This is a genomic window from Psychrobacter frigidicola (assembly GCF_007997305.1).
GTDB lineage: Bacteria > Pseudomonadota > Gammaproteobacteria > Pseudomonadales > Moraxellaceae > Psychrobacter > Psychrobacter frigidicola.
This window is the reverse complement of sequence record NZ_VORZ01000001.1, coordinates 1-57,671: the sequence shown is the minus strand read 5'-3', so window position 1 is coordinate 57,671 and position 57,671 is coordinate 1. Positions and strand designations below refer to the sequence as shown.

The window sequence follows — 57,671 nt, the reverse complement described above, 5'->3', positions numbered from 1 at the left end:
CGCGATCAAGATATAGAAGATGACATGCCAGCTACTGATAGCGATGGTCAAGATGGTAGCGAAGATAATCTGGATTCGCCCAGTGACTTTACGCCTATTAGTTTGCGTACCCGTAACGGCAAAATCGTGCCGCGCGGTGGCAATCAGCAGCGTTATGTTAAGGATATTCTATCTTCTGATGTGTCGTTTGGCATTGGACCTGCGGGTACGGGTAAAACCTATCTCGCGGTCGCTTGTGCGGTTGATATGATAGAGCGTAAGGAGATTGAGCGTATTTTGCTGGTGCGTCCAGCTGTTGAGGCGGGCGAAAAATTGGGCTTTTTACCCGGTGACTTGACCCAAAAAATCGACCCTTATCTGCGTCCCCTATATGATGCGCTCTATGAGATGATAGGTTTTGACAAAGTTGGTAAAATGATTGAGCGTCAAGAGATTGAGATTGCACCACTGGCTTATATGCGTGGACGTACGCTGAATAACTCCTTTGTCATCTTGGATGAAGCGCAAAACACCACGCCTGAACAGATGAAAATGTTTTTAACGCGTTTAGGCTTTGGCTCGCGAGCAGTGATTACTGGTGACATTACACAGGTCGATTTACCACGCGGTACCAAATCGGGACTGGCGCAAGCGATGGAGATTTTGAGTGATATTGAAGAAATCCATATCACTAAGTTTGATTCAAAAGATGTTGTGCGCCATCAGTTGGTACAAAAAATCGTTGAAGCGTATGATGAGTTTGACGAAAAAGAAGAGATCCTAAAAGAGAAACGCAAACAAGAACGCTTCGTGATTGAGCAAGAACGTAAACAAGCGATAGCAGACGCCACCTCTAAATTATAGGGCATACTGTTAAAATCAATACGTCAAAATTTAAATTAAAAAACCGGATATGATGTCCGGTTTTTTATGGTCTAATCTTAATAAAATATAGTTAATAGTCAAAGGATATAATAATGGGTCATTCTAATGATGAAGATTCTAGTATGAATAATATAGATACAAACAGCACAGACATTAATAAAACTGACATTAATGAAATATCAATTAGTGCAGCCGAAAGTATCGACGACGAGCTGGTCAGTACTTTTTATACAGAAGACAGACTACAACCTGTATTGGCAGCAACCCTAAATGATATTGGTGAACGCATTAAAAACGGTCTCCATCTACCCTACTTTACCGATATTGACAATGAATTGTGGGAGCAAAAACCTAAAGCATTAGATATCTATATTACTGATGCTATTGAAGGCCATGAGCTAAATCTAGAGTCGCGTGGCAAGGCTTATGCAACTAATATTTTATCTTATCCAAGCGAGATGCCAGCCAATATTATTGAGCTCATGCCAACGCTGCCATTAGGTGAGTTAATTATTTGTCATAAAGTAGTGGTACGGGAAGCTACTGAACAGGAAAAAACGGTTGAGCAGCATATTAGCCATTTATTGGTGCATGGCATACTGCATCTGTTTGGCTTTGATCATGAGCTTGGACAAGCGGAACAAGACGAGATGGAAAGCTATGAGATTGATATCTTAGCGCACTTAAACTTGCCTAATCCTTACGTTTAATCCTACTTATCTTTATTCAGCGGCAGTTTTTGTGATTGATCCATATTATTAACCAGTTGATCCAAACCTTTCACATGCACACTACGCTGCGGAAATGGAATATCGATTTCATTGTCATCAAGCGCGTACTTAAACTGCTCAAGCAAATCGCACTGCATTGCCCACCAGTCATTATTAGTTGTCCAAACGTTTAAGGTTAAATCAACCGAGTTCTCAGCTAAATTAGTGACACGTACGATAGGCATAGGCTCACTAAAAGCGACGGCATTATCTTTTGCCAAACCTAACATGATATTTTTTGCGGCTTTGATATCGGCGTCATAGCCAATACGAATCGTGATGTCTACGCGGCGATTGGGTAGCGCAGTATAGTTAATGGTGGACGAAGTGGTGATAGCGCTGTTAGGTATAATGACATCATGATTATTAATGGTGGTCAGATGAGTATTGACCAAGGTAATTTCAGTAACCGTCCCAGTAAATTCTTTAATTTGCACGTAGTCGCCACGTACAAACGGGCGAAAAGTCACAATCATAATACCAGCGGCGAAGTTCGATAATTGATCTTTTAACGACAGACCAATAGCAACGGCTGCACCACCTAATATGGCCACAACTGAAGTCGTCTGAACGCCCACTTGGTTTAGTGCTGCCATGGCAACGATGACTAATAACACCCCATATAATAGCCGACTTAAAAAATTAGCAGCGGTAATATCTAAACGGCCACGTACCATAACGCGATTGGTAATAATAATAACCTTTTTAGCAAGCCAGCGTCCAAAGACAAATATGAGCAATGCCATAGCGACTTTAAATAGTAGCGCCAATGCATTGTCAGTCAACGTCGCAATATCAAGCGTTAATCCTAAAAACTCCATAGTGACTCTTTATTCTGTGTTTCTTCTTAATGTATTTTAAAGACTGTATTTTTTAGAAATTTATCTGTGTCATATAAGGCTAATAATTGTATAGGTAACTTGTTTAGGTTATTTGCTACAATGTGCCCCCATCAGTTTTGCCCTATCCTATTTTGCTATATACTATTTTTATCAGCTACCTTGTCGTTTATCGATATAACTTATTAGTGCACGCTACCAATTTAATGACTTGCTTTTCAAGGTCAACTTTTATAATGAGCAATGACTCAACATATTTTAATTATACATAAGGATAATGGGTTTGAATGATTTTGATGACTTTTCTGACAACATTGACTATCGTTTTAACGAGTCATTCAGCGATGGTTGGGAAAGTCTAACCCAATCTATAAAAAAATTATATAACAAAACCACTGACAAGCTTGATGATGAGATTCGGCTACCAGTGGCGGAAAAGTATGTGAATGATGCGCTGCAAAAGTTCGTCACTGACAATGTAAACTCCATTTTAGAGCTACGCGTTGAGCTGCATGACAAATGGTTTCGCCTTTATTGTACGATTAACGTCGCCGGCATTTATATTGAGGTTGCCAGTAACTTTCGCCTCGTTCATGCCCAGCTTGATCGCAACGTACAGCGCTTTGTCTTTGGGCAGCTAACTTATACTGATGTGCTCAATTTTCGCTGTGAATCTTTTGTCAAGCGCCAAGGCATCAAACTTGCCATCTGGTTCTATCATACTGTCCTCAAAAAAGACCCTTTGGGTGTTATCCTAACTTATATCAATATTGCGCGTGCTAAAGAAGACATTATTTATCTAGATATTCATCGCTGGCTAAAAAATAACCAAAAAATCATGAGCACGCTACATAAAGTACAAGTGAACTATGGCGAGGTCGAAGAAGAACAACTTGTCCTTAAGACCCAAATTAATTATCGAGATCTATTAGGGGGCAGCAGTGGTGAAAACATTATTGATGATGACGACAGTAATGAGCCAGAATTGATGAAAGGTCCTATTAATCCTTTAGGGGATGCCACCGAACCTAGCGAAGAATAAAAAACGCTTATAAAAAAAGCAACTTACTAACACTCAATGCCGCAGACTTATATTTCATGAGGTCGCGGCGTTTTTATTGGAGTTAATTTACCAGTAATTTTCTACGGCAATATTTCCCTCACCGCGGCGATTCATTATTAAACCCAGCTCCTTCAGCGCTTCTTTGGTGTCATCGACCATTTCTGGATTGCCGCATAGCATCACATGCGTACTATCGATATCAAGCGCTATCCCCGCTTCCGCTTGTAGTGTTCCCTCTAACAGTAACTTAGGCAAGCGTTCGGTTAGTGCACCCGCAATAGGCTCGCGAGTCACAATAGGGATAAAAATCAGCTGTGCTGGGTTATCAACTAAGGTTCCAAAATCCTCTTGTAGCTGTTTAATCCTATCAACATAGGCCAGCTCATCAAATGATCGTGCGCTGTATGCCAGCACAATATGCTCGTAGTCTTCCCATGTTTGCAAATCTTGTAGCATCGATAAAAATGGGGCTAAGCCAGTACCCGTTGCCAGTAACCATAAATCCTTTGGCATTGGTTTTTGATAACGTGCTAAGGTCAAAAACCCAAACGGCATGGTATTAAGTAACAGCTCATCGCCGACTTGCAAATGCTGCAACTGTGAGGTAAATGCGCCATCTGTGATGACAATCGAGAAGAACTCTAGCACTTCATCAAAAGGAGATGAAACAATGGAATAGGCACGAAAGATATCTTCATTTGGTGCTTGCTCTACTGTTTGTTTATTATTCTGCTGATAGTATTGCAGTTTGCTAGGATTAACCCCTAAACGTACAAATTGCCCAGCGGTAAATTTAAAGCTGTCGGGTCGGCTGACCGTGAAGCTAAATAAGTTAGGGGTCCATGTGGTTTTACTGAGCACTTTTACCGTTTGAATATTGTCACTCATAGGAATTGATCACTTATAGTTTTATTAATTTGCGTTTTTTATTGAAAAATTTTTATTTTTAAGGAAGATAGTAGAGGTTTCTCGAAAATACAAATAAAAAAGATGCGCCAAGCTTATCATAAACAAGGCGCATCTTGGTTTTGTATCAGTAACGGCAAAAAAACTTGCAATCACCTACCTTATTTCTATAACGCTAATGTTACCAAATGCGTGCCATACTTGACCATACGATTAGGCTGTTAGGTAACACACCGAAGAAGATGATAACTGCTGTGACCGCAATCACCATCAGACCACCTGTACGAATGCCCCACTGTCCACCAACATCAAACTCAATGAACTCTTTTGGACGTTTGAATAATGTTAACATCACGCGCAGGTAATAGAACAGACCGATCGCACTACCTAGAATAATCATCGCTGCTAAGAACCAATGGGCCCCTTGAACCGCAGATAAGATAGCAAATAGCTTGGTAATAAAGCCTGCAGTTAGAGGTATACCCGCCAGTGATAACATCATAATAGTCATCACCCCTGTTAGTATCGGACGACGCCAGAATAATCCTTGGTAATGCACCAATTCACTAGCATCACTATATAAACGATAAGGACTCGACATCAAGGTCACAATGCCAAAAGCACCAATAGAGGTAAAGGCATAAATCGCCATGTACATGCTAGAGATACTATCAGCGGCTGTCCCAATACTCACAATAACAATCAAGACATAACCCATATGCGCGATAGAAGAGTAACCAAGTAACCGCTTAAGGTTGGTCTGACGTACAGCCAATAAGTTACCGACTAGAATAGACAAAGTCGCTATAACCATTAAGAGCATTTGTACTGAAGGGAGTGCCAATAGCGACGTATCAATTAAGAAACGCACAGCCAGTGCCATCATGGCCACTTTGGTCACTGAAGCTAAATAAGTAGCAATAGGCGCTGATGCCCCTTGATAGACGTCAGGCGTCCACGTATGAAAAGGTGCAGCAGACAATTTAAAGGCAATACCAAACATCATCATCGCGGCGCCTAATATCAATAGGGGCGATTCAAACATACTGCCTAACTGTACACTGATTTCTTTAAAGCCTAATGAGCCAACTTGCGCGTAAATAAACGCCATACCCATTAATAAGGTCGCTGACGCCGTCGCCGACAACACTAAGTACTTAAGCCCAGACTCCAAAGATTTGTCACGTAAAAAGGTATAAGACAGTAGGCCATATAACGGCACTGATAACAGCTCTAAGCTCATAAAGAAGGCTGCCATATGCTGCGCACATACCATCAACAACGCACCCGTTGTTGATAGCAGCATGAGCAGATACAGCTCTTCTTTATTGTCTTTATAGTCAGCCAAGTATGCATACGCGAGCGTACAACATGCCAGCGCGCAAATAAGAATGACGACCATATTAAACTGAGCAAAGTTATCAATCACGAACAGCTGCTCAACTTGCGGTGAAGCCGAACCCATACTTACAACGCCACCTATTTGCCCAAGTAACGTAAACAAGGCCACATTTAGACCGACTACTGTAATAGTACCAGTGACGACATGCGAGCGTTTAATAGTGATAGCAATCATCACTATTAATACCGTAACCACTACTGCAATGATTGGTGCATAAGGCAGTAGCCCCATCAAATCATTCATCGTAAATTCATTCATGACTTAACGTGCCTCCATTGCAATTGCATCAAGTAACTGCGACGCATCTACTTGTGTTACCTGACTGTAGATATACGCATTATTAATCCACTGCATCGCGTGACTTGAGGTATCAAGGAACGGCTGCGGATATAACCCAAGCCATACCAAGCCAGCAGCTAGCATGAGTAACAGTGATATCTCACGTTTGCCCAAATCTTTTAGTGGACGCGCAGGTAAACCGTGTGATTTAGTTTCGTGCATCGCTACTTCTTCGATATTATTAGTACCGAATAGCGCACGATGAATCAAAATAAGTGAGTACAAGCCTGCCAATACTAAGCTAAAGGTTGCAAAGACTACAAATACTGGATAATCAGCGAAGGAGCCCAGCAGAATCATAAATTCACCGATGAAATTACCGGTACCAGGTATACCTAACAAAGCAGCACAGAAGAACATTAAGATCGGTGCATAATAGCGGAACTGACCCCACATACCGCCCATTAGCGTCAAATCACGCGTATGTAGACGCTCATACAATTGTCCAGCCATAATAAACAGCGCCGCTGAACTTAAACCATGTGCGAGCATCTGTATCATCAAGCCTTGCAAGCTTAATAAAGTCCCAGCATAAATGGCCAGTACCACGAAGCCCATATGCGAGATACTGGTATAAGCGAGCAAGCGCTTCATATCCGTCTGCATAAAGGCCAGCCAAGCCCCGTAAAAGATACCAATCGTACCTAGAGTCATGGCAATCGGCGCAAACTCTTGTGATGCTGCTGGGAATAACGGCAATACAAAACGAATCAAACCATAAGCGGCAGTCTTAATCAGCACCCCTGCCAGATCCACCGAGCCCGCTGTTGGCGCTTGCGCATGCGCGTCCGGTAACCAACCGTGGAAGGGAATAATTGGCAACTTAACCGCAAAGCCAATAAAGAAACACAGCATAATCGGAAATTCCCAGCCGCCAAGGGGCGTACCGAGCAAGTCATTATAGTTAAAGCTGAGCGCACCGCGCTGAGTGTAATTAATAATAACCAGAACCAAGATACCGATGAGCATGATAAGCCCAGACGCTTGGGTATAAAGAAAAAATTTGGTTGCCGCATATTCTTTGGTCTTACCACCGACCACATCATGACCCCAAATGGCAATCAAGAAGTAGATAGGAACCAGCATCATCTCCCAGAAGAAGAAGAATAAGAACATATCGATGGCTAAGAAAACACCAATAACCCCGCCTAAGCTCCACAAAAGGTTCAAGTGGAAGAAGCCTACCCGACGTTGAATCTCATTCCACGAACACGCCACTGCTGCTACACCCAACAGTCCAGTTAAGCCAACCATTAAGAGTGACAAGCCATCCATCGCTAAATGGAAGCTAATACCAAAACTAGGTATCCATGGCACAGCGAATTCAGCAACCCATGGCACAGCGGAATCAGGCGCAATAACCTGAGTGCTCATACCAGAGAAGTCGCCGACATACCAAAGCACTATAGATAGCGCAAAAGTCAGTATCATGCCAATCAAAGCAATCCAGCGCGGCAGACGTTTATTAACCCGCTCAACCAACCAACATAGCAATCCGGCAATAAAGGGTATTGCAATCAATGCTGGTAGCATCCACGTTTGTTGTAAGTCTATCATCTTATACCACCGTCATCATTACCAGCACCAACAGTACAGCAACACCCAAGCCAAAGCTTGCAGCATAGCCTCGAAGCGACCCAGTTTGCGTTGCAGACAACGCTTTATTGCCCGCTGACGCCAGCATTGGCAATATATTCCATGTTTTATCAACAGGGTCGGCTTTGAATAAGCGGCCAATGAATAAAAAAGGTTTTACGAAAACCAAATCGTATAGGGCATCGAAGCCCATACCGTGATAACACCAATAATATAATGCGCTGCCAATACGTGAACGCTTAAAGCTCACTAGCATTCGGCCTTTATTCACTACATATAATAAGGCTGCTAACACTAAACCGGCGAGCATTGCACCCATAGCGATAAACTCAGCAGTATGTTTACCCTGTGCTTGATTTGCCACTTCTAATAAATGACCAACGCTTTCTGGTAACACACCTTGTAACGGCGGTGTGATAAAAGCACCTACTGCGGTTGATAGAACTAATAGCACGCTAAGCGGCAACCAATACGACACTCCTGAGAGCTTGTGCGCTGGCGTTTTTTCTTCGCCAAAAAAGACAATCCAGATCATACGGAAAGTATATAGCGCTGTTAAGAAAGCACCGAATACACCCATATAGAATAAGACTTGATGACCTGTGGCATAAGTTTCCCAAAGAATCGCTTCTTTTGAATAGAAACCAACCGTAACCCAAGGTATTGCAGCAAGTGCACCGCCGCCGACGATATAACACCAAAACACTAAAGGTATCTTCTTACGTAAACCGCCCATCTTAAAGATATTTTGCTCATGATGGACAGAAAGTATAACGGCACCTGACGATAAGAATAGCAACGCTTTAAAGAAAGCATGCGCCATCAAATGGAAGATTGCTCCTTGCCATGCGCCAACGCCTAAGGCTAAGAACATATAGCCAATTTGGCTCATGGTTGAATAAGCAAGGATACGCTTGATATCGGTCTGCGCCAGCGCGCATAGTCCACCAACCGTCAGAGTTAAAGCACCAACGGCACCGACCCAATATAGCAATACGCCAGGAGTCAGTAAAAATAACGGATGCATACGGGCGATTAAATAAACCCCAGCGGTAACCATAGTTGCTGCGTGAATCAAGGCCGATACCGGCGTTGGTCCCGCCATCGCATCAGCAAGCCAGGTATGTAACGGCAATTGCGCCGACTTACCCATCGCGCCACCAACCAACATCATGGTGGTCAAAATCATCGTTGGGTTATTAATATCGAACACATCAGGCGCGCGGGTAATAATTTCTTGAATATTAAGCGTACCGAATTCACGGAATAACAAGAACAGCCCGAATGCTAAGAACACATCACCGACACGGGTTACTGTAAAGGCTTTCATGGCAGCCCGACCATTGGCACGATCTTGAAAGTAAAAACCAATAAGCAAATAAGAGCAAATGCCAACGCCTTCCCAGCCAAGATATAATAATAATAAATTATCGCCCAGTACCAATAGCAACATGCTGGCAACGAATAAATTCATATAACTAAAGAAGCGTGCAAAACCTGACTCACCTTTCATATACCATGCGGCAAACAGGTGAATCAAAAAACCAATGCCGGTGATCACACCGATCATCGTTAGTGCTAGGCCGTCAAAACTTAGGCCAAAACTTGGCGCAAAGTCGCCTACCTGAAACCAAGTCCATAGCGGCATCTCTACCACCGTTCCTGCCGGATAGGTCGTTAAAAAAGTAAAGCTAACAACCAACGTACATAATGCCGATAGCAACATGCTACCCACACCAACAAACGCAGCTGCTTGTTCAGTTAACCGATCACGCATAAAGGCTAAAATCAAAAAGCCAATGAGCGGAAATATAAAGGTTAATGGTAATAAACTCATGACATCATCCTTTCATCTCATTGGCGCTGTCGACATCGAGATGTCCACGCTTATGATAAAACTGCAATAATATTGCCAGACCAATTGAAGCTTCAGCCGCAGCTAACGTCAATATAAAGATAAACATAATCTGTCCATCTGGATCGACCCAGCGACTGCCTGCCACCACAAATGCCAGTGCTGCTGCATTCATCATGATCTCAAGACTCATCAGCATGAATAAAAAGTTACGTCGTACCATAACACCGCACAAACCTATGGCAAATAAAATACCTGCCAATATTAGTCCGTGGCTCATAGGTATCATACCCAATACATTCTGCACCTCAGCGACTGGCTGTACTAAACCTGCCACCTCGTGGGAAAATGGCACGTTTGACACCTCTTGTGCCATACTTACTGCTTGTACCATCAGTCTGACTCCTTACGCGTGACTTTCTGAATACCAACATAGTCATGAGGGTCAACATCTTTATACTCATAGGGCTCAGGCGTTTGAATCGTAGAATCAATGCCATTATCGCGAAGTAAATAGTCTTTAAATCCGTCGGCACGTCTATCAATATCTGGGTTATTATCAGTAGTAATCTCATCATTAAGAGACTCTTTACCCAAATGATAAGCGGCGACTAGCGCTGCTAATAACAGTAAAGCTGCCACTTCTACCAACATAATATATTTGCTAAATAATACCGTCCCCACCGCTTTTGCAGGAACAGTAATCCCGCCAATAACCGCTGCTTCATTGTCGTTAAGACCAATCAATGCATAGAGCACCACGGCAATAATAATGGTCAGTCCTGTCGGCACCGCCCATGTTTTGGCATTAAGCCAGCTCTCTTCTCGCGCCTCATTTGCCATCCCTAAATTGAGCATCATAATTACAAAAACGAACAAGATTAGGATAGCGCCAGCATAAACTACAATTTCAAGGGCCCCTGCAAAGGGAGCACCGAGTATAAATAAAATACCAGCGACAGCCAAGAGCGATACAATCATCGCTAATATGGCGTGCACAGGGTTAGGATGCATAACGACGCGTAGGCTGGCAAATATCGCCACCGCAGCAAGCGCATAGAATCCCACCAAATCAGGATTGTTTAAAACAGTCATCATGGCAGTAAACTCCTTAGATCAATAGGTGCCGCTTCATTTTGCGCCGCGCCTTTTGGTTTATCTGCCACCGCCATACCAGATACGCGATAATAATTATAGTCAGGATACTTACCCGGTCCTGATATTAACAAGTGCTCTTTTTCATACACCAAGTCTTGACGCACATATTCGCCCATCTCAAAATCAGGGGTCATCTGAATGGCTGTCGTTGGACAGGCCTCTTCGCACAGTCCACAAAAAATACAGCGCGAAAAATTAATCCGAAAAAACTCTGGATACCAGCGCCCATCTTCACGCTCAGCTTTTTGCAGAGAAATACAGCCGACTGGGCAAGCAACTGCACATAAGTTACAAGCAACACAGCGCTCATCACCATCAGGATCGCGTGACAATATAATACGCCCTCGAAATCGTGGCGGTACGGGTACCGGTACTTCAGGATATAAGATGGTATCGCGCGGACGGATCGCATGACTATTGACCATCCACATGCTGCGGACAATGGTAAATATACCAATGACAGTCTTTTTTATCGTAGTAAACATGGGATTATAATCCTTATCAGCTTTACCCTAACTCATCAGCAATGGCTAAAGATGACTACAGCGTTGGAGAAAAAATCAAAATGACCGCTGCCGTAACCAGCAGGTTAATCAAAGTTACCGGCAAGCAAACTTTCCAACCAAAATTCATCACCTGATCATAGCGCGGACGCATGAGTGAGCCCCGTGCCAAAATAAACATCGTCATAAAAAATAACGTCTTAATCATGAACCAAAAAGCAGGCGGAATAAACGGAATATTTAAGTTAAAAGGTGCCAGCCAGCCGCCAAAAAACAGGCAAGTCATTAGTGCTGATATCAATACCACGTTAACGTATTCACCAATAAAGAACATACCAAACTTCATGCCCGAATATTCAACATGATAACCTTCAGCAAGTTCCTGCTCAGCTTCTGGTTGGTCAAACGGATGTCTATGGGTCACCGCAACTCCCGCTACTACAAAAGTCAAAAACCCGAAAAACTGCGGAATGATATACCAGCCATCAACCTGCGCTTCAACAATCGCACGTAAGTTAAAAGAGCCGGTCAAGGCGACCACACCCATTAACGATAAGCCTAAGAACACCTCGTAACTAATGGTTTGCGCGGCTGAACGCAAACCGCCAAGTAGCGAGAATTTATTCGCTGATGCCCAGCCACCAAACATAACTGCATAGACTGCAATACCTGCCATGGCAAAGAAGAATAAAATACCAATATCCCAATCTGCTACTCCCAGAGTTGGTGATATTGGAATAATGGCAAAAGAGGCAAGTGCAGTGAACATTGCGACCGCAGGTGCCAAAGTAAAAATGAATTTATCGGTAAATTTTGGCGTCCAATCTTCTTTAAAGAAGATTTTGAGCATATCGGCAACCAGTTGTAAGGAGCCAAAAGGCCCTACACGGTTGGGGCCATAACGATCCTGCCACAAGGCAAGCATCCGGCGCTCATAGACAATCATCATCGCGGCAACAATAACGACCACTAAAAAGATAACCAATGACTGTACAACCATAAATAGAATTGACCAAGTGTCGAAAGTCATCATGTTGGCTAAAAAGCTTGGCACATCAGGAATAATACGGGTCACTGACATATTACACCTCTTGAGTGGTGGTCGATACAACCGCCGCGCTGTTAGAATTAATGTTAGATCCAGCTATTAAAGCGCTATCGTCTGCCATTGCTCCAGACAAAGTGACGGCAGCTGCAGGTGCATCAACTTTATGCACGGATGCTGGCAATGACGGATGGATAATGCTTACTTGCCCAACCGGATAGCCAATACAACCTTCTGCTAAGTAATGTACCAGTTGCACAGGCAAGGTAATTTGCTGTTTATCAATTTCTATCGCTAAGTAATCACCAGCGGCAATGTGCCATTCTTTAGCATCGTCAATCCCAATACGCCATGTCGCAATTGGTAATTGTTCAGCAACGACTGCACTACGTGATGCCATCATTGAACTGGCATAAATATTATAGATAGGCACAAGTTTTGCTTGCCCTTGCTGCATATCAGTCAGCATTAAAGAGGTCGTTTGCGGCGCTACATATTGACGTATGGCTAAGCGCTCTAAATAATCAAACAAACGCACACCTGGATCGCCTTTCTTTAGGCTACCACCCACTTTATCTTGATATTTATTCCATGCTTGTGGGGAGTTCCAGCCTGCCGATTGGGCAAATGGAATCATAGAGCTTGGCGTTTGAGTACCACTATAGCCTTCCATTGAAAAGGTTAAAGCCGTATCCCAATCTTTTGGCTGCATAGGCTCGTGCACAGATATCGGTGCACGCATCGCCGTACGACCTGAATAACGGCGTGGCTCACGAGCAATTTTTAGTCCAGTAATGCGATAATCAGCATCAGGCGCTGCCGCTTTAATACCAGCAAGCTTAGGATGAGTCGCTATTAAGGCATCAATCACATCGTCCAATTGCATCCAATCCACTGGTTTGCCCATTAAGCTGCTATGAATCGCATGTAACCAGCGCCAGCCTTCTTTAATACTACTAAGCGGATGATAATAGTTATTATCATACACTTGGAAGAAGCGCTGAGCGCGGCCTTCAGCGGAAACCAACGTACCATCCGCTTCGGCAAAGCTGGCTGCTGGTAGCACAATATCAACATCTTTATGCCAATCAAGCAGTTGATGATCGAGTGCAATCACTGTTTTATCCGCTAATAGCTGTGTTAGCTTGAGCACATCAATAGCATCAGTTAACTGATTTTCGGCAACCACGACCACATCAAAATCTGTAGCCAGCAGCTCTTCTACTGATTTGCCACTTAGTAGGCATACGCCCATGCTATTAGCATCTGGAACAGTAAGGTAAATACTGGCTTGTGCATGGTAGTGAGGGTTTTCTTGTTTTAGCTCAAGTTTTTCAGCTGGTTCGCGCTCAACATTATCCTGCTCGTCTTTATTAGTACCCGTTTCAGGTTTATCAGGCTTAGCGGCCAACTCTTGATCTTCAGTCTGTTGCGCAGTTTGCGCTTGCTGTTCGGCAGCTTGAACTTTGGCATTATAAGTTTCAACATGCTCATGCTCAGTCGCTTTAATCGCTGCACGCTTTTGACTTAAAGCTTGCGTAATCTGCGCCGCTGCTTCTATTAAAGTGATAGACGATAAACTGCTACCGGATAACACTAACGGCTTATCGGCTTGCACTAAGTCATAAGCGATTTGCTGTGCAAGCGCCTGCATCGGATCAATATCAATATTGGCAGCATCCTGTTCTGAATCAGGCGCTTTAATTTCTGCTAAATCATCAGCTAGTTTTGCAATCTCATCGGCGACTTTAAAGCCAAGTTTAGTGATATCTTCAGGCGTCGCTACAACGCTGACTTTACTAATATCGTCAAGCTTAGTTTGCGTCACATCAATAATATAAACGGGGCTCAGCGCACCTTGAGCGATACGTTGTACCGGCTCTGCTAACCATGCTTGAGTCTTAACAGCGGCGGCCATCTTAAGCGCTTCGTTTTTCGCAGCTTGGCGAATAGACAAAGCCACTCGTGATGAGGTCTGGGTGATATCTTCGCCTAAAATTAGTACCGCATCATGACTTTCAATATCAGTCATGCCTGGGTTATAAATACCTTCAGTACTTAACACTTCGATACATTTATTGACTAGTGCTTGCTGTTGATGATTGAGACCCGTTGAGAAGTTATCAAAGCCAACGAGGTTTTTTAGCGCAAAGTTAGTCTCAAGGCTGGCGCGTGGTGACCCAATACCGATGACTTTTTTATCTTTTAGACGGTTGATGGTTCCATCAAGCGCATAGTCAATATTGATTTTGACATGCTTGTCATTAATACGCTCAAGCGCTTGTGTTGGGCGATCTTCACGGTTGACGTAGCCATAACCAAAGCGACCACGGTCACATAGGAAGTAACGGTTTACTTCACCGTTATAACGGTTTTCGATCCGGCGCAATTCGCCATAACGCTCACCCGCTGAGATATTACAACCCGCAGAACAGCCATGACAGATGCTTGGCGCATACTGCATATCCCATTTACGGTTATAGCGTTCAGAATGAGTTTTATCAGTAAATACACCCGTTGGGCATACTTCAGTTAAGTTACCTGAGAACTCACTTTCAAACTGACCATCTTTATCACGACCAAAATAAACGCGTTCATTCGAGCCATAAACACCCAAATCTTCACCGCCGGCATAGTCTTTATAAAAACGTACGCAACGATAGCAAGCGATACAACGGTTCATCTCATGAGCGATAAAAGGACCAAGCTCTTGATTATGATGGGTGCGTTTGGTAAAGCGATAGCGACGACGACTATGACCTGACATATAAGTCATATCTTGCAAATGACAATGTCCACCCTCTTCACAGGTTGGACAGTCATGCGGGTGGTTGACCATCAATAGCTCAACCATCGACTTACGAAAAGCCTTAGCTTCGTCATCTGTTACTGAGATATACATATCATCAGTTGGCGCAACCATACATGACATTACTAACCTGCCACGACCCGCTTCCAAATCTTCTTTACTTTGATATTGCTTAACCGCGCACTGACGGCAAGAGCCGACTGAGCCAAGGGCTGGGTGATAACAAAAATACGGCACATCAATGCCGAGTGACAAGCATGCTTGTAGCAAGTTGTCTGCGCTATCTACTTCGACAGTGGTTCCATCAATATGTATGACTGCCATGCCGCTCTCCTTATTTTACATCTGGCTGTTGATTGGCTGCAGCCTCAATGACATCTACACCAACCGCCTGTGCAATCTTCTGATCAAACTCAGGACGGAAATATTTAATCGCACTCATCAATGGTTCCATAGCGCCAGGGGCATGCGCGCAGAAAGTTTTACCAATCCATAAGTCACGAGTTAACTCTTCTAATTTCTCAACATCGCCAATCTGCCCTTCACCATCATTTATAGCTGTCAATAGTTTAACACCCCAAGGCAAACCATCACGGCAAGGCGTACACCAACCACATGATTCACGTTGAAAGAATATCTCAAGATTGCGTAGTAATGGCACCATGTCTTGTTCTTCATCGACCACCATCAATAGACCAGTACCCATACGACTACCGGCTTTTTGAATGGTATCAAAATCGACAACCGTATCTAAATGATCAGCCGTTAAGAAGTCAGTTGATGCACCGCCTGGTAACCAGGCTTTAAGCGTACGGCCCTCTTGCATACCACCTGCGAAATCTTCGATGATTTCACGTGCGGTATATCCAAATGGCAACTCCCAAAGACCCGGATCATTGACCAGACCTGAACAGCCAAATAGCTTAGTACCGGGTGTCTCAACCACGCCTTTCGCTTTTGGTAAGTCTTGATACCATTTACTACCATGCAGGATAATAGCTGACACATTATGAAGGGTTTCAACGTTATTGACGACAGTTGGTCGTCCCCATGCTCCTGATACCTGTGGAAAGGGTGGTTTCGTACGTGGATTGGCACGGCGACCTTCTAAACAATTGAGTAGCGCTGTCTCTTCACCGCAGATATAGCGACCGGCACCCGTATGTACATGCAAATCAAAACTAAAGTCTGTGCCTAAAATATTATCACCAACGAGATTATTGGCCTTTAATTCTTCAATAGCAGTGGCAAGACGTTCGGCTGCAAGAATATACTCACCGCGGATAAAGATATATCCAGCGGTTGCACCAATAGCATAGGCAGATATTAACATGCCTTCGATAAGCTGAAGTGGCAGGCGCTCCATGAGTAATCTGTCTTTAAAAGTACCCGGTTCCATCTCATCAGCATTACACACTAAATAACGTGGTCCGCCATCCGGTGGCGCCATTAGCGACCATTTAATACCTGCTGGGAAACCTGCACCACCGCGACCTTTGACGACTGCTTCTTTAATAGTGGTTAAAGTAGCATCTGGCGATTGATTTAAAGCCATCTTTAACGCTTCAAAACCGCGAAGTGATTCATAAGTCGCTAGATCTAATACTGCATCATGATGTGCCAAGCGCCATGTCAATGGTTTGGTTTCACTAGTGGCAGTTGCTTTGTCGCCATACACAGGGATGCGCTGCTCATTTAATTGGCTTGGTGCTTTGCCTTGACTGCGAAGAGCAATTTGCTCTGAAACGGTTAATCTCATGCGTATAGCTCCAATAATTGCGCGACTTCATCGGGCTGAACAGGGCCATAAGTGTCTTCATCAATCAATACAGCAGGACCTTTATCACAGTTACCTAAACAGCAAATTGGTAATAAAGTAAAGCGACCATCAGCAGTGGTTTGACCATACTCTATACCCAGCTGAGATCTAAGCTCCGTGGACAGCGCTTCGTAGCCGGTTAAAAAGCACGCTACAGAATCACAAATCAAGATGACATGGCGACCAACTGGCTGACGATAGATACGGTTAAAAAACGTCGCAACGCCATCCATATCTGTCATCGGAATATCTAAAATATTGGCAATAGCATTTACTTGTGCATCATCGACCCAGCCATTGCGCTTTTGTACTATTTTTAACGAGTCTAATGAGGCCGCACGAGCATGCGGGTAATGATGTACAAACTCGTTAATAGCTGCAATTTCTTCAGCAGTAAGGATGCTTGCGACATCTACTTTTGGCATTTTATCGGAAACAATTTTCATAATATTTTTTCTTTCCTCACTCATTCCGCTTTATCTTATGACGACTATAGCCATATTGCGCTTGTCGCCACATTCAAACATTACAGCGTTTTGGTGTGCCATTTGGCAATAATATAGGGTTTAACTTATTTTTTACTTTAACGTTTTTTTACTTTAATGACTGAGACCGAATTAACGGTCACAGTCAGCCATAACAATATCAATCGATGCTAAATACATAATAGCGTCAGACACTAACGAGCCATTAATTACTGACGGCATCTGTTGCAGATGTGCAAATGTTGGGGTGCGAATACGCGTACGATAGCTCATAGTGGCGTGATCCGAGGTAATATAATAGCTATTTAGACCTTTGGTAGCTTCGACCATCGTTGAGCATTCGCCCGCCGGCATCACAGGCCCCCAAGAAACTGATAAGAAATGGTTAATCAAGGTCTCAATATCATTTAGAGTACGGTCTTTCGGTGGTGGTACTGCTAATGGATGATCTGCTTTATAAGGGCCTTGTGGCATATTATCCATGCATTGTTTGATAATACGCATTGATTGACGTATTTCTTCAATCTTTATCATACAGCGATCATAAGCATCGCCGTTATAGCCAATAGGCACTTCAAAGTCAAAGTTCTCATAACCCATATATGGACGCGCTTTACGCAGGTCAAAATCAATACCCGTTGCACGCAAACCTGCGCCCGTTACACCCCAAGCTAATGCTTGCTTAGCATCATATTGAGCAACGCCTTGGGTACGACCTTTAAGTACGCTATTCATCATCGCCGCTTTAACATACTCATCTAAACGTTTCGGCATCCACTCTAAGAACTCACGAACCAAACGCTGCCAGCCGCGCGGTAAATCGTGTGCCGTACCGCCGATACGGAACCATGCTGGATGCATCCGATAGCCAGTTACCGCTTCAATAACATCATACGCTTTTTGGCGATCAGTAAAGGCATAGAAAACGGGTGTCATACCACCAGCATCTTGAATGAAGGTACCCACAAACAACAAGTTGTTTGTAATGCGGAAAAACTCGCTCATCATCACGCGAATGGTCTCAGCGCGCGCTGGAATAGTAATACCAGCCAGCTTTTCGACCGACATGATATACGGCAGCTCATTCATCACACCGCCTAGATAATCAATGCGGTCGGTATAAGGAATATAGGAATGCCAGGTTTGGCGCTCGGCCATCTTTTCGGCGCCGCGGTGGTGATAGCCGATGTCTGGAATACAGTCAACAATTTCTTCACCATCCAACTGCAAAACCAATCTGAACGCCCCATGCGCTGAAGGATGGTTAGGACCGATGTTCAAGAACATAAAGTCCTCATCACGTCCTGAACGTTTCATACCCCATTCTTCAGGAACAAAGCGCAAGTTTTCTTGTTCATATTGCTGCTTAGCAGTATTCAAGAAATAAGGGGTAAATTCAGTCGCGCGCGCATGATATTCTTTACGCAGCGGATGGCCTTCCCAGTACTTGGGTAATAAAATACGAGTTAAATGTGGATGGCCAGTAAAGACAACCCCAAACATATCCCACACTTCACGCTCATACCAGTTGGCATTTGGCCAAATTTTAGTGGCGCTTGGCACGTTCAAGTCATCTTCACTAAGCGCCACTTTAATGCGCACATCACTATTACGCTCAAGTGACATTAAGTGATAAAACACCGTGAAATCACTGGAAGGTAGACCTTCACGATGTTGGCGTAAGCGCTCATCCATTGCCGATAAGTCAAATAGCATAACGTAAGGCTTTGGCAGCTTACGTAGAAACAAGAGAACATCCAATAAGTCAGCTCGCGCCACCCAAACTGTTGGAATCTCATCGACAGTCTGCTGAATGACAAACTTACCGGCATACTTAAGTTCCAGCTCTGTAATAACTGCTGGTACAAGCTTGATCTTAGGATCTATATTTTCGACTACCGTGACCATGAATGATGTCTTCCTTCATTAATTATAACTAACTCATCATAATTAATTATAACTGGACTGTGATAAGCGCATAAAATGTTAACGATCAATTTACGAGCTGGTAGAATGATTAACCCTCAGGCTAAAACCAGTAAACTATATGCTGTCTGGGCTACGCAAGTTTTTCACTGCGATACGATCTGCCTGTTTACGGTCACGCTCCGGCGTCATTTGCGGCTGATAAATACCTTTATCATCAACATGAATACCAAGCGGGCGACGCTCTTTAGTGATTGACTCTTGTAATAGCATCAAGCCTTGAATCAGAGCTTCTGGACGCGGTGGACAGCCAGGTACATACACATCGACAGGAATAATTTTATCTACGCCTTGTACTACTGAATAGATGTCATACATACCACCAGAATTGGCACATGAGCCCATAGATATCACCCATTTAGGTTCTAACATTTGCTCGTATAAACGCTGAATAACTGGTGCCATCTTAATAAAGCAGGTTCCGGCGACAATCATTACATCTGCCTGACGTGGCGAGGCACGAATAACCTCTGCCCCAAAGCGTGACAAATCGTGAACTGCGGTCAAAGTAGTGGCATATTCAACATAACAGCAAGACGTACCAAAGTTAAATGGCCATAAAGAGTTCTTACGCCCCCAGTTAGCCGTTGAATGGACCATGTCTTCTAGACGACCCATAAAAACGTTTTTGTTAACCTCATCTTCAAGCGGATCATTAACCGTTTGACGAGTCTGTGCAGGATAAGTCTCTGCATCAGGGTTGGCTTTTGTTAATGTGTATTTCATGACATACAACCTTTAAATGAAGCGCAGTGTGGCAATATAATATTATAACTACCAGTTATCGTGCGAATATTTTGTTTGTTCGTACCATGTTTAATTTTTACTAAACTTACTAGCGGTTAAGCTCGATATTTTTATTTTGCGCAGACGCTGCAAAATCCACAGAGGTAATATTACCCGTAGTATTAATATGATCAATACCTTGTAGATGCAGACGGTTGGCCTCAATATTGTTTGAGACGTTAATCTGACCTGAGGACTGCGCCGGTATTTTGCCGGTAGGATCCACCATCAGCTCGTTAACACCATCAAACTTTGTAATATCCGCTAGATTAAAGCCGGCAGGTGTCGCATAAAGACGTACTTTTTTGCGCAGCTTATCCGCAGGGGCCCAGTTTAGAGCACCTAAGCTTAAGGCATAGACCAGACCAATCAATAAGTCAATAATGAAAGTAGCGGCAGCAATAAAGCCTGCCCAACCAGTTTCTCGAACTGAAACCGCGTAAGCAAATAAATACAGGGCTTCTAAATCGAAAATGACAAAAAAGATTGCGACCAAATAAAATTTCGCAGACAAACGAATACGGGCGTTGCCTGCTCCGACAACACCAGCTTCGAACACTTCTTCTTTTTGTAAACCCTGAGAGCGTCCGCCAAGCAAGCGTGGAACGGTCAGCATAAATACAACCAGACCGATTGCAGCTAGAATAAAGGCAACTGCTGACCAATTAAAGGCAGACATGATGGTACGTGCTCCTCACCTAATCGAGTGTCACAAGCATCGCCTGCTATCGCCAATTACGATGGGATAGCATAACGGCTTATCTAACGCAGACTAAACCACAGGTATGTGTGTTGATAATGACCCATTATCAAGATTATTGACGACAGTATAAGACGACGCTAACCATAGAACTATCTAAACGCAAGACGTTACTAATACAGTATGCGCTTCTCTAGCTACAAAGCATAGAAAAGCTAAACTAAATGTCTTAAAAGACGTGATCAGTATGAAATGAAAGTCGCTTAGATAAAGGCTGGTCATCAAACTTATCTTCTAACAACGAAAAACCAAGTTATTAAATCAATATTATACTTAATCATTTAATAATTCGTTACACGTGGCCAATAATGTCATGATAACTGGCATAAACTGGTTACTTACTATACGCGCATCAAAGGTTAAAAGCCAGTTGTTAGCTATATTGCAAAGTCATTTTATAGACTGTAAAAAATACATTTTAAGCAAAAACTGTGCTACAGATTATAGTAGTAGCTGACTTTATCACCTGCAAAAACATCATTAAAAACTAGGGGTCAGACAGACACTGTGCCAAATATTTAAAGCAATAATTAGCGGCAATCGCTTATAATGCAAGCGTAAACGAGCGCATATTGTAAACCAAATATGGTTAAATGCAACCTATCACTCTGCCCACCTATTATAAATAGTTGTAAGACCTACTCATCACCTATTATTTTAAAATAAAAAAAGGGCAAGCCGATATCTCGGCTTGCCCTCATATATATAGTTCACTTATATTTAAAAGAATTATAATATCAATAAATCTGCTCAACCGTTATTGATTAATGACATCTACACCTTTTGGCGGTGTAAATTTAAATTGGTTGCTGTTAATAGTAGGATTCAGCTTAATGCCACTAAAATTGATAGAGGTAGTTTGACCTAAGTTGTCATTAAGTACCATCATGACCGGCTTGCCACCACTAAAACTCAGTGAGAGGTTTTTAAAACTGGCATTGCTTGACTTAGGATAGAGTACATAGTAGTTCTTAGTTGCATAGGGCTGAGTAACCTTAAAGTTTTTATCAATTTTGCTCGGGTCGCCTGATAACAACAGTGCCGGTGTGTTACCCACTTGGCTATCTACACTTTGTTTGGTTGCTTGCTCTAAATCTTTATCATAAATCCACATTGAGCTACCATTAGCGACAATCAATTGCTCTGATGGAGATTTAGTTTCCCAGCGAAAATTATTCGGACGCTGAACGCTCATCGATCCTTTGAACGTACCACTACTGGCACCTTTCGTTGTTTGGGTAAAGTTTGCAGTCATACTCTTAGTAGTAGTTAACAGTTTATTTAAACGTTGAGCGGCTACTATATTAGTTGCGGGCGCCGCTTGCGCTGTTTGCGTCAATACAACCATAGGCGCTGCAATGCCAAGTGTGGTCATCAATATACCAGTCAAAGCACCGCTTAACACTTTTTGTTTCATAGTTATGGTTTGCTCCATAGTTTTCTTAGCAAATAAAGTCATAGTGAACCCTCTCATAATAAAAAATAAAATAGCTTGAAAATAAATACAATAAAACAATTTCTTAAAGTTTTTTTAGTTAATTAATGCTTAACTCATTAGCCCGTAGCCAACTCTGTTAAGCAATGCCCACAGTGTGCCAGCTTTTTTATTACGCGCCTAGTCATGAATTGCAATCAATACTACGCCTGCCATACGCGCTTGTAACGGTCGCAGTTACACAGCTCAATTAGTAAGAACTACAACAGTTTCTATTCAATGATCTTACATGTGTATCTCTTCAAGCTATTATATTGCTATGAATATACAAGCATAAAAAACCCCTACTGCCGATTAGCAATAGAGGTTTTTGTACTATGTGAACCATTCTTAGTGGCCGTTAAATAAACTTATTATGCCATAAGTTGGTCACGCAGCAATATCTATGCTTCTTCAACCATTACGTAGCGACGATTAAGTTTACCTTTAGTCGCAAACTTTACCACACCATCATTTAGTGCAAATAAAGTATGGTCACGACCCATGCCAACACCTGCGCCAGCGTGGAACTCTGTACCACGTTGGCGGACGATGATGTTACCGGCAACAATGGCTTGACCGCCAAAGATTTTTACGCCGAGCATTTTTGGGTTTGAATCACGACCGTTACGAGTCGAACCGGCAGCTTTTTTATGTGCCATGAGAAAATCTCCTTGTTAATGTGACTTATCGCAATTGCGATGTATCTTGAGCTTTTAGTACATAACTAGTCATTAGTCAATATAAATTGATAACTAGTTAAGCATTAATCGCTTTGATTTTTAACAAGGTATACCATTGGCGGTGACCTTGCTCTTTGTGATAATGCTTACGACGGTTGTGCTTGATGATACGGATTTTATCGCCGCGACCATGTTCAACCACTTCAACTTCTACGCTTGCGCCATCAACGATTGGCTGACCGATTTTAACGGTTTCGCCGTCAACAACCATCAATACGTCATCAAATTTAATCGTTTCGCCTACTTCTGTTTTAAGCAATTCGACTTTGAGTAATTCATCAACGACTACACGGTGCTGTTTACCACCAGTTTTAATTACTGCGTACATTGTATAACTCCGTTTAACCCGTGTGCCGTGGCTAGTATTATACCAACGCTTCGTCAACGAACACGACAGGGAAAAATTAAAGGCAAGATTTTACGGCTTTTTACCTATAAAAGCAAGCCGCTTGTCCTGTTTTTGAAAAGTGGTATTCTTGCGACTGTGACAATAACAACTACAGTTATGAGGCCAAAGACATGAAGCCTATAGTAGCTATTAAACAACACATATTAAAGGCAAAATTATTAGCTCTCATAACCCAGTAGTTATACGTAGCTGTCAAGCCGCGTTTATTATAACTTACATTATCAGTTACTTACAGTTTTTTCTTAAAGCAGTATTTTTATTGAAATTGGAATAACTATTTGAGCGACTAATGCTCGCGGTCTTAAGTATATTTTCTATCACACTTAACTCTCAATTTGGGATATCAGCTATGCTATTATAAGCACATTGATGGCTATATTAACGCTAATGTTACTTGCCACTATACGCATATTCCTTTTACTCTAATCAATATGACTATTTATTATGACCAGCACTTCTTTATCCAACGCCTCATCTAATGACTTATCTAATAAGTCTGCTCTAACGTTATCCACGCCAAGCTATGCTGATATCCAAAGTATCGTTGCTGACGATTTTAAAATTATGGATAGGCAGGTTTTTGGTAGTCTCGATTCGAAGGTTCAGCTCGTAATGAGCGTGTCCCAGCATGTGATTAATGCGGGTGGCAAACGCATGCGCCCGCTGATTACTCTGTTATGCTCACGGATGTTCAATGACAATCCCTCTGAGCAATCGATGCATTTGGCAGCCATTACTGAGATGTTGCATACGGCAACTTTAGTACATGATGATGTGATTGACGAATCTAATCAGCGCCGTGGTAAACCTACTGCTAATGCCACTTGGGATAATGCCACTGCCGTATTGGTCGGTGATTATCTTATTGCACGCGCTTTTAACTTGTTAGTGGGTTTTCAAAGTTTGCCATTGCTACAGTTATTCTCGGATGGCACTTGTGATATTGCCGAAGGTGAAGTACTGCAACTACAGCATCAGCACAATCCTGAAGCCACTGAAAATGACTATTTGCGCATTATTGATGGCAAGACTTCACGGTTGTTTATGATGGCGACTCAAGGTGCAGCTATTTTGCAAGGTCAAAACCAACATTTACCAGCATTAGCAGATTTTGGTCAGCACTTCGGTAATGCCTTTCAGATTATTGACGATGTGCTTGATTATAGTGGCGATAGTGAACTGATGGGCAAGAACCTAGGTGATGATCTTGCTGAAGGTAAACCTACTCTACCCACTATTAAAGCTCTTGAGCTATTAGAAACAAGTAATCCAGAGGGTTATAAACAACTGCGTATTGCGGTACAAACGGGTAAAACACCCGATGCTGATCAATTGATCGAGCTAGTACGCGGTTCAGGCTCATTAGATTATTGTAAACAGCGCGCTTTGGATGAAACCAAGCTTGCCCAGCAAGCATTAAGTACCTTACCCGATAACTGCTATCGTCAAGGGTTATATCAGTTGACTGAGCTTGCTAGCGCACGTTTGGTATAATATAAGTGATACTGTTTGACATTGTAAACGATTACAATGTCAAGTTAATGAAAAAAACAACTTTATGGAAAATAGAACCATTAAAATATCATTTAGAATGAAAGTGGTTCTTAAATCATTATTTATAAATATAATAAAATGAAAGTCCATATTTAAGGATTGCTAAAACAATCGTTTTCTGTGCGACTCATTTTTTTACCATATTTATACATCATTTCTTATCTAGTTTTATTCAAATCAACTTATACAACAAAATTTAACAATCTTCTAACTCATAAGTTATCATATAGTTTCCTGTACGTTTTTTCGTGTAACGCTTGTATTATCAGTGTTTTATAGCCGTGGGAGACACCAACACCGAGTTAAGTAATTCAAAACATGCTTTTTGACGCTTGACTGTTGGGTAGACCCTATAGTTTATAATAGCTGATTGAATTAAATCAGTTAATCCAGTTTTATGCGCCTAGCTATTTATAATTATAGGCAACAATGAATGCATGCTGTTATTTGTATGCACCACAATTTTTACATTGTATTAATAATATATTATTGCCGAGGACATTGATGAAGCACTCTTATCTAGCGCTTGTAATAGCAGCTGTACTATCCGGAGCGGTATTGGTCGGCTGTGACAAAAAAGAGGACGCCGCTGGTGAGGACGCCGCACAGCAGCAGATGCCACCTGCCGTCGTCAACGTCCAGACCGTTACTTTTGGTACTGTGCCCCAAGAACAAACTTTTTCTGGACGTACAACGGCTTATCAGACCGCCGACGTGCGTCCACAAGTAAATGGCATCATTGACGAGGTATTATTCCGAGAAGGCAGTAGCGTTAAAAAAGGCCAACCTCTATATCGTATCAATACGGATAACTACGCCACCTCAATTACTAGTGGTCAAGCGGCTATTCAACAAGCAGAAGCAAACTATCAGACAGCTGTGGCCAATAATGCAAATTCTAAAGCTGAGCTAGTGAGTCGCCAAGCCTCACTAGCACAAGCACAAAACGACTTACAGCGTCTAAATGGTCTGGTTGAGATTGATGCTATCTCTAAGCAACAATATGACCAAGCAGTAACGCAAGTTCGTACTGCTCAAGCAGCGGTCGAAAGTGCTAATGCTGCTATTGGTCAAACACAAGCGGGTATTCAAAGTGCAAAAGCGGGTATTCAAACGGCTAAATCCGGTCTTGATGCTAGCACCTTAGATTTGAACCGTACTATTGTACGGTCACCAATCTCAGGTCGTAGTGACCGCTCAAGCGTGACTGCAGGTACGCTCGTCAGCGCCAGCCAAGCCAATCCGTTGGTTACGATTTCGCGCTTAGACCCCATTTATGTCGATATCAGTCAGTCTTCATCTGAGCTGCTCAAATTGCGTCAGCAAATCTCTGAAGGCAAAGCACAAGCAGGGATGAATAGTGTTGAGCTGGTGTTAGAAGATGGTTCTGTCTATCCAGTTCGTGGCCAGCTTGCATTATCTGAAGCAAAAGTTGATGAGTCAACTGGTGCAGTAACACTACGCGCGGTTTTCCCGAATAATAGCAATATTTTGCTACCGGGTATGTATGTCTCTGCTCGTCTCACTCAAAGCGTTATTACTAATGCAGCGTTAGTGCCGCAAAGTGCGGTGATGCGTTCAACTAAAAGCGAAACCCAAGTTTATATCGTGGATGAGAACAATAAAATCCAAGTTCGTCCAGTGAAGATTAATGGTACTTATAAGGGACAATGGGTGGTCACTGACGGTCTGAAGAGTGGTGATAAAGTCGTGGTTATCGGTGGGGCAAAAGTTAAGCCGGAACAAGAGGTGGTTGCTAAGCCTTTGGAAGATCCAAATGCGCCACCCTCTGAGCAAGGTGCTCCTGCTGGTAATGCTGCTAAAACACCACAGCAAGCTGCAAAAAATATGGATAAGTCTACCGATGGCAAAAATGCCAACAAATCGGCACCAGCCGCCGCCAAATAATTCCATTCAAAGCTAGGAAGACTTAGGGATATACTATGTCACGTTTTTTTATCGATCGCCCTATTTTTGCATGGGTGATGGCTATTTTGGTCATGCTCATCGGGATAATATCGGTCATCAACTTACCGATTGAGCAATACCCAGCTATTGCGCCACCAACCATTTCGGTCAGCGCAAGCTACCCTGGTGCTAACGCTGAAACTATCGAGAACTCAGTAGTACAGATTATTGAGCAGCGCATGAAGGGGCTTGATGGCTTGATGTACATGAAGTCGTCGAGTGCTTCAAATGGTAGTGCCTCTGTACAGCTTTTCTTTGAGAACGGTACGGATGCTGATACCGCACAAGTACAAGTTCAGAACAAATTACAAGCGGCAATGAGCTCCTTACCTGAATCCGTTCAGCGTCAGGGTGTCAACGTTAATAAAGCCTCTGAAGGCTTTTTAGCCGTGTTTGCGTTTGTCTCCGAAGATGGCAGTATGGATGCTGCTGATATCGGTGATTATATCAACTCGAATGTCGTCGATCAGCTCAGCCGTGTTGAAGGGGTTGGCCAAGTACAAGCATTCGGTGCGGCCTACGCCATGCGTATTTGGCTTGACCCTGAACGCTTGCGTAGCTATAACATGGTGCCATCTGATGTGGCCAATGCAGTACGGGCGCAAAACGCACAAGTATCTGCCGGTCAATTGGGCCAAGCACCTGCTGATACCGATGAACAAGTTATTAATGCGACAGTCACCATTCAAAGCTATCTGAAAACACCTGACGAATTCAAAAACATTCTGTTGAAAACAGACACCTCTGGTGCTCAAGTGCGCTTAGGCGATGTTGCAGACGTTGAGATTGGTAGTGAAAATTACAGTACTATTTCATTGTTTAATGGTAAAAAAGCTGCTGGCCTTGCCGTCTCACTAGCAGGCGGTGCTAACGCGCTTGAAACTCGCGAATTGGTCGGTGATCAAGTCGCTGAGCTAGAAGCAAACTTCCCTGCAGGTTTAAAGTCAGTCATTCCTTACGACACGACTCCATTTGTACGCTTATCTATTGAGCAAGTCGTCAAAACTTTAATCGAAGCGATTATCTTAGTATTTATCGTCATGTTCATTTTCTTACAGAACTGGCGCGCGACTATCATTCCGACCCTTGCCGTACCTGTTGTACTGCTAGGTACTTTTGCGGTGCTGTATGTCGCAGGGTTTAGTATTAACGTACTGACTATGTTTGCCATGGTGCTCTCCATTGGACTACTGGTGGATGATGCTATTGTCGTCGTGGAGAACGTTGAGCGGCTATTGGAAGAAGACCAACATATCTCTATCAAAGACGCCACGATACAATCAATGAAGGAAATTAGTAAAATCGTTGTTGGTATCGCGCTTATTTTATCAGCGGTATTCGTACCGATGGCTTTCTTTGGCGGCTCCACTGGGGTCATTTATCGTCAGTTCGCCATTACCCTGATTACTAGTATGGTATTGTCTGCTTTGGTGGCCTTGATTTTTACCCCTGCCCTATGTGTGACCTTACTAAAACGTAGCAAGAGCCATGAAAAAGGCAATAGCGAAAACCAAAAAGGCTTTTTCGGTTGGTTTAACCGCTCTTTTACCAAAGCAAGTCGTTCTTATGAGAATTTTGTCGGTAAAAGTTTTGGCCATAAATGGATTTACTTTATCGTTTATGTTGTCATTATCGCTATTATGGCAGTGGTATTCTTACGTATCCCCGGCTCATTTTTACCAGAAGAAGACCAGGGTATTATGTTTACCGCAGTACAGCTTCCCGCTGGTTCGACCCTTAATGAGACACAAGCGGTGCTGGATAAAGTTAGCGATTATTATAGTGGTCAAGAACCCGATAATGTGGCTTCAGCATTTACAATCGCGGGCTTTAGTTTCGTTGGACAAGGTCAAAACGTCGGTATCGCCTTCGTGAAATTAAATGACTGGGCAGATCGCAAAGGGGCAGAAAATACCGCGCAGGCCGTATCTGATCGTGCACAAGGTTACTTCTTTACCCAAATTAACGAAGCGACTGTTTTTAATATTATTCCACCAGCGATTAGTGGGCTTGGTAACTCGAGTGGTTTTGACTTGATGCTCCAAGATACAGGCAACGTTGGGCATGAAGGTTTGCTAGAGGCACGTAATATGCTGCTCGGTATGGCCGCTCAAAATGATCAAGTAGCCGGTGTGCGTCCAAACGGACAAGAAGATGCACCTCAGCTTAAAGTTGATATCAACCAAGAACAAGCCGCAGCTTATGGTTTGTCACTGGCAAATATTAATAGCGTGATCTCAACCGCATGGGGCTCAAGTTATATTAATGACTTCGTAGACCGTGGTCGTATTAAGCGTGTGTTTGTGCAAGGTGAGCCGAGTAGCCGTACTAACCCTACTGATATCGGTAAATGGTATGTCCGTAATGACAGCAACGAGATGATATCCTTTGATGCTTTCTCTAGTAGTCAATGGGAAACCGGTTCACCGGGTCTCACACGCTATAATAGCTTAGCCTCAATGAACATTCAGGGTAATGCGGCTGAAGGCTTAAGTACTGGTGAAGCGATGGATGCCATGGAATCTATGGTCGAACAATTACCTGAAGGTGTCGGCTTTGAGTGGACAGGTCTATCATTAGAAGAGAAAAAATCAGGGGCGCAAGCGCCAATGCTGTATGCAATCTCTATCTTAGTGGTATTCTTATGTCTTGCGGCTCTGTATGAGAGTTGGTCCATTCCATTCTCAGTACTATTAGTAATCCCACTTGGGGTATTAGGGGCGGTGCTATTTACTTGGTTCCGTGGCTTATCCAATGATGTTTACTTACAAGTTGGTCTACTCACGGTGGTCGGGCTATCCGCCAAAAACGCTATCTTGATTATTGAGTTTGCGAGGGATCACCAAGAGGATGAAGGCTATACTCTCAAAGAGGCGGTCATGCTCGCAGCGCGTCAGCGTTTACGTCCCATTGTTATGACCTCGCTTGCCTTCGGTCTGGGTGTTGTGCCATTATTCATAGCCACTGGTGCCGGTTCTGGTAGTCAGAACGCCATTGGTACTAGTGTTGTTGGTGGGGTTGTTACAGCCACCGTATTGGGTATTTTCTTCATTCCTATGTTCTATATTTGGGTGCGTAGTATCTTCCCTTACAAAGGTAATGACGACAATAACAAAGAGAGCAGTAATGGTCCGAATAATCCAAATGATCCAGACGACACGCCAAGTATACCAACGGATGACACACCAACTGATGATACGTCAAACCCAACTCCTCAGAGTTATCAGCCTGTAAGTTTCGGAGATAATATACAATGAGTTTCAGATCCTTTTTTACCCCTAACTCAGCCATCAAAGCAGTAGTTCATACTACTGCTAGCATGCGCCCCACTACAGGCACAATACTAGCAACGTCACTATTTGCTACGTCTTCAAGAGCTGGCAAATCTGGCCGCTTATTGAGCTTGACGGTATTGGCAATGAGTATGGCAGCGTGTAATACTATTCCTAAAGCAGATATGCGTCCTGTACTTGCAGAACCCAACTTACCCATTGAGCAAGCTTACGGTGCGTTCGATCGGGAGACTGTGAGTGGTGTCGAACAACAAAGCCTTGCCAGTCAACGCTGGCAGAACTTTTACAGCGACGAGCGTTTAAAAGGTCTGATTGCGCTAGGTCTTGAGAATAATAAAGACTTTGCAAATGCCCGCTTAGCCATTGAAAAAGCGCGCGCACAATATCAAATTACCGATATTCGTGACCTACCAACAATCGATAGTAGTGCAGGCTATTCACGCCGGCGTCAGGGCAGTCCACTAGGCGGCAGTCAAACTGGCGATAGCTATAATGTTAATTTAGGTCTCGCCAATTACGAGTTGGATTTTTGGGGCAAAATCTCCAGTTTAAAAGACCAAGCATTACAAAATTTCTTATCAACAACAGCAGCAAAAGACGCGACCCAAATCAGCTTAATCAGTAATATTGCGCAGAGCTATGCCAACTTAAGCTATAGCTTAGCACAGCTCAAATTGGCTGAAGCAACGGTTGACAGTCGTAATAGATCGCTATTTATTGCAGACAAACGTTTTGAGGCAGGTATTGATCCTAAGCTGCCTTCTCTGCAAGCCAGTGCTTCATTAGAAAATGCTAGACTTGCGGTATTACGTGCCCAAAGCAGTATTTTAAGATCACGTAATGCCCTGCAATTTCTAGTTGGTGCGCCAATTCCAGGTAGCCTTGTTCCAACGCCTGCAGTCAGCAACATTACGACCCATCAAATCTTTAGTGCCGGTCTACCAAGCGAGCTGCTGCGTTATCGTCCTGACATCTTACAAGCGGAATATAACTTGAAAGCTGCTGGGGCAAATATCGAGGTTGCACGGGCATCATACTTCCCCTCTATTAGCCTTGCCAGTAGTATTGGTATTGGTAGTAGTAGCTTAAATGACTTGTTTAAAAGCAGTTCATTGGGCTGGTCGTTTGGCCCAAGTGTAAGTGTACCTATCTTCGATGGCGGACGCTTAGATGCAAACTATGATGTGGCTAAGATTGAACGTCAGCAAACGCTAGCTGGTTATGAAAAATCTATTCAAACTGCCTTCCGTGAAGTCTCAGACGTACTCGCAACAAGGGCGACACTAGGCGAACAGCTTCTTTCGCAATATCGCTTGCAAGATAACTTCGAGCAAACCTATCAAATTGCTGATGCGCGTTTCAAAGCAGGTATTTCAAACTATCTAGATGTTCTTGATGCGCAGCGCTCGTTATTCTCAACCCAGCAAGGCATTCTTGATTTAGAGCTACAAAAACTTATTAGTCAAATTGAGCTGTATCAAGCACTGGGTGGTGGGTCTAATCTTGATGTACCAGCGCTCATTCCTATACCGCAATATACCAATGTCGCGCAAATTGGTAGTAAAGTTGGTAATAGCGCTGAGACTAAAGCAGCTTACGCTATTGATGCTGCCAGTTCAGCACGGGTGACTACGTTGCAAGAAGCCATCACGATTAAACAATCAAAATCACCAGCGACTGCTATATTTAAACCGACGGCAGTTGTTGATATCAATAACAATGGTAAAATAGACGCTACGGTTGGTACCATCACCCAAGAGACACCTGTTGAACAAGTGCCAGTGACGCAGATTATTGAGCCTTAAGGGCTTACTTAGCGCATGACTATTGCATAAATATCTTACAATTAGCCCTGCCAACTTGGTGGGGCTTTTTGCTTTTAGAGTCTGACTTTGGTTATAGTAGTCATACCGCATTAAACGTTACTTGATACCTCCTTATTTTTATAAACACTGATTTTATAATTGATAATGACAGCCATTTCATAATTTTACCCAACAATAAGGAAAAATAATGACTTACACTTTTAATCGCCAATTCCCTGCTACCCGCCTACGTCGCCTGCGCTATAACGATAATGTACGAGCGATGATTCGCGAAGTTGAGCTACATCCCAAGCACTTTATTGCGCCCGTTTTTGTTTTAGAAGGCAATAATCAGCGCGAAACGATTGCTAGCATGCCAGGGGTTGAACGTCTATCGATTGACTTGCTTATTAAGCATGCTAAAGAGCTATTAGCTGAAGGCGTCACTACCATTGATATCTTCCCCGTAATCGACAATTCGCTAAAAACGGCTGATGGTCGTACAGCCTATGACGAGAATGGTCTGAGCGCCCGTGCGGTAAAAGCCGTCAAAGATGCCCTCCCAGAAATGGTAGTAATGACTGATGTGGCCTTAGACCCTTACACGTCACATGGTCAAGACGGCTTGCTTGATGATGAAGGCTACGTGGTCAATGACGAGACTGTTGAAGTATTGGTCAAACAAGTACTGGTACATGCCCGTGCTGGTGCTGACATTATCTCACCAAGTGACATGATGGATGGCCGTATCAAAGCTATGCGTGATGCCTTAGAAGCAGAAGGTTTTGTCAATACTGCAATTATGGCCTACTCGGCTAAATATGCCTCTGCTTATTATGGCCCTTTCCGTGATGCGGTAGGCAGCGCCGGTAATTTAAAAGGTGGTCATAAAAAACAATACCAAATGGATTATGGCAACCGCGCAGAAGCTTTGCATGAAGTAGCGATGGATATTGCCGAGGGCGCGGATATGGTAATGATTAAACCCGGTCAGCCGTATTTAGATTTGATTCGTGAAGTCAAGAATACCTTTGGCGTACCCACTTTTGCTTATCAGGTGTCTGGTGAATATGCGATGCATATGGCCGCTATTCAAAATGGCTGGTTGAGTGATGCAGTGATTTTGGAATCATTGATTGGCTTCCGCCGCGCAGGTGCCGATGGTATCTTAACCTACTTTGCGTTAGAAGCCGCACGCCAGCTTAATAATGCCTAGTGTTAAGATTTTTTATTAAAAAAGACTTCTTTTTCGCGCCAATTAGTTTAGATTGATTGGCGCAATTCTATTAATATCTTTGTCACCATAGTTTTTAGTGTGAGGCTGGTATACTGTATTTATCAGCTCCCCAAATGCAGCCTTTATGCTTTATAATAGCCCACTAAATTTCAATCGTTAATTGCTACTAACCTCTAGAAATCATTACATTTACCATGTTATTATTTATATAAAATACGTCATTTAAGCTATAACGACAGCCTACCTTTTCACCTGATTTTTATTTAACTTTGCCAAACCTCTTATACTAAAACGCGCTGCGTTTATTTGGTCATCGCTGCTATTAGCGCTTATTTCTTTAAATCATTTTTTATAGTTATTTTATAGCTCTCCTTTTTTCTGCTTCTGTCTTACAGGTCATTTTATGAGTCAACTGAATCCCAAACAACAAGAAGCTATGCTCTATGTATCAGGCCCACTACTGGTATTGGCCGGTGCTGGCTCCGGTAAGACCTCAGTCATTACCCGTAAGATTGCCTACCTGATCGAAGAATGTAATGTGCCAGCTGAGCGCATTACTGCAGTGACTTTTACCAACAAAGCCGCACGTGAGATGAAAGCTCGAGTGAGCAAATTGATGCCCAGTGAAAAAACTCGTGGTCTAACGGTATCAACCTTTCATCAATTTGGGCTACAGTTTTTACGTTATGAGCTCATTCATACCCCACTTAAGGGTAACTTCTCAATTATGGATGGCGAGGACAGTAAGCGCTTATTGATGGAGCTGATGATGCGCGACAACTTAAGTGGCGCTGAAAGTCGTGAGCTAGTTGGCAAAGCCATGAAATTCATCTCGGACTGGAAAAACGATCTAATTGATCCCGATAAAGCGATGGAAACCTTAGACGATCCCGAAGATATGATTTTTGCGACTTTATACGCGCTCTATGAGCGTAATCTGCGGGCTTATAATGCCGTCGATTTTGATGATTTGATTGTTTTACCAACCAAGATTTTACGTGACAACCTTCAGTTACGTGATAAATGGCAAAACCGTATTCGCTACTTACTAGTCGATGAGTATCAGGATACCAATACTGCGCAGTATGAAATGATTAAATATCTGGTGGGACCGCAAGGGCGCTTTACGGTAGTGGGTGACGATGACCAATCTATTTATGCGTGGCGCGGTGCCAAACCTGAAAATATGGCACTGTTAAAAGAAGATTTTCCTAAGTTAAAAATCGTTATGCTCGAGCAGAACTATCGCTCAACCAGTCGTATTTTGACCGCTGCCAACGCCGTTATTACCAATAATGAGCATTTATTTGAGAAAAAACTGTGGTCAGATAAAGGTCATGGCGAAAAAATTCGTATTATCAACTGCCGTAATGATGATGATGAGTCTGAGCGGGTTGCCAAAGAGATTGTCACCCATAAGCTACGTTTTGGTAATGAATGGGAAGATTACGCAGTCCTATATCGCAGTAACTTCCAAGCGCGGATGTTAGAGGCTAACTTACGCCAATTACAAGTCCCTTATAAGATTTCTGGTGGTCAATCTTTCTTTGCCCGTAGCGAAATCAAAGATATCATGGGCTACTTACGTCTGATTCTAAACCCTGAAGATGACAGTGCTTTTTTGCGTATTATTAATACTCCCAAACGCGGTATGGGGCCTGCGACCCTCGAGAAGCTTGGACTGTTTTCACAAGAACATAGCATCTCGTTGCTCGCCTCTTGTACCCATGCGGGTCTCAGTCATGTATTGCCATCTAAGGCTTATAGTACTTTAAAAGAGTTTGGCGACTTCGTTGAGCATTATACTCGCGAGCTGGATCAGCATCCGGACCCTGTACCTATCGTTCGGCAGATGATTGATGAAACTGGTTACGTCGATGTAGTGCGCTCAGAGGCGAAAACGCCGCAACAAGAAAAAAACCGTCTCGATAATATTGAAGTGCTATATACCAGTATTCAATCACTGATCAACCGTGCTGAAAACGATGAAGACCGTACTATTGATACCATTATTCGTAAGCTGGTGTTGCTTGATATGTTAGAGCAGCAGCAAGAAGATGAGAATACTAATAAGGTCAATTTAATGACTTTGCATGCAGCAAAAGGTTTGGAGTTTAATTACGTTTATATTATGGGCTTAGAAGAAGAGATGCTACCGCATCGTAACTCTATTATCAGTGAGACCGTTGAAGAAGAACGCCGCCTTATGTACGTCGGTATTACCCGCGCCCGTCGTGAACTGACCTTGACTTTGGCGACTCAGCGCCGTGCAGGAGGCCAGATGCGTGTTACTTCAGAATCTAGATTCTTAGATGAGCTACCAGAAGACCATATCGACTGGCCAGCCAAAGCTAAAAAGAAAAAAGCCACTAAAGACCCAGAAGCCGTCGCTGATGAATACTTAGCAAATATACGGGCGTTATTGGGTAAGCGTTAGTTTTTGTGATAAATCTTCATAAATAATACGGTTATTAGCGATAAAATTTAATCATACAACACATAAGGGTTATTTTTTGTTCATAAGATATCCATTTTGCACCCGTCATTAAGCCTCATAACGAGAGGCATGGACAGTCAAATAGCGCGATAAACGGTACTATTTGGGTATTTGTTATGGTGTTCATCGCACAAATGTGGTTTCATGATGTTAAGATTAGCATAGTGATTGGCTTTGCCATCGCCATTAATATGACGGCTACTGATGTTTCAGGAATCACTATTCCGCTGATAGTAAAAAATATGAATCTCGACTCTGCCCTATCAGCCTCAGTGGTCTCGACCACAATTGCTGATATTGTTGGCTTTATATTATTCTTGGAACTGGCTAGCGTCTTATTATTTTAGCAGTTGAAGTTGTTAAAAACGACAGCACCAAAAACTGCTGTCGTTATCTATTTATTAAAACTATATATAAACAGTCAAATCGTTAAGTGAGTCTGTCATGCACGCTGTACAAGTTAAAGTATTAAACTCAAAAATCACTGAAGATGAAGCATTTTCGCTACCAACGCGTGCCACTGATGGCTCAGCAGGTATTGATTTGCGTGCTTGTATTGATGAGCCGTTGACCATTAAAGCTGGTGCAACGCATTTAATCGGTACTGGGCTTGCAGTCTATATTCAAGACCCTAATTATGCTGGCATGATTTTACCGCGCTCAGGCCTTGGTCATAAGCATGGCATCGTCCTTGGTAACTTGGTCGGGCTAATTGATGCGGATTATCAAGGCGAGCTGATGGTTAGTATCTGGAATCGTAGCAACGAGGACTTTATCCTTAACCCTGCTGAACGGATGGCACAGTACATTGTGGTGCCAGTCGCCCGCCCTGAATTTGCAGTGGTGACTGAATTTAGTGATGAAAGCGCACGCGGTGCTGGTGGTTTTGGCCATTCTGGTCGTCAATAAATTACAGTTATGCATGATTCTGTGTCAGTCTAAAACTGGGTAAGCGCTATTAACATAAGCCGTTAGCGTAAGTAATGAAACAGTCATAACAATAATAAGGAGATGAGAGTAATCGTATGATAAATAGGTCAAACTTTGCTGCTCAGCATTCTTTATTTCGTGCTTATGATATTCGCGGCGCGCGGGAGTACTTTACCTCTGAATTTATACAAGCGCTGGGTGAGACTTTCGCTCAGCTTTATAAGTCGCAAAAATTTAAGGTGCAAGATAAAGACATCGCACTTGATGCTGAACAAATCCCTAACTATGACATTCGCACTGTCGTGATTGGCTATGATGTGCGCTGCGATAGTGACATTATTGCGCAAACGCTTGCCAATATTTTGCATCAGCACGGGCTACAAGTTATCCGTTTAGGTCTTATTACCACACCAATGATGGCATTTTGGGCAGAGCACTATGACGGTCATGGCATCATGGTCACTGCCAGCCATTCTGCTAAAGATACCTTAGGGATAAAATGGATGGTCGGTAACGCCTCTCCTAGTAGTGCAGATATTGCTCGCGTTTATCAAAGTTTAGTTAATAATGATGTAGTAACAGCGCTGAATAATAAAAATAATATTACCCAGCACAGCTCTCAACAGTTATTTCATACCCCTAATAGCAGCCTTATTAAAAGCCCTATATTTTTGCCTACTAATAACGTAGCGACCGCTTATATTAATGCAATTGCACACGTGTTTACTCGTATAACTCGGCCTAATGATGAGCTAGAAACAGATAATAGAGCTACCTTATCTAAGCTTAACTTAACCGTTGTTATTGATTGTATGAATGGCGCGACGAGTAACATTGCTCAGCCTTTATTTATGCGTTTTTGTAAACAAGTTATCATGCTCAATGATACACCTGACGGCAATTTTCCCACAGGCAATCCTGATCCCACCGAGCCCAATCGTCTTGCAGAGTTGCAACAAACCGTTATCATTAATGAGGCAGATATTGGATTGGCCTTTGATGGCGATGGCGATCGCTTAATGATTGTTGATAATAGAGGTAAAGTTGTCCTTCCTGACCATCTGCTATACTTATTAGCGACGGTAGCAATGACTGAACGCCCTGAATCTACAGATAATTTGAATGCCCCGAAAATTTTATTTGATGTCAAATGCTCGCACCATCTGCCACGTTTACTGGTAGAGCTTGGTGCAACGCCTATCATGAGTAAAACGGGCAGCAGTCTGATGCGCCGACAATTACAGTCTTCGGCCACTGATATTATTTTTGCAGGTGAACTATCAGGACACTTTATCTTTAATGACAGTTATTTTATTATCTACGATGATGCCATGTATGCAGGCCTAAGGCTCTTGCATTGGTTAGCGCATACTGCAACAGTATCGAACATTAATGGCTATATTGAGTTTGATGCGGTTAGTGATAATAAGCCTAAGTATAAAACAACCTTTCTTCCCAAGGATGTGTGGGGACAGCCTAAACCTGTAACCTCTCCTTATCAGCTGACTGATATTACTCAGAACTTGCCTATACTAATCAGTACTGCTGATCAGTATTTGCCACTACCAGATAATGGCAATGCTAACTGCGCTATCGTCGAACATTTAGCAGAGTTTTGTCGCTATTTGCAGCATTTAGTTGATGAGTCAACCTCTCTTAAAGTGCCAGTTACTAAGAGATCAAACAGAGCAGTGTCAGCTTTAACAATATCCTCTTGTACTTGTTTCAGTACCGGTCAATATATAACCAGAGAACAAGCTCTGCGCTTATTGCCCGTAGGTACCCAGTTATCTTGTATTGACGGCGTGCGCTTAGATTTTACTCGTGGCTTTGGCATATTGCGCAAGTCAAATACAAGTAATAGTCTCACCGTACGTTTTGCAGGTGATAGTGCTGCTGACCTAAAAGAAGTACAAGCGCATTTCGTGGCATTATCCTACTCATTTGATAAAAATTTAGCTGAACAGATTGCCGCTATTACTCATGATTGACCGTTATGGTTAAGCAAGTATTGACCCTAAGCTAACGGTATTTTTAAATCTGTTTTTTAACTATTATTATTTATTGCGAATTTTAGTATTCATACAAATGCATATTATTCACATGTGTTTAAGACTTGTGCCTTAGGAGTTCATTATGTCGCTTAATTTAGATGATGCCAAAATTACCGCTGAAGTACTAACCACTGCACTACCCTATATCCAGCGCTTTGTAGGTAAGCTGATTGTGGTCAAGTATGGCGGCAATGCGATGACTGATCCAGAGCTTGAAAGCTCATTTGCCCGTGATATTGTGCTATTAAAAACGGTCGGCCTGCATCCAGTAGTGGTGCATGGCGGTGGCCCGCAGGTTGATAATTTATTAAAAGAGCTCGGTCGCCAGTCGCAGCGTATCGATGGCATGCGCGTAACCGATAAAAAAACCATGGATATTGTGGAGATGGTGCTCGGCGGCAGCGTGAATAAATCTATCGTCAGCTTAATTAACAAGCATGGCGGCCAAGCTATCGGCCTGACTGGAAAAGACGCCAATCTTATTCAAGCCAAAAAGTTGCTGATGGAAAAGACTGGCGAGGATGGTAGCGCTGTACCGGTAGATTTAGGTTTTGTCGGAGAAGTAGTCAGCGTAAATAAAGACGTGATTAATATGCTCATCTCATCCAACTTTATTCCTGTTATTGCACCGCTTGGCGTTGATAGCAAAGGCAATACTTATAATATCAATGCTGACTTGGTTGCTGGTAAAGTTGCCGAATTTTTGCAAGCTGAAAAGCTAATGCTACTGACCAATATTAAAGGTGTACTAGGGCGTGACGGTAAAGTGGTAACAGGTCTAACGCCCAAAACAGTAGACAGTCTCATTGAAGACGGTACCATCTCAGGCGGTATGATTCCAAAGATACAGTGCGCGCTCGATGCCGTTCGAAGTGGCGTTAAAAGTGCCGTTATTGTCGATGGCCGTGTTCCTCATGCCACGCTATTAGAGATTTTCACCAATGAAGGAGTCGGTACGCTTATCAGCCGTGATTTAGAAGCGGCCTTATGTTAGCCCCAACTTATACTAGGAATGGCTTATATTAGGAATCAATAATGGCATTTTGGTTATGGTGTCTACTTTTTGCTATCCATAGCTTTTATATCTGGTGGATTATTGGTTATGGCGGCGCAAAGCGCGTAGAGGGCTGGCGCTCATTTTTCTTAGTCAGTTGGTTTGCACTCGATTGGAATGCTGAACAAATTCGGATGTATGTCCTGCTAATTTGGTTAATATCGCTGTTCTTCTTTATGATGGGCGTAATTAATCCTGAGTATCGATTCATTTAAACTCAGGATTAACTTAAGGGTAGTGTGGCGCTATCTAATACGCGCAGAATTCTACTGAACTGTGGCTGCTATTGCCGTATAACTTCATATAGTGATTGCCTTTAGTGTCAGTGTAAAACGACGAGTAAGTTTCATAACGACCAACATCAATACGGCCGTTGGGTCCTTTAACATAAGCAATGCTAATTTGGTCATCGCCCACATTACGGATACTCATTTCTTGATTGGCATTTAGCCATAAACGAAAAATTTTACCATTTTTTATATTACCAGTAAAACTTCCACAATAGCTGTCTTTTGCAAAGGTAATTTTAGTAGAGGAATCTGCCGCTTGCGCCGTCATAGCTATTAAAGGGGCGGTAGCAAGCGCGGTGATTAATAGTAACTTTTTCATAATGCTCTCCTTATCTTATGCTGCCTTGTTTATCACAACGTAAATAACGAAGTTCATTCCATTAACAATATAATAAGACAGAATGAGATAAGGTCATAGTGATTTTATGAAAATACACTTTTTAAATAATGATGTTATGTGAAGGTAGTTTCAAACTCTACTTCATCATAGCCACACAACAGTACTGGCTGTTCTTGATGCTTATTCTCAATCTGTCCTTCTATAATCGGACGTTTAATCATACTAGTATTGGCAAGTAGTAATTCAATCGCTGCATTTTCATCTGTATCAGCGGTGGCTTTTTGATCATCACTTAACTTACGCCATGTGGTTCCGCGCTTATTCAATACCTTATCTATTCCTAGCGTACCTACCCAGCGCTGCACGCTATCTGCATCAATACCTTGTTTCTTATAATCGTAAAACTCATAATCTACGCCCAGCGCTTCAAGCTTCTTAAAAGCTTTTTTCATAGTGTCACAGGATTTAATGCCGTAAATAGTAATGCTCATGTTATCTCCAAATTATTTTTTGTTTAAATTTTTATTTAAATTACCGTTAAACCTTACCCAGTCTAGCATTTTATCAATCAAACATACTGCATAGCCACCATACGATTGCCTTATCATAGCATCGCAATTTTTGCTGAATTACGCTATGCTATGCCATAATAAAATATCCTCCTTTATCTGTGTTAACCAATTAGAGCCCACAATGAGTAACTCGCAAATAGCCCCAACTAATAATCAACCAGTAAACACCACTGACGCCAGTATTAATGTATATCAGCCGCAGCTTATTGAAGCGGCGCAGCAAGCCAAATGGGCTACAGACAAGCGCTTTGAAGTTGGTAATGAGCCAAGCGATAAGCCGAGCCGCTATATGCTCTCGATGTTCCCTTATCCAAGTGGCAAGCTGCATATGGGCCATGTGCGTAACTATACCATCTCCGATGTACTCAGCCGTTATTACCGCCTCAAGGGCTTTGAGGTGATGCAACCAATGGGTTGGGACGCTTTTGGCTTGCCCGCTGAAAACGCCGCGATTGCGAATCAAACGCCGCCTGCCCAATGGACGTTTTCTAATATTGATAACATGCGCGTGCAACTAAAACTACTTGGTTTGTCAGTAGATTGGTCACGTGAATTTGCTACTTGTAGCCCTGAGTATTATCAGTGGGAACAGTGGTTATTCTTGCAACTATATAAAAAAGGCATGGTCTATAAAAAGCTAGCCACAGTCAATTGGGACCCAGTCGACAATACCGTACTTGCAAATGAGCAAGTCATTGACGGTAAAGGCTGGCGTAGTGGCGCTCTCGTTGAAAAGCGCGATATTCCGATGTATTACTTTAAAATCACTGATTATGCTGATGAGCTGCTTGATGATTTAGATCAGTTAGAGGGCCATTGGCCGTCTGAAGTGCTCACGATGCAACGCAATTGGATTGGTCGGAGTGCGGGTATGGAAGTTCATTTCCCTTATAACCTCGAAGGTCAAGACAATACGCTAGATGTCTTCACTACCCGTCCTGATACGTTAATGGGCGTTACTTATGTTGCCGTTGCTGCTGAGCATCCATTGGCGCAGTATGCCTCTGAGCACAATGAAGAAATTGCTACCTTCTGTGCGCTTTGTAAAAAAGGCTCAGTCGCTGAAGCAGACCTTGCTAAAGCCGATAAAGTTGGTATGGATACTGGTCTAACGGTTACCCATCCATTAACGGGCGAAAAAGTACCTGTTTGGGTCGCCAACTATGTACTCATGAGCTACGGCTCAGGTGCTGTGATGGCTGTACCCGCCCATGATGAGCGTGATTATGAGTTTGCCGTCAAGTATGACTTACCTATTAAACAAGTTATCAATGTTCCTGATGGTTATTTTGATGAGGCAGAGGACGACAATAGAGCTTATACCGAGCGCAATACCTTAGTCAATTCTGGCGCATTTGATGGTATGGACTTTGAGCAATCTTTTGAGGCGATGCTTGCCAAACTTGAACCACAAGCACTTGCCAATAAAAAGATTCAATATCGTCTGCGCGATTGGGGCGTCTCACGCCAGCGTTATTGGGGCTGCCCTATCCCGATGGTCAATTGTGAAAATTGCGGTACCGTCCCTGTTGAAGAAAAAGATTTGCCAGTAGTGTTGCCGACTGATGTCGTACCTGATGGTCGCGGTAATCCACTCAAAAATATTCCAGAGTTTGTGAATACCAGCTGTCCTAAATGTGGTAATCCTGCTGAGCGCGAGACCGACACATTTGATACCTTTGTTGAGTCGAGCTGGTACTATGCGCGCTTCGCCAGTCCACACGACGCTCAGAACATGGTGAATAAATCGGCCGCCAATAAATGGTTGCCAGTAGATCAATATGTTGGCGGTGTTGAACACGCTGTTATGCATCTGCTTTATGCCCGTTTTTTCCACAAACTGATGCGTGATGAGAACTTGGTATCAGGCGATGAGCCGTTTGCCAATTTAATGACCCAAGGCATGGTGCTTGCTGGTACTTTTTATCGGGTAAATGCCGATGGTAGCACCACGTATTACTTCCCGCATGATGTCGATATTGACTATAACGAGCGTGTACATCCGGTAACAGCGACCCTTAAAGCGGACGGACAGCCAGTAACGGTTGGCAAAATAGAAAAAATGTCCAAATCAAAGAATAACGGTGTTGACCCACAGACTACTATTGACCAATATGGTGCAGATACCGTTCGTCTTTATACCCTATTTACGGCTCCTGCCGATCAAACCCTTGAATGGTCAGACGATGCTTTAAAAGGCCCTTATAACTTCGTTAAAAAAGTTTGGCGCATTGCCACTGAACATATGCAGGCGCTAACGGCTGCTAATTTAGACCTTGATACTCTTAATCGAGAAGCTTTGAATACTGAGGGCTTGACCAAAGCGGCCAAAAATCTGCGCCGTAAGACTCATGAAACGATTGGCAAGATTGACAATGATCTGGGTGAACGCCTAGCGCTAAATACGCCGGTATCGAGCTTGATGGAACTTGCTAATGAGCTGGGTAGCTTTAAGGCCAGTAACGAGCAAGATTTGCAAGTGCAACATGAAGCCTTAATTGACTTACTAATTGTACTGTCTGTCTACGCGCCGCACGTTGGTGAGCATTTGCTTGAACAGTTAGGACTTGATACCAAAACTATGGCTTATCCTGCTGTTGATACAAGCGCATTAGTACAAGATACCGTTACAATGGTCATTCAGGTTAACGGTAAAGTACGCGGCAAAATGGACGTCGCGCCAAATGGCGATGCTGAGCAGCTTAAAGCACAAGCACGTGCCATTGAAAGTGTGGCAAAATTCATCACTGGCGAGATCAAAAAAGAAATTGTCGTGCCTAATAAATTGGTCAATATTGTGGTAGCAGGCTAAGCTTATTAAGCAGCTTGATTAAAAACAAGGATAACGATTATGGGCTATCAAGATCGACCAACGCAGTTATTAGCAGACGCAAAAGGCCGAGTAAAAAAGCTGGCTACCGTGTTACTGACTGCCTTGCCAATGCTTACGGTAGTAAGCGTCGCAACTGGTCTTAGTGGTTGTGGTTTTCAATTGCGTGGTTATGATGCCCCTTTGCACTTTGATGTTGCCAAGACCGCCCTTATCATTGAAGACAATCGTATCTCATTTCCACTGAAACTACCGTTAACAAGACGGTTAGAGGCTTTGGGCGTAGACGTTATTGACAATAATACGGCGAACAGCTCTACTAACAGTGCCACCAGCAATACTGGCGTTGAACAGATTGCGACTATTAACGTCAAAAACGTGCGCTTTAAGCGTTACGAGTTGGTTGGGGTGTTAACCGAGATTAGACTGGTATTATCAGCAGAGGTCACTTATCAAACCATTCAAGAGGGTAAGTCTGTGACGTTAACCAATCCTATTCAAGTTGAGCGCAGCTATCAATATAACGAGGCCTCAGTCAGTACCGACGACCAGCAAGGCAGTCAAATTCGCGATTGGTTATATGACAGTCTATCACGCCGTATTACAGATCAATATGTCGCTATCAGTCTACCTAAAATGTCACCTGCCAGCACCAATAAGTCCTCGCAACTTATTAAAAACCCTGCGAACAAGTCACAAGTAACAACCATTGTGGCACCCGACTCTTGATTATCTTCTCTACTTTGTAGCACAACACTTATGCAAGAGATCTTTATCCAAGCCTATCCAAAGCTGCTGCAACCCACGGTTACGGTAGCAGGCTTATGGCTGGCACATGGTGATGAGCCATTATTACATCAGTGGCTCATTGATGCGCTGCGATCACATTGGCGTGCACAAAACTATGCAATCAAGCGTATTGAGCTGGTATCCGTCAAGAGCTGGCAAGAAGTTTTGTCAGAGCTGGGTAGTTTGTCTTTATTTGATGATGCCAGTGCCTTAATTGTGACGGGTAACCATAAACCGGATAAAGCGGTTATTACTGAGATTGAACGCTTTGCTATTGACGCCCAGACAGAGGTCAATGGTAACAGCCTATTATGGTTAACCTCTAAGCTAGACCGCCGTGCTCAAAGTAGTAAATGGTTCACGCCTTTTGCGCAATATGGTCACATCATCGATTGTAATTTAAACGATGAGCGCCAACGCCAGCAGCTGTTGCAAATTCAGGCGCAACAGTTCGGTCTTAAGCTATCTCAAGAGGCGTGGCAGTTGTTAATGTCACATACTGAGCATCATATATTGAGTGCTTATCAAACCCTTTGGCGGCTGTCTTATTTATTTGCGCCAGAACTAGCAGCTAGTAATAAACCAGCAGTAGCAAATAATAATGGCCAAGATAATGGTAGTAATAGCAACACTACTAAAACAGTGCTTACCAGCGTCGCGCTAGATATTAATGATTTACAAGCGGCTTTAGTTAGCGATGCGCACTTTAGTGTGTTTGATTTATCCGATGCCATGCTAGCGGGTAATAGCGCGCAGGTAGCGAAGATAATATTTCAACTGCAAGTCACTGATGAGCCGACCACCTTAGTGCTATGGGCAATCAGTAAAGACATGCGCCAAATTATGGCACTGATGGAAGGTCAAGATCCGCAAGCACTCGGAATTTGGCGCAGTAAACAAGGGCTATACCAGCAAGCTTGCCGGCGTCAGTCAAAAGCCCAAACTTCCCAGTGGCCCGCTCTTATTTATCGCTGTGACCAAGCCATTAAAGGGATTATCCGCCAGCCAGCATGGGAGCTATTATTACAGGCAGCATTAGAACTAGCGGGGCAGCGTTTGTTCCTTACAAAATAAACGTTAACATACTCTACTAGAATTTATTTATAACCATTTTTCATAGCTATAACTGATAGCTGTTATCAAACCTCATCCTCTCTAACTCTCCCTTAACCTTTCGCAAACTAATTGCCGTTCCCTTTTAGGCATGAAGCCTTTACTATACCCATACTTGATTTGACTGTAATTGGATGCTCAGCATGCGCAAACTAAGCAAAAAGTCTGCTATTAAATGGGCCATTATTGCCTTAATTGTCATAGCATTAGGGGCTTTGGCCTATAAAACCTTAAAACCAAAAGATATTCAGCCCAACTACCTTACTGCAATAGCTGAGATTGGCGATATTGAAAATAACGTCATGGCATCCGGTAAGGTAAAAGCGCTTAATACCGTTGATGTCGGGGCACAGGTATCCGGTGAGGTTAAACGATTATTCGTTGAAGTAGGCGATGAAGTACAAAAAGGCGATCTTATTGCACAGATTGATCAAGTCACCCAAAAAAATAACTTAAGCAATGAGCAAGCCAGCCTTGAGCAAAGCGAAGCAGCTATCCAAAGTGCCCGAGCAGAAGCATTGAGCCGTGAAGCAGGGCTAAAAAGTGCCTATGCTGACCTGGCTAGCCGGCAGTCAGACTTAAAACAGGCACAATCTGACTTCGGGCGTTTGCAGTCTTTAGTCGCTATTGATGCCATCTCGCAACAAGAGTACGATACCCAAGCTACTCGTATTGATACGGCAAAATCTGCCGTTGCCAGCGCCCGTGCTTCTATTGATACGGCTAATGCAGCCATAGCGACTACAAAAGCTAATATCAATAGTCAACAGGCGGCCCTACGCAAATCACAGACCAACGTTGATACGGCCCAAGAAGACCTCAGCTATACTACTATACGTGCACCAATGGCAGGTACCGTCGTCTCAGTCACGACCGAACAAGGCACTACCGTTAACGCCAATCAAAGCGCACCGACCATTGTCACTTTAGCGGACTTATCAACAGTCCGCATTAATGCGCAAATCTCTGAAGCCGACGTCATCAACGTACAGGCAAATATGCCGGTATATTTTAATATTATCGGTAATCCTGACCAAAAATATGATGCTACCCTTAAGGCCGTCGAGCCAGCACCCGAGCGTATTAGTGATACCAGCTCAACTGATGCTGCCATTTATTATGTCGGTTACATTGAAGTACCCAATACCGAACGCCGCTTTCGTATCGATATGACCGCGCAAGTTTATATTGTTATTAATCAAGCTAAGGATGCTTTACTCATTCCTTCCGCTGCCCTGCAACCTATTGGTAAATCTAAAAAACCTACTGGTGCTGAGAAAGATAATAACTCTGTTAAGGGTAGTGGCAATAAAGCCAATTCCGAAGATACTAATGACGTCAATGCTAATAGTGATAATGCCACTATGGCTAAAGTTCGTGTCCTCAAAGCCAATGGCGAAGTGGTTGAACAAATCGTAAAAGTGGGTATTAACAACCGTGTTAATGCGCAAATCTTAAGCGGATTAAAGGTAGGTGACGAAATTATCTTAAGCGAAGAAGGCCCAGAAAAAGGTAGTAAAGGTAGAAGAGGCGGACGTCCATTCTAATAGTCAATAATTAGCACTGAATAATTGGCAAGCAAGACGTACTTTTAACATCAATTATATAAGCAATATTGATATAGGCAGTATGGTAGATGAATATCCAAGACCGCACTTCTAACGCCGAGACAGATGTCCCCTTAATGCAAGTTAAAGGACTGATTAAAGAGTTCAAAGCGGGTGAGCAAACCATTCGCGTGCTTAATGATATCAATCTAACCATTAACCAAGGTGAAATGGTCTCCATTATTGGGCAGTCAGGTTCTGGTAAGTCTACCTTGATGAATATCTTAGGGTGCTTGGATCAAGCAAGTGCTGGCGATTATAAAATCTTTGGCCAATCAGTCAACCGCTTAGAACCCGATGAATTGGCCAAACTACGCCGCGAGCATTTTGGCTTTATTTTTCAGCGCTATCATCTACTAGGTGATATTAGCGCGCGTGACAACGTCGCTGTCCCTGCCGTTTATGCTGGTATGGATGGACAAGCACGTAGCGACCGGGCTGAGCAGTTACTAGCTGATTTAGGACTGGCTGACAAAGTTGATAACCGTCCCAGCCAGCTATCAGGCGGACAACAGCAGCGGGTCTCTATCGCTCGCGCCCTAATGAATGGCGGTGACATCATCCTAGCGGATGAGCCAACAGGGGCGCTTGATAGCAAGTCCGGTAATGACGTGATGCAAATCCTGAAAGACTTAAACGCTCTAGGCCATACCATTATCATGGTGACTCATGACCCCAATCTTGCTGAGCAGGCTGAGCGTGTCATTGAGATAAAAGACGGCTATATCGTCGCTGACTATAAAACCAAAAACTACCAGCAAACGCAAGCAAAGCCTGAAGCTATTCTAGATCGACACCGTAAGAGCGCATTTAGCAGCTTTATTGATCGTCTGCTTGAAGCCTTTAAAATGTCGCTACTGGCAATGCGTGCCCATAAAATGCGTACCTTATTGACAATGCTAGGCATCATCATTGGTATTGCCTCAGTAGTATCGGTCGTAGGCCTTGGTAAAGGCTCACAAGCGCAGATTTTGACCAATATCAGCTCTCTTGGTACTAACACCATCACTGTCTCTGATGGCTACCCGTATGGCGACCCTAGACGCCAATATAACGATGACAACCTAACCCCGCAAGATGCACAAGCCGTGGCCGACCAGCCCTATGTGGTCAGTGTCAGCCCACAAATTAATAACAACACCAGTGTACGCTACCGCAACATACAAGAAGCAGCCAGCGTTAAAGGGGTGGGCAAAGACTATCTTGATGTAACTGGTGAGACTTTAGCTCAAGGTCAAGGCTTTGACGAACAAAGTATCTTACGGCGCACTCAGGATATTATTATTGACAGTAATGCCAAACGTACCTTTTTCCCGGATAATGCCAATCCCATTGGTGAAGTGGTATTGATAGGCAGTGTGCCCGGACGGGTGATTGGCGTATTAGCGCCTAATACAGGCGGCTTTGGCGGTGGCGTAGACTCACCAACCCTTTATATGCCCTACACTACCATGATGTCGCGTCTCATCGGTAGCAGCTATATCGAAAGCTTCGTAGCATTGATTGATGACAACATCTCTTCCTCTGCCGCTGAGTCTGCTATCTCCCAGCTAATGGAAAGTCGCCATGGCACCGATGACTTTCGGATTCGCAACTCCGACTCTATTCGCCAAACGATTGAATCTACCACTGCTGCCTTAACCTTGCTAATCTCATCTATCGCTATTATTTCTTTAATTGTTGGCGGTATTGGCGTTATGAACATCATGTTGGTATCAGTCACTGAACGTACCAATGAGATTGGTGTACGCATGGCCGTCGGTGCTCGTCAAAACGACATTATGCAGCAGTTTTTAATTGAAGCTATTTTGGTTTGTATCTTGGGTGGTCTATTGGGTATCGGCTTGGCCTTTGCTATTGGCGAGCTTATCAATCGTATCGGCGGTGATAGTTTTCAAGTTATCTATTCACCGACGTCTATTATTGCCGCCTTTCTATGCTCGACACTTATTGGTGTCGTTTTTGGCTTCCTGCCAGCACGTAATGCGGCCAAACTTGATCCAGTTGAAGCCCTTTCTAGGGATTAAACGGATGCACATTAGACATTTATGCTGCTGCTTAAAAGCTGTAAATATGCCTCACATACAAATTTATGATAAAAAATAAACTTTTTTTGTAGAATTTCTAGTTTTTTTATAATTCAGGGTTGTAATTACCCTGATTCTATATATAATGTGCTCTCACGTTTAGAGATACAAATTATCTAAATGTAGAAATAAAATCCAGTTTTAAGGGTTTTAACTTGTAGAGTAAAAAGCATGGCTTTTATGCAATCTCTTCAGGGCCGTTAGCTCAGTTGGTAGAGCAGTTGACTTTTAATCAATTGGTCCCGCGTTCGAATCGCGGACGGCCCACCATTTTTAGCTAGATTCTTACTAAGTATTTTGCCCTACTCGGCATTAGCTTAATGAGATTACTTTTTAAAGACATTTTTAAAATGTTTAGTTTCAAACAGTTCTCTTTTAAGGGAATTACCTTTACGAAGCTAAAATTACAGTGTAATTTTTATTTCGCTCAGGGCCGTTAGCTCAGTTGGTAGAGCAGTTGACTTTTAATCAATTGGTCCCGCGTTCGAATCGCGGACGGCCCACCATATTCTAAAGCCCAGTCATAGTTAATGACTGGGCTTTTTCTTGCTTAAAATTTTTAAGTATACTCTAGGTGTATGAGTTATTAGTAAGAAAGCGTCTAACTATACTACCCCATCTCAGACTCTTTAGTCCGCCACCACAATAGTTTATGACGAATGGTATCTTTTACGGTACGCCGATGCTTAGGCGCTTGCATAATTAACATATCAAAAGTTGCTGCGTCAATAGACAGCTCGCGTCCATGTGCCATCATCACGTTGGATGGTTTCAAGTCTTTAATTTTTTGTAGAGAGCTGATATAAGCCTTGGGATCGTATATCGGAAAGGGTGCGACAAACTTATGGCGCAGCTTAATGATCAGGTCGGCAGTATAAACTTGCCGACTTGGCACATGAAACAAGGACAAGTCGCGGTCAGTATGCCCTGGTGTCTCTAATACTTGCCAATCATCAAATCCAGGCACACCATCACCATCATTAACCGTAGCGTCAGGATGCAAATGCGCTGGATACCATAGTCTTTTGAACAGACGGCCTTGGCGCTTAGCCACATAATGCGCCAGTCCCGTGTCTACTAAATGCATCAACTGACCACCGATACCCTTATACCATTGCTCGGGCTTACTCGCTGATATAACTTTACAGCCTGTGGCGCGCCGAAGCTTGTGTGCCCCGCCTGCGTGATCGGGATGCATATGGGTTACCATGACTACTTTTAGATCAGTCACTGGACGCTGTAAAGTATTTTTAATATAGTCTAATACCATTGGTACATCAGGGCGACAGCAACCATCCAGTAATAATAGCTTATCCGGGTATACGGCAAGATAAGTACTTTGAATATAACCTTCTAAACGTACAACCTCACGTAAACTCATTAATCATCCTTGATCAATCATTAATTTTTAATCTTTATTGGAATTAGACTTTATAGTTATATATCTACTAAAGCATATTACGTTTAGTATAACGCTGATTGTTTTTTGATAAGTTATTTTCAGTGAACGCTTGTGACTATACTAATATTAATGTTTTGGCCAACTACAGAGGATCTCTACTCTATTACACGCCGTAAAAGCAAAAACTCAGCCTTTGGGCTGAGTTTAAGAATAAAACTACAAAATGAATATATGCGCTAACTTATGCCACTTTATACATTAGGTAGGAATTAAGCTAAGTCACGAACCTTAGGTTCACGCTCCCAAAGACGCGATTTGGCATTTTCAATGAAAGTATCTAAATCAGCTAACGGGGTCACAAAAGCATCTTTTTCAATCGGTAGCTTACTCAAGATGAACTCATCGGTCGCACCGCAATAAGCAATCGCTTTACAATGTACATAAGCGTCTGTGAACCAATCTAAAGCTGAGCTGTCTTTAGCTAGCTTTTTAGCTTGGTCTGGCATAATAATGCTGACTACTGCATCAAATAGTACTGACGGCGCACCAGTAATGCGTTCATCAGATTGTATGCAAGTGCCATCATCAAGTAAGACCTCACGACCTGGAGCAACGATTTTTACACTGGCCCCTTCTGCTTTTGCAGCGTCTTCAAACTTTTTGATTTCACTATGTTTTGAGCCTTCTGCAACTAAGATACCTACCAAGCGACCTTTTAAGCTCTTAGGTGTGAGGCCAATAGTTCTTACCGCAGCAGAGGTAGCCATATCTTGCACTGGTGCTGCTGGATCAGCGGCCTCAGGTAATTCCATACCTAGTGCTTTTGCAACACGGCTGGCCAAATCTTGATCAATATGAATAAGATGACTGAGCGTACGAGTACGCACGTGGGCAGCATCTACTTTACCAAGCTCAAAGGCATACGCTGACGCAATATGTGCCTGCTCAATCGTGGTTTGACTACGATAGAACATACGCGGCTGGCTATAATGGTCGGCAAAGCTTTCGGCACGTACGCGGCCTTTAACACCATCATCTAGCTTTTCATGGAACGACTCAAAGCCTTTTTTGACACTTTCACGAGGTCTCGTTGGATCTAAGCTTTGTGGCTCATAGAGAACCCGAGTTTTAGGCACTTGCATCTGCATATGACCATCTTGCTGATTGTTAGCAAACGGACATTTTGGCGCATTGATAGGAATCTGTGCAAAATTAGGAGACCCAAGACGCTTCAGCTGCGTATCTAAATAGCTGAACAGTCGACCTTGCAATAGTGGATCATTACTAAAGTCAATACCCGGTGGTACATGGGATAGACAGAAAGCTACTTGTTCAGTTTCAGCAAAGAAATTATCTGGATTACGATTGAGTACCATTTTACCAACAATTTTAACAGGCACCATTTCTTCTGGAATCAGTTTAGTAGAATCTAAATGGTCAAATGGAAAATCGTTGGCTTGTTCTTCAGTGAATAACTGGACACCAAATTCCCATTCAGGATACATTTGGTTATCAATTGCCTCAAACAAATCGCGGCGATGATAATCAGGATCGGCACCAGAGATTTTTACAGCTTCATCCCATGTGGTCGACTGTACACCCAGCAATGGCTTCCAATGAAAGCGCATAAAGGTACTTTTGCCCTCTTTGTTAATCAGACGATAACTATGGATTCCAAAACCTTCAATCATGCGCAGGCTACGCGGTAACCCACGATCACTCATCAGCCAAATGACGTTATGCATGGTTTCAGGGCTTAATGAGACAAAGTCCCAAAACGTATCATGGGCGGAAGCCGCCTGCGGAAAACCGCGATCAGGTTCAGGTTTAACAGCATGTACAAGGTCTGGAAACTTCATCGCATCTTGGATAAAGAAAATGGGCATGTCATTACCGACTAGATCCCAGTTTCCCTCTTCGGTATAGACTTTAACGGAAAAGCCGCGCACATCACGTGGGGTATCTTTTGAGCCTTTACTACCAGCAACTGTAGAAAAACGCGTGAACAATGGGGTTTGTTTGCCCGTTTCCGTTAAGATTTTTGCCGTGGTATATTCTTCAAGTGATTCGGTTAATTCAAAGTAACCGTGAGCCGCACTACCACGAGCATGAACAACGCGCTCAGGGATACGTTCATGGTCAAAATGATTGATCTTTTCACGTAAGACAAAATCTTCTAGTAATGTTGGACCGCGCGGACCTGCTTTAAGTGAGTTTTGATTGTCAGAAATAACCACACCTTGCTGGGTGGTTAGCATTTTACCATCATCGTCTGCACGCTGATGGGTTTCACCACCATTGCCGCGGGTGGTGTTCATCGTCTTGGCGGGGTCGGTATGATCAATATTTGTTTTCATTATCCATCCTAGCTATTTTTTTAGTTAATGGGAGGTAAAAAGCTATTGCTACTATATTTTTCGGTTTAATTTCACGTTGAGATAGGCTAATGCAAGAGCATTAAAGGTCTGATTAGGATAAGCAAGCTTACCAATATGCAGCAACTTATGTTAGGCAAGTTTTTACTCAATATTGTTGATGTTTAGTTAAAAATTACATAGCTTAACAAGCACTTATCAAATTAGTTAGCAGGATATCTGAATAATTGAGCCAAACTCTATTTCTAAACAAAGATTAGAATCATAGAAGTCCTTAGGTTCAAACTGCAAGAAATAGTAGGTGGGATCAGTAAAAAAATAAGAATAAAAATGAAAAACTATAAAATATTATTACGAAAAAGACAGACTTAATTTTTAATTAAAAATGGAATTTTAAAAGACGAAATAAAACCGAGTAAATATCACAATGTTTTTTCAAAAACTAATAATTGGTTGTTCGCAGGCATTTTTTGCGTTGTTAATAAAGCTAAGTGATGAGTTACTCCTAACGTTACGACTGTTTCTTTATCACGTATACCACTACTATTATTATGCCGACGTAGCATCTCATCAAACCGACGATTGCCTTCGCTGGTGTATTGACCGTTTTCATTAAATGGACCATAAATAACCAGCTTTCCGTGCAGAGGTAAAGCGTCACCTACTAACTTAAACAATCTTTCCACTAGCGGCCACGCAATAATATGCAGGGTATTAGCGGTAAACACGGCATCATAGGACTGACTAGAAATAAGACTAAGTGGTAATAGATCGCTATTTAGGTCGAAAGGTAAAGGAGCATAAAGATTAGGCGCTGGATAAGCAGTATGCCAAGCTTCAATTACATTATGATTGGCTATAATGTCGCTAGTTTGCCACTGTAAATGTGATAAATTTGGTGCAAAATAAACGCTATGTTGACCCGTTCCTGAACCAATCTCTAATACATTCTTAGAATCTTTTAGCTCTTGCTGTAAGACTTCTAAAATAGGTTGTTTATTGTTTTCACAAGCTTGAGAAAACGGTAATCCAGCTATATCGATAGAGTTTTTATTACTTACATTATCATCAAGCATTTCTAATTCCCTCAAAATTTCTAATCAAAGCTTATATATTAACAATCTTTCTTAGAGCTGAAATTAATAAATACCTGCATCTACCCCAGCTGCCAACGTCATCGCCAGCTCTTCTACTTGCTCAGTAAATGCCTGTTGCCAATCACCTTGTAAAATCAACGCCTCTTGAATCCACTCCCAACGCAGTCCGGTCGTAATCGTCTTGATAGCAAGTTTAGTGCCCGTACCATCATGACCTGCTCTGATATATAACGCAAACGGCATGCCCTGCTTCTTCTCTAACACCGGATAATAGCAGCGATCAAAAAAGTCTTTGGTCAGCCCTGCCATATAAGCCAAGTTCTCAGTCGTCCCTAGTAATACTGCATCAGCTGCCAATACATCTTCAGGCTGAGTATCTTGTGGTAACTTTAATATAACATTGATATCTAAATCAGGATGACTAGCACCGTCATACGCCGCATGAGCCAATTTTTTGGTATTAGGCGATGGAGCATGTGCGACGATAAGCAAGGTTTTGGTAGCCATATTATTCACCGTGATAGAGATTACTAGTTTTTGGAATTAGTAGTTCTTGGAATCAATAGCTCTTAGAATTAATAGTCACTTTTTGGATAATATCAGGATGGATACTTTTCGCAACTGGGCAAGTCAGCGCCGTGTTATAGAATATTTTTTGCGTCTTATCATCTAAACTTTGATTAAAAGTAATCGCGACATGTACTTCACAAACCCGTCTTGGATCAGCTGCCATCACTTTAGTCACGTCAGCCGTAGTACCTGCAATATCGATATTTATATCACGAGCTTTAATACCAATAATCGTCAGCATACAACTGGCTAAGCTGGTCGCCAATAAATCAGTCGGTGAAAACGCTTCGCCTTTACCTTGGTTATCAATTGGTGCATCAGTGATGATTTCATTGTTTGATTGTAAATGAATGGCGGTAGTACGCAGATCGCCTTGGTAGGTTACTTTTGAGGTGGTCATACTTTATCTCCTTATATTGACTGCTTACGTTTTATACAAAAGCTAAATTAATGTATCATGTTAATGGTTAGTTTATAACTATAAAAAACAAAGCGATCTTTGGGCTATGTTCACTTATTGATACTACAAAAATATCCCAGTCTGTCATGAGCTATGATTTTTATAGTCAAATACATTTAGAAGGTACAAATATAATGAACATCTATGATCTCTCTGAATATCAGGTTTATAAATTAAAATCTATAGATCCTGCTTTAGGTTCAAATTGGCGTGAAGTAATTCAAGAGATACTGCCCCAGCTAAACAAAGAAAGCCAAGCAAGTATATATAAAAACATACTTGCCCCTCGAGGTATTAATTACAACTTAGTATACAAGCGTCCTGATACGCTGAAAAGTGTTATGAGGAAGATGACTACACAGAATAAAGAATTAACTAATATCACTATTCATATGTCTAAACTTATTGACTCAACACCTGTCTCTTATCAGGCATTGAAATTAGCTGATGAAATTGAAGCAATGCTTGATTATTTAGACGGACTGGATGTCCAAGGATCGCTTTACGATCAAAAAAATCGGATCAATATAAAGACAGCTTTTCTATATGATCTAGCAGACTGGATAGATAAAGTTGAGTTAATTATCGACGGTGGACTACGCAGTCTCAACAATGATATTGTTAAAACCTATTTAAAAGAAGTGTTTATCAAACAAAAAATACAAGGCAGAGATTTTCGTAGCTGGGACTCGACTGATCTGAGCTTTCAAGAGTTAACTCACTTACCATCGTTGATAAAAAAAGAAGGTAAACAGAGAAAGTTTTTCGTTGTAGAAGGCCAAAACTATTGGTTTATAGTAGGAATCGCAAGTCAACCCAATAATAATGCCTACTCCTTCAGAAGGTTTTTATATGAATCAAGTAGCGGAGAAGGAATTAACAAATTTATTTACTTAACTCATTTAGTCATTGAAAAAAACAGTTTAAATAATAATGAATATATCAACCACATTTCATATTGTATGAGTCGACTTTATACCCTAGATAGAGGAGTGTCTGATACTGTATTAAAGTTTGTTCTTGAAGTTCAGCACTTAAATAGAACATACCTAACCACTCTACTAAAAAAGCCACTTGATCAAGATGGTAGTAGTTCAGAGACTATTATCGCTAATAGAATGGTCGACTACGAAAAGCAACTCTCTATCCTGATTCTTAATAAACTCCCTAACGTTATTCAGACTGTAATAAGTGACAAAAATGATCAAAACTTTTTATTTTATCACTTAGATCAATTAATAAAAAGAATGATTGAAAACACTCAAGACTTTAGGCTACAGCCTTTAGCAATGTATTCTGAAAGCAGTGAAATTATGGTTATCAAATTAATTTCGTTAAGAAAACTACTTGATAACCTATGGGGTCTATTTACTATAGGGCAAAATAATATATCTGATTATGAAACAACAATGGAAAATTCTTTATTAATTATCAAAGAAAAGCTAAAAGAATGTGAAGCTAATTTACAAGAAATCAACAGTCTAAAAGAAGAGTTGAATCACTACCTCAAAGTTAAACAAGAAGGTAGCTTTTGGCAAAAGATGAAACTAGGTAAATCTCTAAGATATACAGCGGAAGAAATAATAGAAATAGAATCAACCCTTAATCAAGATCTATTTATGTTCATTATTCGCCTAGCTAAGAATAAAGCAGTTAGTATTGTATATCCAGAGTTCGAATGCGAGATTATAGTCAATGAAAGCTATAGACACTATGCTATTGCAGATGGAAAAATAGGTATTACTCGACTTCCACGCATTCTACGTTTGCCTGAAAATAAAAGTAAGTTTACGTTTAGTAGTGTAGAAGAGATGATGAATAATGATATCTTTAAACCTTCTCAACCTTTCAAGGGTTGACGTCATTAAACTTATAATCATAAAATTGTAGCTGTTAGCCTGGCTTCCATCGACTAATCGTATGATACGTCTTGTAATTTATTCAACCCAAAGAAAAGCCCCCCTCTGCTTTCGCAGAGGGGGGTTTATCTTTAGAATAGAGAGCTGACAATGACCTACTCTCACATGGGCGAACCACACTACCATCGGCGCTATGATGTTTCACTTCTGAGTTCGGTAAGGGATCAGGTGGGGCCATCATGCTATGGTCGTCAGCAAAGGGGGTTAGATATGAGTC

Annotated in this window: 45 protein-coding genes, 2 tRNA genes and 1 rRNA gene (1 of these 48 running past the window's edge); 22 read left to right on the top strand and 26 right to left on the bottom strand. The window is 42.5% G+C overall.

Annotated elements, in window-relative coordinates; all coding sequences use genetic code 11:
- Positions 1–843: the 3' portion of a PhoH family protein gene (locus ES754_RS00240; RefSeq protein WP_147223137.1), read on the top strand. It extends 261 nt beyond the left edge of the window; 843 of the gene's 1,104 nt are visible here — the last part of the coding sequence; its start codon lies beyond the left edge, outside the window; the stop codon is at positions 841–843.
- 113 nt (positions 844–956) lie between these two features.
- Positions 957–1,574 carry an rRNA maturation RNase YbeY gene (gene ybeY, locus ES754_RS00235; RefSeq protein ID WP_147220988.1) on the top strand — a complete coding sequence of 206 codons (618 nt, stop codon included), beginning with the start codon at positions 957–959 and terminating at the stop codon, positions 1,572–1,574.
- A gap of 2 nt (positions 1,575–1,576) precedes the next feature.
- Here the strand turns inward: ybeY and ES754_RS00230 are convergent, their stop codons facing one another.
- The gene (locus ES754_RS00230; protein WP_147220986.1) at positions 1,577–2,455 is read right to left on the bottom strand and encodes a mechanosensitive ion channel family protein; all 879 of its coding nucleotides are present in this window, start codon (positions 2,453–2,455) and stop codon (positions 1,577–1,579) included.
- Between the two features lie 301 nt (positions 2,456–2,756).
- On the opposite strand from ES754_RS00230, the gene ES754_RS00225 reads away from it, so the two are divergent.
- The gene (locus tag ES754_RS00225; protein ID WP_227677799.1) at positions 2,757–3,515 is read left to right on the top strand and encodes a hypothetical protein; all 759 of its coding nucleotides are present in this window, start codon (positions 2,757–2,759) and stop codon (positions 3,513–3,515) included.
- A gap of 87 nt (positions 3,516–3,602) precedes the next feature.
- On the opposite strand, the gene ES754_RS00220 is transcribed toward ES754_RS00225, so the two are convergent.
- From ES754_RS00220 to rplU, 17 genes are all read right to left on the bottom strand, one after another.
- Positions 3,603–4,424 carry a ferredoxin--NADP reductase gene (locus ES754_RS00220; RefSeq protein WP_147220982.1) on the bottom strand — a complete coding sequence of 274 codons (822 nt, stop codon included), beginning with the start codon at positions 4,422–4,424 and terminating at the stop codon, positions 3,603–3,605.
- 199 nt (positions 4,425–4,623) lie between these two features.
- On the bottom strand, positions 4,624–6,102 hold the full coding sequence (locus tag ES754_RS00215; RefSeq protein WP_147220980.1) for an NADH-quinone oxidoreductase subunit N: 1,479 nt from the start codon (positions 6,100–6,102) through the stop codon (positions 4,624–4,626).
- 3 nt (positions 6,103–6,105) lie between these two features.
- Positions 6,106–7,740: an NADH-quinone oxidoreductase subunit M gene (gene nuoM / locus ES754_RS00210; protein WP_147220978.1), complete on the bottom strand. Its 1,635-nt coding sequence runs from the start codon at positions 7,738–7,740 to the stop codon at positions 6,106–6,108.
- A gap of 1 nt (position 7,741) precedes the next feature.
- Positions 7,742–9,616, bottom strand: a complete 1,875-nt coding sequence (nuoL, locus tag ES754_RS00205; RefSeq protein ID WP_147220975.1) for an NADH-quinone oxidoreductase subunit L — start codon at positions 9,614–9,616, stop codon at positions 7,742–7,744.
- A gap of 4 nt (positions 9,617–9,620) precedes the next feature.
- Entirely contained in the window at positions 9,621–9,929 is a 309-nt protein-coding gene (gene nuoK / locus ES754_RS00200) for an NADH-quinone oxidoreductase subunit NuoK (RefSeq protein ID WP_147223135.1), read from the bottom strand.
- Positions 9,930–10,027: 98 nt separating this feature from the next.
- A complete protein-coding gene (nuoJ, locus tag ES754_RS00195; protein WP_147220973.1) occupies positions 10,028–10,732 on the bottom strand; it encodes an NADH-quinone oxidoreductase subunit J in 705 nt (234 codons plus the stop codon).
- On the bottom strand, positions 10,729–11,277 hold the full coding sequence (gene nuoI, locus ES754_RS00190) for an NADH-quinone oxidoreductase subunit NuoI (RefSeq protein ID WP_068034761.1): 549 nt from the start codon (positions 11,275–11,277) through the stop codon (positions 10,729–10,731). Before nuoI ends, nuoJ begins: the two co-directional genes overlap by 4 nt.
- 55 nt (positions 11,278–11,332) lie before the next feature.
- On the bottom strand, positions 11,333–12,328 hold the full coding sequence (gene nuoH, locus ES754_RS00185; RefSeq protein WP_201538836.1) for an NADH-quinone oxidoreductase subunit NuoH: 996 nt from the start codon (positions 12,326–12,328) through the stop codon (positions 11,333–11,335).
- Positions 12,329–12,377: 49 nt separating this feature from the next.
- Positions 12,378–15,473: an NADH-quinone oxidoreductase subunit NuoG gene (nuoG, locus tag ES754_RS00180; RefSeq protein ID WP_147220969.1), complete on the bottom strand. Its 3,096-nt coding sequence runs from the start codon at positions 15,471–15,473 to the stop codon at positions 12,378–12,380.
- Between the two features lie 10 nt (positions 15,474–15,483).
- Entirely contained in the window at positions 15,484–16,908 is a 1,425-nt protein-coding gene (gene nuoF / locus ES754_RS00175) for an NADH-quinone oxidoreductase subunit NuoF (RefSeq protein ID WP_147220967.1), read from the bottom strand.
- The gene (gene nuoE, locus ES754_RS00170; protein ID WP_147220964.1) at positions 16,905–17,414 is read right to left on the bottom strand and encodes an NADH-quinone oxidoreductase subunit NuoE; all 510 of its coding nucleotides are present in this window, start codon (positions 17,412–17,414) and stop codon (positions 16,905–16,907) included. Before nuoE ends, nuoF begins: the two co-directional genes overlap by 4 nt.
- A gap of 171 nt (positions 17,415–17,585) precedes the next feature.
- Complete coding sequence (gene nuoC, locus ES754_RS00165) at positions 17,586–19,361, bottom strand: NADH-quinone oxidoreductase subunit C/D (RefSeq protein WP_147220962.1); 1,776 nt, start codon at positions 19,359–19,361, stop codon at positions 17,586–17,588.
- A gap of 135 nt (positions 19,362–19,496) precedes the next feature.
- Positions 19,497–20,165, bottom strand: a complete 669-nt coding sequence (locus tag ES754_RS00160; RefSeq protein ID WP_147220961.1) for a NuoB/complex I 20 kDa subunit family protein — start codon at positions 20,163–20,165, stop codon at positions 19,497–19,499.
- 109 nt (positions 20,166–20,274) lie between these two features.
- Positions 20,275–20,904, bottom strand: a complete 630-nt coding sequence (gene ndhC, locus ES754_RS00155) for an NADH-quinone oxidoreductase subunit A (protein ID WP_147220959.1) — start codon at positions 20,902–20,904, stop codon at positions 20,275–20,277.
- Positions 20,905–21,742: 838 nt separating this feature from the next.
- Positions 21,743–22,444: an outer membrane lipoprotein periplasmic chaperone LolA gene (gene lolA, locus ES754_RS00150; RefSeq protein ID WP_147220957.1), complete on the bottom strand. Its 702-nt coding sequence runs from the start codon at positions 22,442–22,444 to the stop codon at positions 21,743–21,745.
- 419 nt (positions 22,445–22,863) lie between these two features.
- Positions 22,864–23,121, bottom strand: coding sequence for a 50S ribosomal protein L27 (gene rpmA / locus ES754_RS00145; protein ID WP_147220955.1), 258 nt, complete (start codon positions 23,119–23,121; stop codon positions 22,864–22,866).
- Positions 23,122–23,218: 97 nt separating this feature from the next.
- Positions 23,219–23,530: a 50S ribosomal protein L21 gene (gene rplU, locus ES754_RS00140; protein WP_147220953.1), complete on the bottom strand. Its 312-nt coding sequence runs from the start codon at positions 23,528–23,530 to the stop codon at positions 23,219–23,221.
- Positions 23,531–24,175: 645 nt separating this feature from the next.
- Here rplU and ES754_RS00135 point away from each other — a divergent pair.
- From ES754_RS00135 to ES754_RS00085, 11 genes are all read left to right on the top strand, one after another.
- Complete coding sequence (locus ES754_RS00135; RefSeq protein WP_201538837.1) at positions 24,176–25,105, top strand: polyprenyl synthetase family protein; 930 nt, start codon at positions 24,176–24,178, stop codon at positions 25,103–25,105.
- Positions 25,106–25,669: 564 nt separating this feature from the next.
- A complete protein-coding gene (locus ES754_RS00130; protein WP_147220950.1) occupies positions 25,670–27,073 on the top strand; it encodes an efflux RND transporter periplasmic adaptor subunit in 1,404 nt (467 codons plus the stop codon).
- Between the two features lie 35 nt (positions 27,074–27,108).
- Positions 27,109–30,390, top strand: a complete 3,282-nt coding sequence (locus ES754_RS00125) for an efflux RND transporter permease subunit (protein ID WP_147220948.1) — start codon at positions 27,109–27,111, stop codon at positions 30,388–30,390.
- Complete coding sequence (locus ES754_RS00120; protein WP_147220945.1) at positions 30,387–32,231, top strand: efflux transporter outer membrane subunit; 1,845 nt, start codon at positions 30,387–30,389, stop codon at positions 32,229–32,231. Before ES754_RS00125 ends, ES754_RS00120 begins: the two co-directional genes overlap by 4 nt.
- A 208-nt stretch (positions 32,232–32,439) precedes the next feature.
- Positions 32,440–33,447 carry a porphobilinogen synthase gene (hemB, locus tag ES754_RS00115; protein ID WP_147220943.1) on the top strand — a complete coding sequence of 336 codons (1,008 nt, stop codon included), beginning with the start codon at positions 32,440–32,442 and terminating at the stop codon, positions 33,445–33,447.
- A 424-nt stretch (positions 33,448–33,871) separates the two neighbouring features.
- Positions 33,872–35,905, top strand: a complete 2,034-nt coding sequence (locus ES754_RS00110; RefSeq protein ID WP_147220941.1) for a UvrD-helicase domain-containing protein — start codon at positions 33,872–33,874, stop codon at positions 35,903–35,905.
- An 89-nt stretch (positions 35,906–35,994) separates the two neighbouring features.
- On the top strand, positions 35,995–36,312 hold the full coding sequence (locus tag ES754_RS00105) for a magnesium transporter (protein ID WP_338106931.1): 318 nt from the start codon (positions 35,995–35,997) through the stop codon (positions 36,310–36,312).
- A 97-nt stretch (positions 36,313–36,409) separates the two neighbouring features.
- Positions 36,410–36,874: a dUTP diphosphatase gene (gene dut / locus ES754_RS00100; protein WP_147220938.1), complete on the top strand. Its 465-nt coding sequence runs from the start codon at positions 36,410–36,412 to the stop codon at positions 36,872–36,874.
- Between the two features lie 116 nt (positions 36,875–36,990).
- Positions 36,991–38,886, top strand: a complete 1,896-nt coding sequence (locus tag ES754_RS00095; RefSeq protein WP_147220936.1) for a phosphohexomutase domain-containing protein — start codon at positions 36,991–36,993, stop codon at positions 38,884–38,886.
- 145 nt (positions 38,887–39,031) lie between these two features.
- Positions 39,032–39,943: an acetylglutamate kinase gene (gene argB, locus ES754_RS00090; protein ID WP_147220934.1), complete on the top strand. Its 912-nt coding sequence runs from the start codon at positions 39,032–39,034 to the stop codon at positions 39,941–39,943.
- Positions 39,944–39,984: 41 nt separating this feature from the next.
- On the top strand, positions 39,985–40,218 hold the full coding sequence (locus tag ES754_RS00085; protein WP_147220932.1) for a hypothetical protein: 234 nt from the start codon (positions 39,985–39,987) through the stop codon (positions 40,216–40,218).
- Positions 40,219–40,252: 34 nt separating this feature from the next.
- Here the strand turns inward: ES754_RS00085 and ES754_RS00080 are convergent, their stop codons facing one another.
- Together ES754_RS00080 and ES754_RS00075 are read right to left on the bottom strand one after the other, a co-directional pair.
- Complete coding sequence (locus ES754_RS00080; RefSeq protein WP_147220930.1) at positions 40,253–40,612, bottom strand: hypothetical protein; 360 nt, start codon at positions 40,610–40,612, stop codon at positions 40,253–40,255.
- 134 nt (positions 40,613–40,746) lie between these two features.
- Positions 40,747–41,124 (bottom strand): arsenate reductase, encoded by a 378-nt coding sequence (locus tag ES754_RS00075; protein ID WP_147220928.1) that lies wholly within the window; start codon positions 41,122–41,124, stop codon positions 40,747–40,749.
- A gap of 202 nt (positions 41,125–41,326) precedes the next feature.
- On the opposite strand from ES754_RS00075, the gene leuS reads away from it, so the two are divergent.
- The 7 genes from leuS (at position 41,327) to ES754_RS00040 (ending at position 50,137) form a co-directional block, all read left to right on the top strand.
- Positions 41,327–44,017: a leucine--tRNA ligase gene (gene leuS / locus ES754_RS00070; RefSeq protein ID WP_420825330.1), complete on the top strand. Its 2,691-nt coding sequence runs from the start codon at positions 41,327–41,329 to the stop codon at positions 44,015–44,017.
- 39 nt (positions 44,018–44,056) lie between these two features.
- Positions 44,057–44,764 carry an LPS-assembly lipoprotein LptE gene (locus tag ES754_RS00065; protein WP_147220924.1) on the top strand — a complete coding sequence of 236 codons (708 nt, stop codon included), beginning with the start codon at positions 44,057–44,059 and terminating at the stop codon, positions 44,762–44,764.
- 30 nt (positions 44,765–44,794) lie between these two features.
- Complete coding sequence (locus tag ES754_RS00060) at positions 44,795–45,898, top strand: DNA polymerase III subunit delta (protein ID WP_147220923.1); 1,104 nt, start codon at positions 44,795–44,797, stop codon at positions 45,896–45,898.
- Positions 45,899–46,080: 182 nt separating this feature from the next.
- Positions 46,081–47,484 carry a permuted SH3 domain-containing protein gene (locus tag ES754_RS00055; RefSeq protein WP_147220921.1) on the top strand — a complete coding sequence of 468 codons (1,404 nt, stop codon included), beginning with the start codon at positions 46,081–46,083 and terminating at the stop codon, positions 47,482–47,484.
- A gap of 89 nt (positions 47,485–47,573) precedes the next feature.
- Complete coding sequence (locus tag ES754_RS00050) at positions 47,574–49,571, top strand: MacB family efflux pump subunit (protein WP_147220919.1); 1,998 nt, start codon at positions 47,574–47,576, stop codon at positions 49,569–49,571.
- Positions 49,572–49,825: 254 nt separating this feature from the next.
- Positions 49,826–49,901 (top strand) — tRNA-Lys (locus ES754_RS00045).
- 160 nt (positions 49,902–50,061) lie between these two features.
- Positions 50,062–50,137 (top strand) — tRNA-Lys (locus ES754_RS00040).
- A 104-nt stretch (positions 50,138–50,241) separates the two neighbouring features.
- Here the strand turns inward: ES754_RS00040 and ES754_RS00035 are convergent.
- The 5 genes from ES754_RS00035 to ES754_RS00015 form a co-directional block, all read right to left on the bottom strand.
- Positions 50,242–51,012 (bottom strand): MBL fold metallo-hydrolase, encoded by a 771-nt coding sequence (locus tag ES754_RS00035; protein WP_147220917.1) that lies wholly within the window; start codon positions 51,010–51,012, stop codon positions 50,242–50,244.
- 290 nt (positions 51,013–51,302) lie between these two features.
- Complete coding sequence (locus tag ES754_RS00030) at positions 51,303–53,390, bottom strand: catalase (protein WP_147220915.1); 2,088 nt, start codon at positions 53,388–53,390, stop codon at positions 51,303–51,305.
- Between the two features lie 440 nt (positions 53,391–53,830).
- Positions 53,831–54,484, bottom strand: coding sequence for a DUF938 domain-containing protein (locus ES754_RS00025; RefSeq protein WP_201538797.1), 654 nt, complete (start codon positions 54,482–54,484; stop codon positions 53,831–53,833).
- A gap of 63 nt (positions 54,485–54,547) precedes the next feature.
- Entirely contained in the window at positions 54,548–55,012 is a 465-nt protein-coding gene (locus tag ES754_RS00020) for a flavodoxin family protein (protein ID WP_147220913.1), read from the bottom strand.
- Positions 55,013–55,064: 52 nt separating this feature from the next.
- On the bottom strand, positions 55,065–55,475 hold the full coding sequence (locus ES754_RS00015; RefSeq protein ID WP_147220911.1) for an OsmC family protein: 411 nt from the start codon (positions 55,473–55,475) through the stop codon (positions 55,065–55,067).
- A 194-nt stretch (positions 55,476–55,669) separates the two neighbouring features.
- Here ES754_RS00015 and ES754_RS00010 point away from each other — a divergent pair, with 194 nt between their 5' ends.
- Entirely contained in the window at positions 55,670–57,394 is a 1,725-nt protein-coding gene (locus ES754_RS00010; protein WP_147220910.1) for a hypothetical protein, read from the top strand.
- 142 nt (positions 57,395–57,536) lie between these two features.
- Here the strand turns inward: ES754_RS00010 and rrf are convergent.
- Positions 57,537–57,650: ribosomal RNA gene (rrf, locus tag ES754_RS00005) — 5S ribosomal RNA — on the bottom strand.
- Between the last annotated feature and the right edge of the window lie 21 nt (positions 57,651–57,671).

Coding starts and splice junctions, on each gene's coding strand:
- ES754_RS00130 (WP_147220950.1), top strand. CDS start 25,670: ATGAAGCACTCTTATCTAGCGCTTGTAATAGCAGCTGTACTATCCGGA.
- rpmA (WP_147220955.1), bottom strand. CDS start 23,121: ATGGCACATAAAAAAGCTGCCGGTTCGACTCGTAACGGTCGTGATTCA.
- ES754_RS00160 (WP_147220961.1), bottom strand. CDS start 20,165: ATGAAATACACATTAACAAAAGCCAACCCTGATGCAGAGACTTATCCT.
- nuoF (WP_147220967.1), bottom strand. CDS start 16,908: ATGAGATTAACCGTTTCAGAGCAAATTGCTCTTCGCAGTCAAGGCAAA.
- rplU (WP_147220953.1), bottom strand. CDS start 23,530: ATGTACGCAGTAATTAAAACTGGTGGTAAACAGCACCGTGTAGTCGTT.
- ES754_RS00220 (WP_147220982.1), bottom strand. CDS start 4,424: ATGAGTGACAATATTCAAACGGTAAAAGTGCTCAGTAAAACCACATGG.
- nuoJ (WP_147220973.1), bottom strand. CDS start 10,732: ATGATGACTGTTTTAAACAATCCTGATTTGGTGGGATTCTATGCGCTT.
- ES754_RS00230 (WP_147220986.1), bottom strand. CDS start 2,455: ATGGAGTTTTTAGGATTAACGCTTGATATTGCGACGTTGACTGACAAT.
- ES754_RS00095 (WP_147220936.1), top strand. CDS start 36,991: ATGATAAATAGGTCAAACTTTGCTGCTCAGCATTCTTTATTTCGTGCT.
- ES754_RS00020 (WP_147220913.1), bottom strand. CDS start 55,012: ATGGCTACCAAAACCTTGCTTATCGTCGCACATGCTCCATCGCCTAAT.
- ES754_RS00065 (WP_147220924.1), top strand. CDS start 44,057: ATGGGCTATCAAGATCGACCAACGCAGTTATTAGCAGACGCAAAAGGC.
- leuS (WP_420825330.1), top strand. CDS start 41,327: ATGAGTAACTCGCAAATAGCCCCAACTAATAATCAACCAGTAAACACC.
- ES754_RS00055 (WP_147220921.1), top strand. CDS start 46,081: ATGCGCAAACTAAGCAAAAAGTCTGCTATTAAATGGGCCATTATTGCC.
- lolA (WP_147220957.1), bottom strand. CDS start 22,444: ATGACTTTATTTGCTAAGAAAACTATGGAGCAAACCATAACTATGAAA.
- nuoC (WP_147220962.1), bottom strand. CDS start 19,361: ATGGTCACGGTAGTCGAAAATATAGATCCTAAGATCAAGCTTGTACCA.
- ES754_RS00075 (WP_147220928.1), bottom strand. CDS start 41,124: ATGAGCATTACTATTTACGGCATTAAATCCTGTGACACTATGAAAAAA.
- hemB (WP_147220943.1), top strand. CDS start 32,440: ATGACTTACACTTTTAATCGCCAATTCCCTGCTACCCGCCTACGTCGC.
- dut (WP_147220938.1), top strand. CDS start 36,410: ATGCACGCTGTACAAGTTAAAGTATTAAACTCAAAAATCACTGAAGAT.
- ES754_RS00015 (WP_147220911.1), bottom strand. CDS start 55,475: ATGACCACCTCAAAAGTAACCTACCAAGGCGATCTGCGTACTACCGCC.
- ndhC (WP_147220959.1), bottom strand. CDS start 20,904: ATGTCTGCCTTTAATTGGTCAGCAGTTGCCTTTATTCTAGCTGCAATC.
- ES754_RS00125 (WP_147220948.1), top strand. CDS start 27,109: ATGTCACGTTTTTTTATCGATCGCCCTATTTTTGCATGGGTGATGGCT.
- ybeY (WP_147220988.1), top strand. CDS start 957: ATGGGTCATTCTAATGATGAAGATTCTAGTATGAATAATATAGATACA.
- nuoH (WP_201538836.1), bottom strand. CDS start 12,328: ATGATGACTTTCGACACTTGGTCAATTCTATTTATGGTTGTACAGTCA.
- ES754_RS00060 (WP_147220923.1), top strand. CDS start 44,795: ATGCAAGAGATCTTTATCCAAGCCTATCCAAAGCTGCTGCAACCCACG.
- ES754_RS00110 (WP_147220941.1), top strand. CDS start 33,872: ATGAGTCAACTGAATCCCAAACAACAAGAAGCTATGCTCTATGTATCA.
- nuoI (WP_068034761.1), bottom strand. CDS start 11,277: ATGTTTACTACGATAAAAAAGACTGTCATTGGTATATTTACCATTGTC.
- ES754_RS00080 (WP_147220930.1), bottom strand. CDS start 40,612: ATGAAAAAGTTACTATTAATCACCGCGCTTGCTACCGCCCCTTTAATA.
- ES754_RS00035 (WP_147220917.1), bottom strand. CDS start 51,012: ATGAGTTTACGTGAGGTTGTACGTTTAGAAGGTTATATTCAAAGTACT.
- argB (WP_147220934.1), top strand. CDS start 39,032: ATGTCGCTTAATTTAGATGATGCCAAAATTACCGCTGAAGTACTAACC.
- ES754_RS00135 (WP_201538837.1), top strand. CDS start 24,176: ATGGATAGGCAGGTTTTTGGTAGTCTCGATTCGAAGGTTCAGCTCGTA.
- ES754_RS00010 (WP_147220910.1), top strand. CDS start 55,670: ATGAACATCTATGATCTCTCTGAATATCAGGTTTATAAATTAAAATCT.
- ES754_RS00215 (WP_147220980.1), bottom strand. CDS start 6,102: ATGAATGAATTTACGATGAATGATTTGATGGGGCTACTGCCTTATGCA.
- ES754_RS00030 (WP_147220915.1), bottom strand. CDS start 53,390: ATGAAAACAAATATTGATCATACCGACCCCGCCAAGACGATGAACACC.
- ES754_RS00085 (WP_147220932.1), top strand. CDS start 39,985: ATGGCATTTTGGTTATGGTGTCTACTTTTTGCTATCCATAGCTTTTAT.
- nuoM (WP_147220978.1), bottom strand. CDS start 7,740: ATGATAGACTTACAACAAACGTGGATGCTACCAGCATTGATTGCAATA.
- ES754_RS00025 (WP_201538797.1), bottom strand. CDS start 54,484: ATGCTTGATGATAATGTAAGTAATAAAAACTCTATCGATATAGCTGGA.
- nuoL (WP_147220975.1), bottom strand. CDS start 9,616: ATGAGTTTATTACCATTAACCTTTATATTTCCGCTCATTGGCTTTTTG.
- ES754_RS00120 (WP_147220945.1), top strand. CDS start 30,387: ATGAGTTTCAGATCCTTTTTTACCCCTAACTCAGCCATCAAAGCAGTA.
- ES754_RS00050 (WP_147220919.1), top strand. CDS start 47,574: ATGAATATCCAAGACCGCACTTCTAACGCCGAGACAGATGTCCCCTTA.
- nuoG (WP_147220969.1), bottom strand. CDS start 15,473: ATGGCAGTCATACATATTGATGGAACCACTGTCGAAGTAGATAGCGCA.
- nuoE (WP_147220964.1), bottom strand. CDS start 17,414: ATGAAAATTGTTTCCGATAAAATGCCAAAAGTAGATGTCGCAAGCATC.